This is a genomic window from Streptomyces sp. NPDC039736 (assembly GCF_055596485.1).
This window is the reverse complement of sequence record NZ_JBVIUQ010000003.1, coordinates 112,690-166,473: the sequence shown is the minus strand read 5'-3', so window position 1 is coordinate 166,473 and position 53,784 is coordinate 112,690. Positions and strand designations below refer to the sequence as shown.

General features: G+C 72.4%; 57 protein-coding genes, 2 pseudogenes and 1 riboswitch (2 of these 60 cut by a window edge). Of the genes and pseudogenes, 25 read left to right on the top strand and 34 right to left on the bottom strand.

Translation table 11 applies throughout. The features are described 5' to 3' along the window. The 4 genes from ACZ56L_RS10200 to ACZ56L_RS10185 all read right to left on the bottom strand — a co-directional run. On the bottom strand, positions 1–1,268 hold the 5' portion of the coding sequence (locus ACZ56L_RS10200; RefSeq protein WP_471063045.1) for a cytochrome P450. Its footprint begins 100 nt before the window's first position; only the first 1,268 of its 1,368 coding nucleotides appear in the window; its start codon is at positions 1,266–1,268; its stop codon lies off the left edge, out of view. 84 nt (positions 1,269–1,352) lie between these two features. Then, positions 1,353–2,465: a terpene synthase family protein gene (locus ACZ56L_RS10195; RefSeq protein ID WP_345219298.1), complete on the bottom strand. Its 1,113-nt coding sequence runs from the start codon at positions 2,463–2,465 to the stop codon at positions 1,353–1,355. 197 nt (positions 2,466–2,662) lie between these two features. Beyond that, entirely contained in the window at positions 2,663–2,821 is a 159-nt protein-coding gene (locus ACZ56L_RS10190) for a hypothetical protein (protein WP_345219299.1), read from the bottom strand. Between the two features lie 754 nt (positions 2,822–3,575). Next, positions 3,576–3,974: a winged helix-turn-helix transcriptional regulator gene (locus tag ACZ56L_RS10185; RefSeq protein ID WP_471063043.1), complete on the bottom strand. Its 399-nt coding sequence runs from the start codon at positions 3,972–3,974 to the stop codon at positions 3,576–3,578. A 74-nt stretch (positions 3,975–4,048) separates the two neighbouring features. Between ACZ56L_RS10185 and ACZ56L_RS10180 the strand changes: the two genes are divergently transcribed. Then, the gene (locus tag ACZ56L_RS10180; RefSeq protein ID WP_471063042.1) at positions 4,049–4,741 is read left to right on the top strand and encodes an NADPH-dependent F420 reductase; all 693 of its coding nucleotides are present in this window, start codon (positions 4,049–4,051) and stop codon (positions 4,739–4,741) included. A 94-nt stretch (positions 4,742–4,835) separates the two neighbouring features. Here ACZ56L_RS10180 and ACZ56L_RS10175 read toward each other — a convergent pair whose 3' ends face one another. The 6 genes and pseudogenes from ACZ56L_RS10175 to ACZ56L_RS10150 all read right to left on the bottom strand — a co-directional run. Next, on the bottom strand, positions 4,836–6,458 hold the full coding sequence (locus ACZ56L_RS10175; RefSeq protein WP_471063041.1) for an amidase family protein: 1,623 nt from the start codon (positions 6,456–6,458) through the stop codon (positions 4,836–4,838). A gap of 657 nt (positions 6,459–7,115) precedes the next feature. Further along, positions 7,116–7,934: a hypothetical protein gene (locus ACZ56L_RS10170; protein ID WP_471063040.1), complete on the bottom strand. Its 819-nt coding sequence runs from the start codon at positions 7,932–7,934 to the stop codon at positions 7,116–7,118. Positions 7,935–7,954: 20 nt separating this feature from the next. Then, positions 7,955–8,236, bottom strand: coding sequence for an acyl carrier protein (locus ACZ56L_RS10165; RefSeq protein WP_468685359.1), 282 nt, complete (start codon positions 8,234–8,236; stop codon positions 7,955–7,957). Between the two features lie 33 nt (positions 8,237–8,269). Further along, positions 8,270–9,991 (bottom strand): fatty acyl-AMP ligase, encoded by a 1,722-nt coding sequence (locus tag ACZ56L_RS10160; protein WP_471063037.1) that lies wholly within the window; start codon positions 9,989–9,991, stop codon positions 8,270–8,272. A gap of 114 nt (positions 9,992–10,105) precedes the next feature. Next, positions 10,106–10,900 carry a hypothetical protein gene (locus ACZ56L_RS10155; protein WP_345219305.1) on the bottom strand — a complete coding sequence of 265 codons (795 nt, stop codon included), beginning with the start codon at positions 10,898–10,900 and terminating at the stop codon, positions 10,106–10,108. An 879-nt stretch (positions 10,901–11,779) separates the two neighbouring features. Further along, a pseudogene (locus ACZ56L_RS10150) lies at positions 11,780–12,079 on the bottom strand (ATP-binding protein); the annotation flags it as partial. Positions 12,080–12,467: 388 nt separating this feature from the next. Between ACZ56L_RS10150 and melC1 the strand changes: the two are divergent. After that, positions 12,468–12,884 (top strand): apotyrosinase chaperone MelC1, encoded by a 417-nt coding sequence (melC1, locus tag ACZ56L_RS10145; RefSeq protein ID WP_471063034.1) that lies wholly within the window; start codon positions 12,468–12,470, stop codon positions 12,882–12,884. 15 nt (positions 12,885–12,899) lie between these two features. Beyond that, positions 12,900–13,724 (top strand): tyrosinase family protein, encoded by an 825-nt coding sequence (locus ACZ56L_RS10140; protein WP_345219307.1) that lies wholly within the window; start codon positions 12,900–12,902, stop codon positions 13,722–13,724. Positions 13,725–14,101: 377 nt separating this feature from the next. Here the strand turns inward: ACZ56L_RS10140 and ACZ56L_RS10135 are convergent, their stop codons facing one another. From ACZ56L_RS10135 to ACZ56L_RS10115, 5 genes are all read right to left on the bottom strand, one after another. Next, positions 14,102–14,941: a transposase gene (locus tag ACZ56L_RS10135; RefSeq protein WP_471063032.1), complete on the bottom strand. Its 840-nt coding sequence runs from the start codon at positions 14,939–14,941 to the stop codon at positions 14,102–14,104. Between the two features lie 83 nt (positions 14,942–15,024). Then, on the bottom strand, positions 15,025–15,183 hold the full coding sequence (locus tag ACZ56L_RS10130) for a hypothetical protein (protein WP_345219308.1): 159 nt from the start codon (positions 15,181–15,183) through the stop codon (positions 15,025–15,027). A gap of 41 nt (positions 15,184–15,224) precedes the next feature. Next, positions 15,225–15,428, bottom strand: a complete 204-nt coding sequence (locus tag ACZ56L_RS10125) for a hypothetical protein (RefSeq protein ID WP_471063030.1) — start codon at positions 15,426–15,428, stop codon at positions 15,225–15,227. Positions 15,429–15,442: 14 nt separating this feature from the next. Then, the gene (locus ACZ56L_RS10120; RefSeq protein ID WP_471063028.1) at positions 15,443–15,688 is read right to left on the bottom strand and encodes a hypothetical protein; all 246 of its coding nucleotides are present in this window, start codon (positions 15,686–15,688) and stop codon (positions 15,443–15,445) included. After that, positions 15,685–15,843, bottom strand: coding sequence for a hypothetical protein (locus ACZ56L_RS10115; RefSeq protein ID WP_471063026.1), 159 nt, complete (start codon positions 15,841–15,843; stop codon positions 15,685–15,687). Before ACZ56L_RS10115 ends, ACZ56L_RS10120 begins: the two co-directional genes overlap by 4 nt. A 156-nt stretch (positions 15,844–15,999) precedes the next feature. Here ACZ56L_RS10115 and ACZ56L_RS10110 point away from each other — a divergent pair, with 156 nt between their 5' ends. Together ACZ56L_RS10110 and ACZ56L_RS10105 are read left to right on the top strand one after the other, a co-directional pair. Further along, a complete protein-coding gene (locus ACZ56L_RS10110) occupies positions 16,000–16,533 on the top strand; it encodes a hypothetical protein (RefSeq protein ID WP_471063024.1) in 534 nt (177 codons plus the stop codon). Next, complete coding sequence (locus tag ACZ56L_RS10105; protein WP_471063022.1) at positions 16,530–16,856, top strand: hypothetical protein; 327 nt, start codon at positions 16,530–16,532, stop codon at positions 16,854–16,856. Before ACZ56L_RS10110 ends, ACZ56L_RS10105 begins: the two co-directional genes overlap by 4 nt. 11 nt (positions 16,857–16,867) lie before the next feature. Here ACZ56L_RS10105 and ACZ56L_RS10100 read toward each other — a convergent pair. Next, positions 16,868–17,014, bottom strand: a pseudogene (locus ACZ56L_RS10100) (MmyB family transcriptional regulator); the annotation flags it as partial. Positions 17,015–17,039: 25 nt separating this feature from the next. Next, entirely contained in the window at positions 17,040–18,386 is a 1,347-nt protein-coding gene (locus ACZ56L_RS10095; RefSeq protein WP_471063020.1) for an MFS transporter, read from the bottom strand. 72 nt (positions 18,387–18,458) lie between these two features. Here ACZ56L_RS10095 and ACZ56L_RS10090 point away from each other — a divergent pair, with 72 nt between their 5' ends. Next, positions 18,459–19,445, top strand: coding sequence for a GlxA family transcriptional regulator (locus ACZ56L_RS10090; RefSeq protein WP_471063018.1), 987 nt, complete (start codon positions 18,459–18,461; stop codon positions 19,443–19,445). A gap of 79 nt (positions 19,446–19,524) precedes the next feature. On the opposite strand, the gene ACZ56L_RS10085 is transcribed toward ACZ56L_RS10090, so the two are convergent. After that, positions 19,525–19,983, bottom strand: a complete 459-nt coding sequence (locus ACZ56L_RS10085; protein ID WP_471063016.1) for a hypothetical protein — start codon at positions 19,981–19,983, stop codon at positions 19,525–19,527. Between the two features lie 13 nt (positions 19,984–19,996). Next, a complete protein-coding gene (locus ACZ56L_RS10080; RefSeq protein ID WP_471063014.1) occupies positions 19,997–20,341 on the bottom strand; it encodes a response regulator in 345 nt (114 codons plus the stop codon). A gap of 255 nt (positions 20,342–20,596) precedes the next feature. Here ACZ56L_RS10080 and ACZ56L_RS10075 point away from each other — a divergent pair, with 255 nt between their 5' ends. Next, positions 20,597–21,541: an endo-beta-N-acetylglucosaminidase H gene (locus ACZ56L_RS10075; RefSeq protein WP_401762992.1), complete on the top strand. Its 945-nt coding sequence runs from the start codon at positions 20,597–20,599 to the stop codon at positions 21,539–21,541. 97 nt (positions 21,542–21,638) lie between these two features. Here the strand turns inward: ACZ56L_RS10075 and ACZ56L_RS10070 are convergent, their stop codons facing one another. Continuing rightward, on the bottom strand, positions 21,639–22,094 hold the full coding sequence (locus tag ACZ56L_RS10070) for an ATP-binding protein (protein ID WP_401762713.1): 456 nt from the start codon (positions 22,092–22,094) through the stop codon (positions 21,639–21,641). Positions 22,095–22,357: 263 nt separating this feature from the next. Here ACZ56L_RS10070 and ACZ56L_RS10065 point away from each other — a divergent pair, with 263 nt between their 5' ends. Continuing rightward, positions 22,358–23,380, top strand: coding sequence for an NAD(P)/FAD-dependent oxidoreductase (locus tag ACZ56L_RS10065; protein WP_471063012.1), 1,023 nt, complete (start codon positions 22,358–22,360; stop codon positions 23,378–23,380). A 65-nt stretch (positions 23,381–23,445) separates the two neighbouring features. Here the strand turns inward: ACZ56L_RS10065 and ACZ56L_RS10060 are convergent, their stop codons facing one another. The 3 genes from ACZ56L_RS10060 to ACZ56L_RS10050 all read right to left on the bottom strand — a co-directional run bounded on the left by ACZ56L_RS10060 (position 23,446) and on the right by ACZ56L_RS10050 (position 26,487). After that, positions 23,446–24,444: a helix-turn-helix transcriptional regulator gene (locus ACZ56L_RS10060; protein WP_468685318.1), complete on the bottom strand. Its 999-nt coding sequence runs from the start codon at positions 24,442–24,444 to the stop codon at positions 23,446–23,448. Positions 24,445–24,555: 111 nt separating this feature from the next. Next, positions 24,556–25,764 (bottom strand): HEAT repeat domain-containing protein, encoded by a 1,209-nt coding sequence (locus ACZ56L_RS10055; protein WP_471063010.1) that lies wholly within the window; start codon positions 25,762–25,764, stop codon positions 24,556–24,558. A 9-nt stretch (positions 25,765–25,773) separates the two neighbouring features. Beyond that, the gene (locus tag ACZ56L_RS10050; protein WP_471063008.1) at positions 25,774–26,487 is read right to left on the bottom strand and encodes a HEAT repeat domain-containing protein; all 714 of its coding nucleotides are present in this window, start codon (positions 26,485–26,487) and stop codon (positions 25,774–25,776) included. A gap of 160 nt (positions 26,488–26,647) precedes the next feature. On the opposite strand from ACZ56L_RS10050, the gene ACZ56L_RS10045 reads away from it, so the two are divergent. Then, a complete protein-coding gene (locus ACZ56L_RS10045; protein ID WP_471063006.1) occupies positions 26,648–27,277 on the top strand; it encodes a hypothetical protein in 630 nt (209 codons plus the stop codon). Here ACZ56L_RS10045 and ACZ56L_RS10040 read toward each other — a convergent pair. Next, a complete protein-coding gene (locus tag ACZ56L_RS10040; RefSeq protein WP_471063004.1) occupies positions 27,274–28,194 on the bottom strand; it encodes a LysR family transcriptional regulator in 921 nt (306 codons plus the stop codon). The genes ACZ56L_RS10045 and ACZ56L_RS10040 overlap by 4 nt on opposite strands. A gap of 265 nt (positions 28,195–28,459) precedes the next feature. Between ACZ56L_RS10040 and ACZ56L_RS10035 the strand changes: the two genes are divergently transcribed. Further along, positions 28,460–29,044, top strand: coding sequence for a DUF6817 domain-containing protein (locus tag ACZ56L_RS10035; protein WP_468685779.1), 585 nt, complete (start codon positions 28,460–28,462; stop codon positions 29,042–29,044). A 30-nt stretch (positions 29,045–29,074) separates the two neighbouring features. Here the strand turns inward: ACZ56L_RS10035 and metE are convergent, their stop codons facing one another. Together metE and ACZ56L_RS10025 are read right to left on the bottom strand one after the other, a co-directional pair. Then, positions 29,075–31,387, bottom strand: coding sequence for a 5-methyltetrahydropteroyltriglutamate--homocysteine S-methyltransferase (gene metE / locus ACZ56L_RS10030; protein ID WP_471063002.1), 2,313 nt, complete (start codon positions 31,385–31,387; stop codon positions 29,075–29,077). Between the two features lie 167 nt (positions 31,388–31,554). Further along, positions 31,555–31,776: riboswitch (cobalamin riboswitch) on the bottom strand. Between the two features lie 219 nt (positions 31,777–31,995). Next, on the bottom strand, positions 31,996–33,357 hold the full coding sequence (locus ACZ56L_RS10025; protein WP_471063000.1) for a glycoside hydrolase family 18 protein: 1,362 nt from the start codon (positions 33,355–33,357) through the stop codon (positions 31,996–31,998). A 228-nt stretch (positions 33,358–33,585) separates the two neighbouring features. Between ACZ56L_RS10025 and ACZ56L_RS10020 the strand changes: the two genes are divergently transcribed. The 3 genes from ACZ56L_RS10020 (at position 33,586) to ACZ56L_RS10010 (ending at position 36,810) form a co-directional block, all read left to right on the top strand. Then, positions 33,586–34,239, top strand: a complete 654-nt coding sequence (locus ACZ56L_RS10020) for a GntR family transcriptional regulator (protein ID WP_345219326.1) — start codon at positions 33,586–33,588, stop codon at positions 34,237–34,239. A 284-nt stretch (positions 34,240–34,523) separates the two neighbouring features. Next, positions 34,524–35,993, top strand: a complete 1,470-nt coding sequence (locus ACZ56L_RS10015) for an NCS1 family nucleobase:cation symporter-1 (RefSeq protein ID WP_471063814.1) — start codon at positions 34,524–34,526, stop codon at positions 35,991–35,993. Between the two features lie 73 nt (positions 35,994–36,066). Then, on the top strand, positions 36,067–36,810 hold the full coding sequence (locus ACZ56L_RS10010) for an aspartate/glutamate racemase family protein (RefSeq protein WP_345219327.1): 744 nt from the start codon (positions 36,067–36,069) through the stop codon (positions 36,808–36,810). A 75-nt stretch (positions 36,811–36,885) separates the two neighbouring features. Here ACZ56L_RS10010 and ACZ56L_RS10005 read toward each other — a convergent pair whose 3' ends face one another. Continuing rightward, positions 36,886–38,049 (bottom strand): aminotransferase class V-fold PLP-dependent enzyme, encoded by a 1,164-nt coding sequence (locus tag ACZ56L_RS10005; protein ID WP_471062997.1) that lies wholly within the window; start codon positions 38,047–38,049, stop codon positions 36,886–36,888. Between the two features lie 369 nt (positions 38,050–38,418). Between ACZ56L_RS10005 and ACZ56L_RS10000 the strand changes: the two genes are divergently transcribed. From ACZ56L_RS10000 to menC, 3 genes are all read left to right on the top strand, one after another. Next, positions 38,419–39,525, top strand: a complete 1,107-nt coding sequence (locus ACZ56L_RS10000; RefSeq protein WP_471063812.1) for a M20 family metallopeptidase — start codon at positions 38,419–38,421, stop codon at positions 39,523–39,525. An 86-nt stretch (positions 39,526–39,611) separates the two neighbouring features. Continuing rightward, positions 39,612–40,415: a GNAT family N-acetyltransferase gene (locus tag ACZ56L_RS09995; protein WP_471062995.1), complete on the top strand. Its 804-nt coding sequence runs from the start codon at positions 39,612–39,614 to the stop codon at positions 40,413–40,415. Positions 40,416–40,448: 33 nt separating this feature from the next. After that, complete coding sequence (menC, locus tag ACZ56L_RS09990) at positions 40,449–41,549, top strand: o-succinylbenzoate synthase (RefSeq protein ID WP_471062993.1); 1,101 nt, start codon at positions 40,449–40,451, stop codon at positions 41,547–41,549. A 19-nt stretch (positions 41,550–41,568) separates the two neighbouring features. Here menC and ACZ56L_RS09985 read toward each other — a convergent pair whose 3' ends face one another. Further along, positions 41,569–42,213: a histone deacetylase gene (locus ACZ56L_RS09985; RefSeq protein WP_401762675.1), complete on the bottom strand. Its 645-nt coding sequence runs from the start codon at positions 42,211–42,213 to the stop codon at positions 41,569–41,571. Between the two features lie 156 nt (positions 42,214–42,369). Between ACZ56L_RS09985 and ACZ56L_RS09980 the strand changes: the two genes are divergently transcribed. After that, positions 42,370–43,131, top strand: a complete 762-nt coding sequence (locus ACZ56L_RS09980) for an HAD family hydrolase (RefSeq protein ID WP_471062991.1) — start codon at positions 42,370–42,372, stop codon at positions 43,129–43,131. Here the strand turns inward: ACZ56L_RS09980 and ACZ56L_RS09975 are convergent. Then, positions 43,128–43,625, bottom strand: a complete 498-nt coding sequence (locus tag ACZ56L_RS09975; RefSeq protein WP_471062989.1) for a nuclear transport factor 2 family protein — start codon at positions 43,623–43,625, stop codon at positions 43,128–43,130. The two genes, ACZ56L_RS09980 and ACZ56L_RS09975, sit on opposite strands and share 4 nt — an antisense overlap. 96 nt (positions 43,626–43,721) lie before the next feature. Between ACZ56L_RS09975 and ACZ56L_RS09970 the strand changes: the two genes are divergently transcribed. Then, a complete protein-coding gene (locus ACZ56L_RS09970; protein ID WP_345219334.1) occupies positions 43,722–44,264 on the top strand; it encodes a DapH/DapD/GlmU-related protein in 543 nt (180 codons plus the stop codon). A 256-nt stretch (positions 44,265–44,520) separates the two neighbouring features. Beyond that, complete coding sequence (locus tag ACZ56L_RS09965) at positions 44,521–45,246, top strand: class I SAM-dependent DNA methyltransferase (protein WP_401762984.1); 726 nt, start codon at positions 44,521–44,523, stop codon at positions 45,244–45,246. 175 nt (positions 45,247–45,421) lie between these two features. Here ACZ56L_RS09965 and ACZ56L_RS09960 read toward each other — a convergent pair whose 3' ends face one another. Then, on the bottom strand, positions 45,422–46,054 hold the full coding sequence (locus ACZ56L_RS09960; RefSeq protein WP_471062987.1) for a maleylpyruvate isomerase family mycothiol-dependent enzyme: 633 nt from the start codon (positions 46,052–46,054) through the stop codon (positions 45,422–45,424). A 28-nt stretch (positions 46,055–46,082) separates the two neighbouring features. Then, the gene (locus ACZ56L_RS09955) at positions 46,083–46,853 is read right to left on the bottom strand and encodes a TetR/AcrR family transcriptional regulator (protein WP_471062985.1); all 771 of its coding nucleotides are present in this window, start codon (positions 46,851–46,853) and stop codon (positions 46,083–46,085) included. 191 nt (positions 46,854–47,044) lie between these two features. Between ACZ56L_RS09955 and ACZ56L_RS09950 the strand changes: the two genes are divergently transcribed. Continuing rightward, the gene (locus tag ACZ56L_RS09950) at positions 47,045–48,643 is read left to right on the top strand and encodes a CocE/NonD family hydrolase (RefSeq protein ID WP_471063810.1); all 1,599 of its coding nucleotides are present in this window, start codon (positions 47,045–47,047) and stop codon (positions 48,641–48,643) included. Here the strand turns inward: ACZ56L_RS09950 and ACZ56L_RS09945 are convergent. Further along, the gene (locus ACZ56L_RS09945) at positions 48,588–49,124 is read right to left on the bottom strand and encodes an SRPBCC family protein (RefSeq protein WP_345219337.1); all 537 of its coding nucleotides are present in this window, start codon (positions 49,122–49,124) and stop codon (positions 48,588–48,590) included. The two genes, ACZ56L_RS09950 and ACZ56L_RS09945, sit on opposite strands and share 56 nt — an antisense overlap. Positions 49,125–49,424: 300 nt before the next feature. Here ACZ56L_RS09945 and ACZ56L_RS09940 point away from each other — a divergent pair, with 300 nt between their 5' ends. From ACZ56L_RS09940 to ACZ56L_RS09925, 4 genes are all read left to right on the top strand, one after another. Continuing rightward, a complete protein-coding gene (locus ACZ56L_RS09940; protein ID WP_401762648.1) occupies positions 49,425–50,129 on the top strand; it encodes a response regulator transcription factor in 705 nt (234 codons plus the stop codon). A 160-nt stretch (positions 50,130–50,289) separates the two neighbouring features. Beyond that, positions 50,290–50,865, top strand: coding sequence for a DUF1697 domain-containing protein (locus ACZ56L_RS09935; protein ID WP_471062982.1), 576 nt, complete (start codon positions 50,290–50,292; stop codon positions 50,863–50,865). Between the two features lie 129 nt (positions 50,866–50,994). After that, positions 50,995–51,600, top strand: a complete 606-nt coding sequence (locus ACZ56L_RS09930) for a TetR/AcrR family transcriptional regulator (protein ID WP_471062980.1) — start codon at positions 50,995–50,997, stop codon at positions 51,598–51,600. After that, entirely contained in the window at positions 51,597–52,190 is a 594-nt protein-coding gene (locus ACZ56L_RS09925) for a hypothetical protein (RefSeq protein ID WP_471062978.1), read from the top strand. Before ACZ56L_RS09930 ends, ACZ56L_RS09925 begins: the two co-directional genes overlap by 4 nt. Positions 52,191–52,273: 83 nt before the next feature. Here ACZ56L_RS09925 and ACZ56L_RS09920 read toward each other — a convergent pair whose 3' ends face one another. Then, positions 52,274–52,600, bottom strand: a complete 327-nt coding sequence (locus ACZ56L_RS09920) for a hypothetical protein (protein ID WP_345219340.1) — start codon at positions 52,598–52,600, stop codon at positions 52,274–52,276. 27 nt (positions 52,601–52,627) lie between these two features. Next, positions 52,628–53,203 carry a TetR/AcrR family transcriptional regulator gene (locus ACZ56L_RS09915; RefSeq protein ID WP_471062975.1) on the bottom strand — a complete coding sequence of 192 codons (576 nt, stop codon included), beginning with the start codon at positions 53,201–53,203 and terminating at the stop codon, positions 52,628–52,630. Positions 53,204–53,338: 135 nt separating this feature from the next. Here ACZ56L_RS09915 and ACZ56L_RS09910 point away from each other — a divergent pair, with 135 nt between their 5' ends. Then, positions 53,339–53,784, top strand: the 5' portion of a protein-coding gene (locus ACZ56L_RS09910; protein ID WP_471062973.1) for an SCO6745 family protein. 442 nt of this gene lie beyond the right edge of the window; the window shows 446 of its 888 coding nt (coding positions 1–446); it begins with the start codon at positions 53,339–53,341; the stop codon falls past the right edge of the window.

The following is a 53,784-nucleotide window of genomic DNA, read 5'->3' as shown; positions in this document are numbered from 1 at the left end:
TGACGGCCGGGCAGGTGTTTCAGGCTCCAGCGGGCGGTGATGGTTGCGAGGGCGAGGGTGGCCTCGGTCATGGCGAAGGCGTCGCCGATGCATTTGCGGGCACCGGTGGCGAAGGGGATGAGGGCGTAACGGGGCGGTGGGGGGCGCTCGGGGTCCCAACGGTCGGGGGCAAAGGTTTCCGGGTCGGTGTGGAGATCGGGCCGGCGGTGGATGAGGTAGGGGCTGTAGGCGATGTTGGTGCCAGCGGGTAGTGGGTGTCTGCCCAGGTGAGTGTTTTCGGTGACCGTGCGGGTCACGAACCAGGCCGGGGAGTACAGCCGGAGGGTCTCGGTGATGACGCGCTCGGTCAGTTCGAGGCGGGGTAGATCTGTGTGAGTGGCTGGAGCTCCGTGCAGGACGGTGTCGACCTCGGCATGCAGTCTCTGCTCGATCTCGGGGTGCCGGGCCAGCAGGTCCAGCGCCCAGGCCAGGACACTGGCCGTGGTCTCTGTCCCCGCCACCAAGAAGGCGGCGATCGTGTCGCTGATCTCCGCGTCGCTGAGGCCGCGGTCACCGTCTTCGGGATCGCGGGCCGCCAGCAAGGCCGACAGCAGGTCGCCGTGGTCAGTGTCGTCGGCGCGCCGCTCAGCGATGATCAGTTCACAGGCATGACGCAGGCGAGTGCGCGCGCGCAGGTAGGCGCGGTTGCCGGGAGTGGGGAGCCGGTCCAACGGCGGAAACAAGAACATGCGCTGGAAAACCCCGTGCGTGATGGTCTTGACATCGCTGACGAGTTGGCCGAGCTCGGCTGCGGGGAGTGAGTCGGAGAACAGGGCGGAAGCCGTCACCCGGGAAGTGATCGTCATCATCTCGGTGGGCACGTCCAGAACCTGTCCCGGTGTCCAGGAACTGGTCACCTCCTCTGTGCGGGCAGTCATGGTCCGCGCATAGCCAGGAAGACGGTCGGGATGGAAGGCGGGCTGAGCCAGCCGACGCAGTCGGCGGTGTGCACCGTGTGGACAGCTGGCGAGGCCGTCACCCAGGACTTCCCGGCCGCGGTCCCAGAACGGGCCGCCCTTGTCGAAGACGCGGTCTTCCACCAGGGCCTGACGAGTCAGCCCCGGATCGCAGATCACGACCACCTGCACGGGGCCCATGCGGATGCGGACCAACTCTCCGTGGGCGGGCAGTGACCTCATGAATGCCAAAGGAGCCCGCACCAGCGACCCCAAGTGCCCGATCAGGGGCCACGCGTGGGGAGCGGTGGGGATCGACTGCGGATCTCTCATACCTGACTCTCTGGTGCTTCCCGAATACCGTCCTCAAGACGCCCCTCCGGGTGTCTCGCTCGGTGCCCTCGGACGCCGAGGGGCTCAGCCGGACACGATGGGGGTGGACGCGGCCGGTGGGCGGATCAAACTCGCGTGCTCCGGGAAGCCCCAGCGGGACACGAAGGTCGGATCGTCGCTGGAGTACGCCGCCTCGGGGTTGTACCGGTCCGACACCCGGTGCAGGTAACAGGCCCCGGCAAACAGCGTCTCCACATCTTCCAGGTATCGCATCACACGTCCCTGCGCACGGTCCTCCAGGCCCATCAGTGCCAGCAGCATCGGCACGTCCGCCTTCAACTCGAGATAGCGGTCCAGGAGCCGCCCCGTGCGCCGGTTCAACTCGGCCAACGCCTCCTCCTCGCTCATGCCTTCCCCCTCCAGCAACACCGCCGTGTTGTAGCTCTGGTTCAGCCGCCCCCGGTCCCGGTACCCGGAGTACGCGTCGTTGACCATCGCCATGGCCTCGTGCAGCGCATCGTGCATCTGCCCGAATTCGCGGGTAGCCGAAACCGATTCCGGCAGCTCCCAGCCGTGTTGAAGAGCCAGCAGGTCGTACAGGTGCTGCATGGCTATATCCCGGCGACGGCTGCGCAAGAGCTGCTCGAAGTCCAGTTGCACGCCCCGCGCGTGATCGAGGAACTGCTGATGGAAGCCCGCCAGCATCTCGCGGATCGTCTGGCGCAGGTGCGTCATCCAGGTCGGCGACACCCCGTAGGCCGCCACCCGTTCCATCAGGTCTCCCAGTGCCGCGCAGAAGGGGATGTCCGGGTACGGGTTGCTGCCGGGCTCGGCGCAGGCCACCGCCAGGGCCATGTCCATGATGGCACCGGCAACGTCGGGCCGGGCGCCGTCCGGGTTGTCGAACTGATCATCGAAGACAACCCAGAAGCCGCACCAGTCGGTCAGAAGATCCAGCTCTTTGCGCTCCGCACCGGGGTAGCAGTAGCCCGCCAGTGTGCCCATCCCCCAGCGGTCCAGGCGACTGCGCTCATCGGCGGAGGAGAGCAGGCCCATCTGCGTCATCCACTCCCCATGGTGGCGCGTGGCCTCGTCACGGTAGGGGTTGAGGCGGGCTGTGAAGGGAACTGAGATGATCTCAGGCCGCAAACGCGGGGCGGTGGGCGGCTGGGCTTGCTCCGCAGCGGTGACGTGCATAGACAATTCCCCTTCATGTCCGGGTTGTTGGAAAGTTGCAGTGGTCAAGCGTAGTGGCGGTACCGGTGCCGCCCGGTTCGCTCCAGGTCGCGGCAGAAGCTGCCCGACGTGGCAGCGCATCGCACCTCGTACTGCACCACGTCCATCCGTGGCCTCCCGCTGACTGTCGGCCGCGGTGGCGCACCGATGCCACTGCCCTACTCAGGCGGTGCGTTCGGGTGTTCCGGATTCAGTTCCCGGCAGTCGTGCCCGATGCGCCGGCGGGCCTTCGCCAGGCGGACGAGGTCCTTGGGCGGCAGGTCGGCGGGCAGGTTCGAGATCCAGTACTTCACCGGCTCGCTCTCGCCTCGGGCCACTGGGTGATCAGCCAGACCAACGGAATCGTCCCATCGGGTGAGGGCTTGGGCCGACGCCCGGCGAGCCTTACCCGCAGGAACACGAAGTGCGAACTCATCGCCGTCTTCGAGCCTTTGCGCCGGCTCACGGCCCGGCCGCTGCTGCGGGCCCGCGGTCAGGACGTGCTGAGTCGGCGACAGAGCTCCGGACGAAGTTGGTCGAGTTGACGCGTCGGGGATCGGGTTCCGACGCTCCGGCCGGGCTGATTCAGCACAGCGCTCCGGGGCTGCGCTCGGACTTCCAGCCGAGCGTTCTGGGACTGCTGGAAGACGTCGGATGCAGGTCAGGCTGCAGGCCAGTTCGAGCAAACCCTGGTGGAGCAAACCCTGGTGGAGATCGGCTTTCCTGGACACACGGGCTGATTCATGTCCGAGGCCGATGACTGGGCCTGCGCAGAGGCCATGTCCAGCGAGCAGGAGACCAGCCGGGTCCGGTGCCCCCTCGACCGCGTCACCACCGGCCTCGACCACCCCACCGCCGAGGGCCGGGCCCCGCGGGACCCGTCCGTCGCCCGGCGGAGCGGCCTGTGGTACTGGAACACACGGAACGGACCGGGCACCATGACGCCGCACGGCGCGATCGTCAAGGGGCGCGGCTTCGGCTTCGGCGAGACCATCCGCTCGGTCAACGGCTGCCCTGAGTGCGAAGGACGCGACCCGGCGCAGGTCCAGAGCCGTACCAGCAGCCATCAGAGCTGCATCCAGATCCTGGGCGTCACCCCCCGGGCCCGGCCTGAGTTGGCGGACCGGAAGACTCCGGGCCGTCGGCACACGCTGCGTCCTGAGCCGCGATCACTTCGTCACCGTACTCGAAGGCCCATGCGCCGACGGCGTCGATGGGCCCCAGCAAGGTCCGCCCCAGAGGGGTGAGTTGATACTCGACACGCACCGGCGCGCCCGGGTGTTCCTGCCGGTCGACCAGCCCGTTGAACTGCAGCCGCCGCAACGTCTCGGTGAGGACCTTGGAGCTGATGCCTCCGATCCGCTCCCGGAGTTCGACCGGGCGCTTGGGTCCGTCGCGCAGTGCCCAGAGCACCACGGCGTTCCAGGTGTTGGAGAGCAGGTCGAAGGCGAGGCGGGCGCGGCAGTCGGCGAGGAAGGCATCGGTCGTCACGTACCGAATGGTGCCCGAACCACCTTCTAGCGTCAGTGGGAACGGTCGAAGAAGGCACGGCGAGAGGTTGCGTGATGAGAATCGGTGTACTGGGCACGGGCAACATGGCCGACGCGCTCGCCACCCATTGGGTGCGGGCCGGGCACGAGGTGGTGGTCGCAGGGCGGGACGCGCAGAAGGCAGAGCGGCTCGCGACGCGCATCGGAGGCGGTGCGAAACCCGGGACTCCGCGCGCGGCTGCCGCATACGGACAGGTGGTGCTGGCCGCGCTGCCCTTCGGGGCGGGAGCGGAGGCGGTACGAGGGCTGGGCACGGCCCTGGAGGGCAAGGTGCTGCTCGACTGCTCCAACCCGGTCGGGCCGGGCTTCCGCCTGTTGACGCAAGGAGGCCCCTCGGCCGCGCAGCGACTGGCTGCGGCGGCACCGGGAGCCCATGTGGTCAAGGCGTTCAACCTGTGCCACGAGGACGTGTGGCGCATGCGTCCGCCCGTCTTCGACGGGCGGCCACTGGTCGTCCCGGTCTGCGGAGACGCCGAGTCCGCCCTCGACCGTGTGCATGAGCTGGTACGGGACACGGGCTGCGCCCCCGTGACCGCCGGCGGCCTCGAAGGCGCCGGACTCCTGGAAGCAACCGCCGCGCTCTTCATCGGACTGTGGGTCGGCAAAGGAGCGGACGCCCAGGCCATCGCCCCTCCGCTGGCATACGCGACGGGCCCGGGCCGCCAGGAGGCGGAGGATGGCGCAGGGGCTTCCCGTCAGGGGCTCTGAGCGGCGTCCGGACCGGCTGGTGTTCCGGGGCGTGCCGTCTGCCACGTACCGGCAGCGCCCGGGAACACCAGCCGCGCGCACTCGACCTGTGTGCTCAGCGTCCCGTGCCGCGCAGCTCGTCGGAGGCCGTGGGAGTCGGCAGGGTCGGGAGGTAGCGCGGGGCACGCCACGCCCGCAGATGCTGTTCGACGTGTGCGCCGAGGGACAGCAGCGCCTCGTCCTCGTGCTTCCCGGACATGAGGAGCAGGCCGACGGGCAGTTCGCCCACGGACCCGGCCGGGACCGAGAGGGAGGGGTATCCGGCCACGGCGGCGGGAGTGGAGGAGGGGATCACGTCGTTGTCGCCCCGGGCGCAGTCGGTGGTCCAGGCGGGCGGGTTGGTCGGCGCGGCGATGGCGTCCAAGCGGTGGGCGGCCCTCGTGTCGTCGATCGACCTGCGTGCCAGCCTGGTGAGTTCCGCGCGTGCGGCCCGGTACCGGGGGTCGGTCGTGGGCGGTGCCTTGAGTGCGCTCTCGAACAGCTCCACCCCTGCGAAGCACGTCTGTTCCGCCGGGTCGGCGCGGTGGAACGCGGTGAGCTCGGCGAGGTCCTTCGGGCCGCGCCGGCCGGCGAGGTAGGCGTCGATGTCGCGGTGGAACTCACTGAGCAGCGCGGGGAATTCCAGCTCGGCCAGGCGGTCCTGGTACGGCGGGGTGACCTCGACGACTGTCGCGCCGGCACTCCGCAGCCGCTGCGCCGCCGCCGACATGATCTCGTCCACGTCCTTGCCGAGCGACGGCAGCCGCCACAGGCCGATCCGCCGTCCCCGCATGCCTGTCTGAGTGCTGCCACCGGCGGCCGTGCCGCTCGCCCGCGGGGCGGCGGGGGCCGTGCCCTCGCCTGTGACGTGCCCCTTCCCCCGCAGAGCGGTCAAGGTCAGCGCCACGTCGACGACGTTGCGCGCCATGGGTCCGGCGGTGTCCTGTTCGGCGGAGATCGGTACGACGCCCCGGCCGCTCACTACGCCCAGGGTGGGCTTGAGCCCGACCACTCCGTTCATCCCCGCGGGGCAGACGATGGAGCCGTCCGTCTCGGTGCCGATGGCCACCTGGGCCAGCGATGCCGCCAGCGCGGCCCCGGAGCCTGCCGATGATCCGCAGGGGTTCCGGTCGAGGACGTAGGGGTTGTGGGTCTGCCCGCCGACCGCGGACCAGCCCGACGTGGGCCGTGCGGCACGGAAGTTGGCCCATTCGGACAGGTTCGTCTTGCCGAGGATCACCGCTCCGGCCTCCCGCAGGCGGGTGACCAGGTCGGCGTCCTGGTGCGGGGCGGCCGTGGCGAGAGCGAGGGAACCCGCCGTCGAGAGCAGGCCCTTCGTGTCCACGTTGTCCTTGATCAGTACCGGGATGCCGTCGAGCGGACCGAGGACGGCGCCGCGCCGGTGCCGGGCGTCGCTCCGGGCAGCCTGCTGGAGGGCGGTGCGATCGGTGCGCAGCACGGCGTGGATCTTCGGATCGATCGCCTTGATGCGCTTCAGGTAGGCGCGGGTGAGTCCCGAGGGGGTGAGGGCCCCGCTCGCCATGCGGGCCTGGAGCTGCGGGATCGTCACCGTGTTCAGGTCGATGCCCCGCAGTTCCCCGTCTGCCGCAGAGGCCGGGGAGGCCGCGGGGAGGGCCTCGGAGGCGTGTCCGGGCCCGGCGAGGGATGTCCACCAGGAGGAGACGAGGAGCGCGGACACGACCAGTGTCGCTGCGGTACGTGTGCCGGGCCGAGGCGTGGGGCGTGGGGCGGAGGAGGAGTCCGTGGACTTCCGAACCGTGAGGAGTCTCATGGGCCAAGCCGACTACAGCCGCCCGGTCGCGCACAACAGCCCCGCCGGACACGTGCGTCGGTTCTGCGGGGTACCGCCGTCGAGCGCGTCCCTGCTCGTGGAAGGCGAGGTCGTGCATGTCGGGCAGCGCGCGGACGGCCTCGGTCGTCCGCGCACGCAGCTCGTCCGTGCCCGGCTCGTCGGGGGCCGGTTCCGTGGTCACGTCATTCTTCGTCTGCCGGCGCGGGGAGGGGCGGGTCGGCCTCCGGGAGGGGGCCGGGATGACGGCGGTCGTACGGTACCGAGCTCGACTTCGTCGGCCGCGTACTCCTCCAGGGCGGCGGGGAGTGCGGTGCCGCCGATGCCGAGGGTCCGGCCTCCGCCGTCGTGGGCGACCGGCCCTCGGTGGCCTGGGCGGTCCGCGACGCGGGCCGCCCAGATGTGATCACCGGCGCATTCCGGCCGTCGACGGCGGTGCCGGTCGAGGTCACGAGGCGCGGCGGAGTGGCAACGGTGGCTCCCCGCCCGTGCCCGCATCGGAACACCAGGGTCGGCCACCGTCCCCAGGTCCGGCGCCGGCGCGGCTCAGTTGTCCCACGCGGGACTGGTGTTGGGAGGGTAACGGGAGCTGGAGGCCCCCTCCACCCAGGCGTCCACGTCCTGCCCGTCCCATTCCAGCAGCAGCTCGGCCTGCCGTTTGCACATGCCGTAGTCGAGGCTCCCGAAAAGGCTGCTGACGGTGATCTGCTGGTAGAGGTGCTGGTACCCCTTGCCCGTCTCGTATTCCATCTGCACCGTGGTCCGGAGCAGCCCGAGGCGCAGATCCCCGTCCACCACGGTCAGGACCCCCTGCTGCACGTTGCTGTCCTTCTCCTGCCGCCCCTCGTTCTCGACCGCCAGCTGACCGATCTTCTTGACGGAGTTGATGATGCCGGTGAGCGTGTCCGGCGTCACCAGCCATTCGACCAGGTCTCTCACCACCCAGACGGCTCCCAGCAGGGAGAGGGATGAAATGTACGCGCTGCGGCTGTCGGGGCCCACAACGCGGGTGAGGAACGGCATCTCCTGGAACTGGCACACAAATCGAATCCACGCGACGGGATCGAACACCGTGGACGACGGATCGAAGCCGGCGGACTCCTCGGTCCTGCGCAGGATGGTGGCAGCCACCGACTCCCACGAGCCGAAGTCCGACAGCGGTCCCAGATCGGGCAGCCCGCCGTCGTCCCCGCCGTAGGTGTTGCCCACCCCTGTCTCCTGACCGCCGTAGTCGAACTCGTGGCCGTCGGGACCCAGCAGTTCGAGCTTCGCCAGCACCTCCCGCGAGGGCGCCCGCCCGATCTCCGCCCACCTGGCGATCGTCAACGCTTCCTGCCGCAACTGCCCCTGGTTCGAACCGCTCATGCTCCTCCTCCCTCCAGCGCTCAGGGCCGGTCGGCGTACTGTTCCCGCGACTCGCAGATCAACCGCTCGACGTCTCCCACCGTCCGCGCCCGGGGGACGGCCTCGAAGCCCAGGTTGACCCGGAAGCCCAGCTCGACCGCGCCCAGCAGGCGCAGGAGCTTCATGGAGTCGACCCCGGGCAGCTCCATCACCGCGGTGGTGCTCCGGATCTCCTCGGGACGGTCCGCGCTGCCGAGGTCCAGCTTCTCGCGGATCAGGGCGTACAACTGCTCTCGCTCCAGGGGGGTCAGACGACTGGGCACGGCTGCTCCTCGGGGAAGGTGTGCGGATGGTGTTCAACTCGCGCGGAGCGCCCCGGCGTGGAGAGCTCCGTCGAGGTACTGCTGCCGCGTCCTGCTCCGCTTCACCTTGCCGCTGGAGGTCTTGGGCAGCTCCCCGGGTGCCAGCAGGAGGATCTCCGCCACGGACAGGGACAGCTTCGTCTGGATGCGGACGCGGACCTGCCGGGCCACGGTGGCGGCGTCCCCCTCGCGGAGTTCGGCGACGATCACCACCTCCTCGGTGACCCGGCCCGGCCGGGTGAAGGCCACGACGTTGCCCTTGCGCAGACCGGGCACCTCCGCCGCGGCCCATTCCACCTCCTGGGGGTCGTGGTTGCGCCCGTTGATGATCAGCAGGTCCTTCTTGCGGCTCGTCACGTAGAGGACTCCTTCCGCCAGGTACCCGCAGTCCCCGGTGCGCAGCCCGTGAGCCGTGAAACTCCGCCGGGTCGCCTCCGCGTCACCGTGGTAGCCGGCAGCCACGCTGGGCCCCTGGAAGACCACCTCGCCGACGTGCCGCTCGGGAAGCGGATTCCCCTCTTCGTCCACGACGAGGACGCGGTGGCCCGCGATGGCGCGCCCACAGGGCACGAACGCCGTCTGCGACCGGGGGTCCTCCGCCGCCGAGGACGGCCGCGCGAGGCCGTTCGCGTGGTAGGGCTCCTTCTGGATGACGTCCGGGGCGAAGGGAACTCCGATGTCGCTGAAGGAGATCGCGAGCGTCGCCTCCGCCATGCCGTAACACGGCACCACGGTCCCCGGCCGCAGCCCCGCCGCCGCGAAGTGCGCCGCGAAGGAGCGCAGCGTCTGGGGGTGGTTGGGTTCGGCCCCGCAGCCCACGACCCTCAGGCAGGACAGGTCCAGCCGCTGGAACTCCTCCGCGGAGGTGTGCTTGACGGCCAGCGCCAGGCCGAAGTTGGGTGCGAAGGTCACCGTTGCGCGGTGGCGGCTCACCGTTTCCAGCCACAGCCCCGGGGAGAACGCGAAGCGCAGCGTCGGCAGGAAGGTCACCGGGCAGCGCGCGATGAGCGGCGCCAGCACGCACCCGACCAACCCCATGTCGTGGTGCAGGGGCAACCAGCTCACGCCCCGGTCCCGGCCGCCGTCGAGGCGAAGGGCGCTGATGATGGCCGCGCAGTTGGCGAGCACGTTGGCGTGCGTGACCCGCACCCCCTTGGGGGCCGCGGTGCTCCCCGAGGTGAACTGCAGGAACATCACGTCCTGCGGGTGGATCACCTCGGGCTCGGGCGCACTGCCCGCCAGGGGCCCGGCGAAGAGCTCCTCCGTGACGGTGGCCCGCATGCCCTCGACAGTTCGGAGGAGCGGGGCCGGCAGGCCCGCCAGGCTGCGGGGCACCAGGAGCGTCCGGGCCCCTGCCGCGCGGAGGACGTGGGCGGCGTCCTCGCGGTACGCCTCGAACTCGTTGAAGCCCGTGGGCGGGTACATGGGGACCGGAACGATGCCCACCGAGACCGCGCCCAGGAAGGTGACGACGAACTCCTGCTCGTCGGGGACGATGAGCGCGATGCGTTCTCCCTTGCGCAGTCCGCTGTGGAGCAGCCGGCGTCCCCGGCGCAGAGCCTCCCGCGACAGCTCCGCCCAGCTGACGAAGTGCTCGCCCCCGTGCTGGTGGACGAAGGTGCAGCCACCGTCCGAGTGGCGGAGGTTCTCGGCGATGACCTGGGCGAAGGTCGAGGGCGTCGTTCCCTCGGGGGGCAGCACGTCACTGGCGACCACGGAACCTGCCTGGGGTGAGTGGCTCCGGGGCGCGAACTCCCCCGAGTGGACGGGCCGTCCACCCGAAGGGCTCGCGCCGGGAGGCCGGCGGATCGAAGAAGGGCCCTGACCGTCTCAGTTGTCCCAGGCGGGGCTGTCGTTGGGCTTCTGGGAGGCGCTGGCCGTCTCGTTCGCCCATTCGTCGACGTCCTTGCCGTCCCAAGCGAGCAGCTTGTCGGCGGAGCGCTTGCACTTGTCGAAGTCGAGCACGCCGTAGCCGCGGTAGACCTGGAGGGTCTGGGCCAACTGCTCGTACCCCTTGCCCTTCTTGTGCTCCATCGACACCGTGGTCCGGATGGCTCCGAGGTAGAGCTTGCTGGCGTGGACCGACAGACACCCGATCTGCTGGTTGCTGTTCTTCTGCGTCTGCTTCTGGGTCGACAGCGCCAACTGGCCGACCTTCTTGATGGACTCCACGATGCCCAGGTAGTTCTCGGGCGACATGAAGCTCTTGACCAGGTCGTCCACCGCGTCGATCGCGTTCTTGAGGGAGAGCGAGGAGATGTTCGCCTCGCGGTAGTCGTACGTGTACTGCGTGCACAACGGAATCGTGGCGAACTTCGTGAGGAACGCGTTCCACGCCTTCAGGTCGAAGTTCGTGCCGCCCGGGTCGAACCCGCTGACGCTCTCGGCCTTGTGCACGATCGTGGCGGCGACGGACTCCCACGAGCCGAAGTCCGACAGCGGCCCCAGGTCGGGCAGCCTGCTGCCGTCTCCCACCACGTTGTTGCCCACCCCCTGGTCGTCGCTCCCGGAGTCGAACTGCGAGAGCAGGGACGCGGAAGCGGCGTCCGGCTGGGGGGACGACGTCTCCCACAGCGCGAGCTCCAGGGCCTCTCGGTGCAACCGGGACGTACTGATGTCGGTCATGACTTCTTCTCCCGCCTGAGGGAACGACACATCGGGCGCGGTGGTGAGCCGCGCCGATGAGAGTGGGACGCTCCGGAACAAACGGGAGCCTAACCGCCGTACTCCGGTGCCCCTCCCCTCTCTTCCGGACAAGGGAGCCAGGACGGAAATGGCGCTCTTGTGTCGTTGCGGCGGACACCAACCGGACCTCGGGCCTCCGGCGTGAGCCGGCCCCGGCCCCTTGCCGCGGAGCGCACATGTCACGGGCCTACCCGGCGGGGCGCTCCCCACTGCGGCCCCCGGGCGGGCGAACGCCGGCGTCCGCTGCACGGAATCCGCCAAGAGCGGTCGAGCGGCGACACGAAGGGGCCCTGCACGATGGCCGGAACACGGTGCCGCCTCCGGCGACGGCACGGTTCGTACCGCGTCCGGACCGCCGCCCGCGACGTCCCCCCTTCCTCGACGGGCTCCGCACCGCCTGCCAGAGCCGCATCCAGGAACGGGACGTTGCTCGACGGGCCTGCCGCGCCGGCGGCCAGTGCGACACCCCGGGCCGCCACCGAATCGCCCACCGGCAGCAGGAACGCTTCGGCGGCGAGACCAGCCACGGACCGCACAGCCTTCTCGCCGCACTGCGCACCGGACGTGAGGTCGCTCCGGCCCCATCCCGGCCGGGCCGACTGGCCGACCGGCCGCCGCGGGAACCGCGCTTCTGACGGCTTCGCGCTTGGACGGCCTTGCCGGGGACGGTGCGATGGGTCCCGCGTCGGCCGCAGGCAGGCCCGGTTCCGCGAGAAGCGCAGGCCTTGTCGGCCCGCACACGGCCGGGGTGGACGCGGGGCCGCGGCGGTCCAGTTCCACGGAACCGGGTTCGTCGATGCGGAAGAGGCCGACGCGGCCGTAGCGGGCGATCGTCTTGGAGAGCTGGTTCTCATCGGCGACCTCGACGAGCTCGTTGACCAGCTTCGCGGCCGACACGCACATGACCCGGCAGCCGGCCGTCGCGGCCTCGGTGGCGCCGAGCGTTGTCAGCATGGGGGACTTGCCGGTCCCGCAGTCGCCGACCAGGCAGAGCGGCTGACTCCTCTCGGTCCATTCGCAGCCGACGAGCGTGTGGACCGTGGCCGCGTCGACGGCATCAGACGTGAGGCGGAGGAATGTGCGGGCTGGGGCACGGCCCCGGAAGGCATCCGTGTGCAGGCGGCGGTGGAGCAGCCGGTGACCAGTGGCTCCGCGCCATGACCTGAGCGGACGGCACGGTGGACGACGAGGTGGACAACGAGGTGGACAGCCTCCTGTTTTCGGACAGGTTTCCGCCCCGTGCGCGCAGGGCCGGGAGCGCGGAGCCCCGAAAGATCTTCACGAGAAGGTCACATTCACAAGGGAATCTCCTTTACCGGGCAGTGGGGACGCTTGCCGACAGTGAGATGGGAAGCTCCGGTCGCCGCCCGGCCCGTTGCGAAGTGTCCGCATGACGGCCGATCGGACGGGTGCGCCTACCGCGAATGATCACTCCGCGTGTAGGCATGGCCAAAGTGGTCCGCCGAGTCCAGGGCCACCACAGTCGTATTCCTGGGGGTTATCTGTCATGTCCGGAATTACTCGCCGCCAGGCCGTGAAAGCCGCCGCGGGGGCTGCCACAGGTGTGACGCTCGTCTGCGCGGCCACCAGTTGGGCGGCCGGCGCCGTGACCAAGAACGACGGCGAGGCTGCCGCGCCGAGCGGGAGCGGTGATCCCACCTCGTTCGACGAGGTCTTCCAGGGCCGCCGCATCCAGGGCCAGCCGGTCGGCGGGGCCGGCGCCCACAGCGCCGGTCACGGCAGCCACAGCGCCTACCGGGTCCTCGTCGACGGCCGGGAACTCCACGTGATGCATCACGAGAAGAGCGGCTGGAGCAGCGCGATCAACCACTACGAACGGTTCAGGACCCCGCTCGACGCCGCACGCACCGCGGTCGTCTCCCTCAAGGGCGCCTCCGTCGTCCCCTTCGACCCCACCGTCTGAGCCGGGAGCCCCGTCATGACCGTACGCAAGAACCAGGCCGACCTCACCGCATCCGAGAAGAAGGCGTTCGTCGACGCCGTGCTGGAGGTCAAGCGCCGCGGGGTGTACGACGAGTTCGTCGCCGCTCACCGCCTCCGCTTCGCGCTGGACATGAACACCGGTGTCTACGTGGGCCACTTCGGCCCGTCGTTCCTGCCCTGGCACCGCAAGTTCCTCATCGACTTCGAGAACGAACTCCAGAAGGTCGACCCGTCGGTGGCGATCCCGTACTGGGACTGGACCGCGGACAACACCGTGGCCTCCTCGGTCTGGGCACCGGACCTGCTCGGCGGTACCGGACGCGCCCTGGACGACCAGGTGATGGACGGCCCCTTCGCGTACTCCGCGGGCAAGTGGCCGATCACGATACAGGTCGACAGCCGCCCCTTCCTGGCCCGCAACCTGGGCTACCGCATCCCCACACTCCCGACCCGGGCCGAGGTCGACGCCGCCCTCGCCCTGCCCACCTACGACTCCGCGCCCTGGCGCGACGGCTCCGCGGGCTTCCGCTCCGCGCTCGAAGGCTCGGCGGGATACATGAGCATGCACAACCGGGTGCACACCTGGATCTGGGGCCAGATGGAGTCGAGCGTCTCCCCGAACGACCCGGCGTTCTGGCTGCACCACGCCTTCGTCGACAAACTCTGGGCCGACTGGCAGGCGCTGCATCCGAGCAGTGACAAGTACCTCCCGGCCGGGGGGACGGCGGACGTGATCGACCTGAACGACGCCATGCCGCCCTGGACCGACACGACGCCGCAGAGCATGCTGGACCACACCCCCTACTACACCTACGGCTGAACCCTCCCACCGGCACTCCGGCATCCCTCGTCCGTGGCGTCGCGGGACGGCACCAGGGGCTGATCGGCGGCCGGTCGTACGTCGGGTGCTGCGCCTGCTGCCAGGTCAGGCGCAGCACCCGCCCGTGGTCGTACATCCCCCCGGTCCCGGTGAAGCCATACCGCAGGCGGGCGGCCTCGGTCAGGAGGCGGTAGCCGGCAAGGGATTTCTCTGGAAAGCGACAGCCAGTACAACGACGCCCTGCGCTGGGCGGTGGAGTACGGGCTGGACGGTCCGATGACATCGCCGTGGCCGACCGCCCAACGTCGTCGCCGGAGGTTGGAGACATGAAGTCCGGGACGCGGACCGATACCCGGTACGTGGAACTCGTAACACGCTCATGAGTTGTGCTTCTCGGGACGTCTCCAGCAGATGAGACTGCAGGCGAGGGAGACGAAGGCGTCGTGGAGTTCGGTGCGGCGTTCCCAGCGGACAACGAGGCGTCTGAACTGGGGGAGCAGGGCGAAGGTCTGCTCCCCACATGGCGGAGCTTGCCCGGGCCCTCGATGTTCGGGGCGCCCCTGCGGGAGACCACCGGCAGGATCCGGTGCTTGCGCAGTGCACGGCGGTTGGGGCCGGAGCGGTTGGGGTCGGAGTCGTAGCCCTTGTCGCCGAGCAGCGCTTCGGGACGCCTGCGGGGCCGGCCGGGGCGTCCGGCGACGGGCCGGTGTCGGCTCCCCCTTTTTCGCGCGGACGTGAGAGCCGTCCACGCATGCCCTCGACCAGACCAGCCCGCCGGCCGCGTTCGGCCCGACGAGCAGGATCCGATGCAGCTGGTCGAAGACCCCGGCCTTCTGCCAACGGTCCAGCCGCCGCCAGCACGTCTGCCCCGAGCCGGACCCGAGTTCCAGAGGCGGCAGTTGCCGGGCGATGTCGTGGTGCCGCACGTACAGGATGCCCTGCGGGCACAGCCGGTCCGGTACCGGCGTGGCCCCGGCGACCGCTCGGGCCAGGGCGGCAGAAGCGGCTCGATCACTGGTCACGGCCGGAGTGGAGCTGTGGAACTCCTGCCCAGTGATCGTAAAACCCTGCCGGGGAACTGGGCATGGTCGGACACCCTGGCTCGTCGATCGTGCACCAGCTCGCGTACTTCCGTGACCTTGCGGAAAGCGATGCGAGGAACAGACGAGCCTCTTACCGCACGGCGTCGGCCGTCTCTTCCCGTGGGACCTGCTCATGTGCGCCCCTGCACATGTCGGCCGCTGCGGGCCGGATGCGTGTCGGGCCCCGTGACGCGGGTCTTCGAGGCCGGAACCGTTCCTCAGATGTGGTCGGCGAGGACGAGGAAGGCGTCGGTCTCCAGGTCCATGACCACGGTGGTCTCGATGCCCTCGTGCTGGCGCGCGTTGGCGTAGTCGTCCGCGCGGCGGGCCGCCTGAGGTGAGCCGGCGGGGAAGGACTGAAGGATTTCCTCGTGCATGACACCCTCCTCGGGAGTGGGGCACCGCGGTCTCTGAACTGTCAGATGCCCGCACCTGAACCGAACATGAGCGGGAAAGCGCGAATCCGCCGGACCGAACTCCCGCTGTGCGTCCAGTGGCTGGCGTCGGCCCGCAGGGCGATCAGGGCGAGAAGGGCCCACATGAGGTCGGCCAGGTGGCCCAGCAGGAAGCGGGTGGCCGGACGGCGTCCGCTGCCGGTGCCGATGTGCAGCACGGTGAGCACACCGGCCCCGGGGGTTACCAGGTGCCCAGGGCGCTCACTCCCAGGACATCCGGTTCGACGTCCTGGACCAACTCCTCGATTTCCGGCACGGAGGCGGTCTGGCCGTCGAGGGAGATCACCTCCGGATACGGGTGGTCGCGCAGCAGGACCGTGGCGAGCGGGACCACGCCCAGGGCCGGGAACGTGCCGTCGTTGGCAATCGAGGACATACCGCCGTCGGTGCCGGCGCTGACGGGGAGAATCTTCTGTACGGGTTTCACGGCGGCTTCTTCTCCTTGACGAAGCGCAGCTCGCCCTCACCGGAGTGCCGGTAAGTGTGCGTACGGTCAGGGGCAAAGACCGCCAGGTCTCTCTCGCGCATCGTCCAGCCCCACATCTCCAGGGCCGACGGCGGCTCGGACCCCGTCAGCAGCACACCCCGCCCGGACCTGTGCTCACTGCGTCACAGGCACGCGCCGTCCCCGTCCCGCACCCCACGGGCCAGTGGCAGCTCGGAGGTCTCGGCCGGCGGGGTCGTCCCCAGGGCCCGTGGGCGCCCGCGGAGCCGGCGAATGCGGAGGCCGGGCAGGAGGTGCGGCGCACCGGCCGCGGGTACTCGGCGATCCAGGCGACCCGGCCGCAGACGCTCGGCTACGGCCTGACCGACTCCCCGGCGGGGCAGGCCGCCTGGATCGCCGAGAAGTTCCGGGCCTGGACGGCCAAGGACGATCACCCCGAGGACGCGCCGTCCCGGCAGGCGATCCCCGACGGGATCTCCGTCCACTGGTTGACCGCGTCGGTCACGTCGTCGGCACGCCTGTACTGGGAGAGCCTCGCCCACTTCCGGGACAGGGTGACGGCGCCCTCCGGGCTGTCGGTCTACCCGCGCGACATCAGCCGCCCGTCGCGGCGGGAGGCCGGACTGCGCTTCACCGACCTGCGCTTCACCGACCCGCGCTGGTTCGAGGAGCTTCCGCACGGCGGCCACTTTGCCGCGCTGGAGCAACCGGAATCGCTGGTCGAGCAGGTACGGGGATTCTTCCGCCTGTTCCGCCGACGGCCCGTGCCGCCCTCCCGGGAAACCCCGCGCCCGGGGTCACGGGGCTGCGCCATACTCCCCGGATGACCGCACCGACAGGCCCGACAGGCCCCCTGATCCTCTTCGACGACGACTCCTACATGTACGTCCTCCGGGACCAGGCGTTCGCCGAGGCGTGGTGGGAGATGCCCGACGAGTACACCTGCGGGTTCGACGCGCTCGCCCGACCGCTGCGCATGACGGGGGAGCCGCACCGGGTCACCCTCGCGCTCCGCGGTGACGAACCGGCCGAGGCGGAGCTGCGTCGTCTCGTCGCCGGCCACTACGAGCGGTTCCTGCCCGGGCGGACGCCACCCCGGGCAGCCGGTCTTGCGGACTTCATCGCGGAACTGCCGGTCGAGGGCGCGTGAAGCACCTGGTTGCCGGCCGGGCCGAGGAAGGTCATGCGGGCCAGGTTGTCCGCCCGTACGAAGGGTGAGTGCAGGGCATCGGCCAGGGCGTTGGCCGCGAGAACGTCCAGGGCGCGGTTGATGACGAACGCCGGAGAGCCCGGGCAGCCGTCCAGGTGCGGGGTGACGCGACCACCGGGACGGTCATGTCGTACGGGTCGGGGACGCGGGGGACTTGCCGCGGGTGGTGGGGGTCGGGCGGATGAGGAGGGAGACCAGCGCGGCGCCCGCGCAGGTGGTGCCGAGGGCCGGCCAGACCGGGTCGTAGCTGCCGAACGCATCGCGTGCGACGCCGCTGAGGAGCGCGGCCAGGGCGGCGCCGAGCTGATGGGCCGCGTTGACCCAGCCGAAGACGACGGCGCTGTCGTCGCCGTAGAAGTGTCGGCACAGGGCGATGACGGGTGGCACCGTGGCCAGGTCGAGGAGGCCGAAGGCGACGACGAAGACCGTCATGGCCGGGGTGACGGTGGCGGCCATCATCAGGGGGAGCAGCACGAGAAGCAGGCCGCGCAGCGTGAAGCAGACGGCGAGCAGGCGGCGGGCGTCCATGCGGTCGGTGAGCCAGCCGGAGACGACCGTGCCCACCACGTTGAAGATGCCGATGAGAGCGAGCAGGGTCGACGCGGTGGTGACGGCCATGCCGTGGTCGTGGGCCGCCGGGGTGAAGTGGGTCCACAGCACCCCGTTGGTGGTCGCTCCGCAGATCGCGAACGTGCCGGCGAGCAGCCAGAAAGGCGTGGTGCGGGCGGAGTCGCGGAGCACGGTGAGCGTGCGACGGGCAGCACCCGTGACAGGTGGCGGCTTGGGGACGAACGTCGTGCTCCCGTACGGGCTTTGGCCTACGTCGGCGGGGTGGTCGCGCAGGATCAGCCACACGAGCGGGACCACGGCCAGCGCCGCGAGCGCGAGAGTGACCAGGGCGGGGCGCCAGTCGTAGTGGTCGATGGTCCAGGAGAGGGCAGGCAGGAACACCATCTGCCCGAAGACGCCGCCCGCCGAGAGGACGCCGGTGACCAGGCCCCGCCGGGTGGCGAACCAGCGGTTGGTGACCGTGGCGCCGAATGCCATGGCCATGGAGCCGGTGCCGAGTCCGACGAGGAGCCCCCAGCACAGGGTGAAGTGCCAGGAGGCGTTCATCACCGTGGTGAGAAGAGAGCCGGCCGCGACGGTGGTCAGGGCCGCGACCACCACGCGGCGGACACCGAATCGGTCCATGAGGGCGGCGGCGAACGGGGCGGTGAGTCCGTACAGGACCATGTTCACCGACGAAGCAACGCCGATGGTGCCGCGCGACCAGTGGAACTCCTGCCGCAGGGGGTTCTGGAGGAGGCCGGGCAGCGTGGAGAAGGCTCCGGCGACCACGATGGCGAGGGCTGCCACAGCGGCCACCCACCAGGCCCGGCGTCCCGTAGTGCCGGGCCCTGGGCCCGTCGATGGACGGAGGGCGGAGTCTTGAAGCTGTCGGGGGTGTCGGGTGATCGCTTCTTCCATGTGTCCCACCCTCCGCGGGCGGCGCAGTCCCCGGCCACTGGCCAGATGGTCGTGAAGTGAAAGAATCCGGCCATGACGGAGACACGTGAGAGGGCACCCCATCGGGTGGTCACCTTGGTTCGTCCGGGGCTGCTGCCGATGGAACTGGGCATCGTCCACCGGCTGTTCGGAACGGCCGTCGGAGCCGACGGCCGTCCGCTGTATTCGGTGGTGACCTGTGCGCCGGAGCCCGGTGAGCTGACCACCGACGCGGACTTCACCGTGAACGTCACGCACGGGCCGGGGGCGCTGGAGGACGCCGACACGGTGCTCGTGCCCGCGGCCGCCGAGGACTACGAGCCGCAGGAACGGGGGCGGTTGGCGCCCCCCGTACGTCAGGCACTGGCCCGCGTTCCGGCCGGGGCCCGGGTGGCTTCGATCTGCACCGGGTCGTTCGTGCTGGCGGCCGCCGGGATGCTGGCGGGGCGGCGGGCGACCACCCACTGGAAGTCGTGCGACGAGCTGCGGACCCTGTACCCGGAGGTGGACGTCGATCCGGATGTGCTGTACACGGATGATCGGGGTGTGCTCACGTCTGCGGGGGTCGCCGCCGGTATCGACCTGTGTCTGCACATGATCCGGCAGGACCACGGGGCCGAGGTCGCCAACGTCGTCGCTCGGCGCACCGTCGTGCCGCCGCACCGGGAGGGCGGGCAGGCGCAGTACATCGAGCAGCCAGTACCCGAACCCGGCACCAGTTCGACGGCCGCGGCCCGCGCCTACGCTCTCGGTCACCTGGGTGAGCCGCTGACGTTGGAGGACCTGGCCCGGGAGGCGGCGATGAGCGTGCGGACATTGAGCCGGCGCTTCCTGCTGGAGACGGGGGTGACGCCGATGCGCTGGATCACCGAGCAGCGGTTGCAGCACGCGCGACGACTTCTGGAACGGACCGACGAGCCGGTGGACCACATCGCGTCGGAAGCCGGCTTCGGTACGGGGACGGCGATGCGTCAGCGCTTCCGGGAGGAGCTCGGGGTGTCGCCGCGCGCGTACCGCAATACGTTCCGAGGGGCGACCTGAGCGGAATCACCGCAGAACGCCTTGCATTCCGAGTCCCCGTCCCGGGAGCGGGTGCCGTGAGATCGGCACCGACAGGATCTCAGTCCTTGCGCATTCCGCGACTGGCGAGCGTGGTGCCGAGGACGGTGACGGCAAAGATCACCGCGCCCTTGTACGAGAACGTATTCGTGATGATTCCGGCCTTCAGGAGCGCGAAAAGCAGGAGGATCCCTGCGCCGCACGACAGAAGGGCCAAGAGGGAGAGCCTCACGTAGTAATTGCTCACATCGGGCCTTGTCGTCATATGTCGGGTCGGAGTGCGGGACCGCCCTCCCCGCTTGTCTTCATCCAGCGTCCACTGCGGCGTGTCACCGCAGGTCATCGACGCCCCCCGCCGCACGCCCGGCCGCCCCCGGGGCCCGCTCCGCCGGTCGGGTCCCGCGGGTTCGCCGGCTGCTCGGGTCCAGCCGTTGCGCTCGGCGATGCGTACGGCGTCCAGCAGGGTCCGCGCCCGGAGCTTCGCTTTCACGGGCGACAGCGGATTGCGTACGGTGTCCATCCCCAGAAACGGCTCAGCCGCGATCTCCGCCGTGCTCGCCCCGGTCCTGGCGCAGCGCGGTGCTTCCGGCTCCCGTTTGGCCAGCGGACAGACGAGTGACTCCTGAGCCGCCTCCCACGGGACCGGATCGACGACCCGGCCCCCCGGAGGCGACGGTGCGGACGGCGTCGAGGAACTGTTCGGCGGTGGGCGACTTGAGCAGGGAACCCGCGACACCGGCATCCAGCGCCCTGCGTACCAGGCCCGGTTGGCCCAGGAGCGTCAGCAACAGGATTCTGCGCGAGGGCAGTTGGCCGTGCAGTCGCGTGGCAGCGGTCACGCCGTCGAGCCCCGGCGTGTTGACGTCCAGCGCCGTCACGCTCCACGGCGTGGGTGCCCGTGGTGCCGCCGGGACAACAGCCCCCGCGCCGGGAAACCGTGGCGGCTGCGGGGTGGCGAGCCCTCCTCGGAGAGGAATCCGGGCGGCCTCCTTGCCGCCCCGGCCTGGGGCTCCTCGATGTGTGACGACTGATGTGCTGCAACACCCGTGCGCAATGGGCCAGTTGTGCTGGAGGATTCATTCGGTGCTTGGACTGGCCGGGCGCCGAAACAAGCGACAGGAGACCGTTCGATGATGTTCAGTCTGGTACGGAGCAGGGCGCGCGCCACCGCGTTCGCACTCGCGGCGGTGTCGGTCCTCGCCCTCGGTTCCACCGCCGCGACCGGGGCGACCGCGGCGGCAGCGCCCGCCGCGCCCGGCCCCGGTCCCGCCCTCAAGAAGCAGGGGCCGACCTCGGTGGCGTACGTCGAGGTGAACAGCAACAGCATGCTCAACGTCGGCAAGTACACGCTCGCCAACGGCGGCGGCAACGCCTTCGACGTCGCCGTCATCTTCGCGGCGAACATCAACTACGACACGAGCAAGAAGTCGGCGTACCTGTACTTCAACGAGAACGTGCAGCGAGTTCTTGACAACGCTGTCACCCAGATACGGCCCTTGCAGCAGAAGGGCATCAAGGTCGTGCTGTCCGTACTCGGCAACCACCAGGGCGCCGGGTTCGCCAACTTCCCCTCCCGGTCGTCGGCTTCGGCCTTCGCCAAGCAGTTGTCGGACGCGGTGACCAAGTACGGGCTGGACGGCATCGACTTCGACGACGAGTACGCCGAGTACGGCAAGAACGGCACCGGCCAGCCCAATGCGAGCTCGTTCGTGCACCTGGTGACGGCGCTGCGCGGCGCCCTGCCGGGCAAGATCATCAGTCTCTACAACATCGGTCCGGCCGCATCCCGCCTCTCCTACGGCGGCGTCGACGTGACGTCCAAGTTCGACTACGCCTGGAATCCGTACTACGGCACCTGGCAGGTCCCCGCCATCGCCCTGCCCAAGTCGAAACTGTCGCCCGCGGCCGTCGAGATCGGCGGGACCCCGCAGAGCACTGTCGCGTCCCTCGCCCGCCGCACCGTCAGCCAGGGGTACGGCGTCTACCTGACGTACAACCTGGACGGTTCCGACCGCAGTGCGGATGTCTCCGCGTTCACCAAGGAGCTGTACGGCAGCGCCGCCGTCTACAAGCCGTAGGCGCGGCGAAGCCGCAGGTGCGGCGCAGGGCGCGCAGGAGCGTCTGACCGGTGTCGTGCCGGTCGGGCGCTCCTGCGACCTTTCGCGGCGTGCGGCGTCACGTCGCCAGGTCGCGGGCGGAGGCGGGGGCGTCGGCGAGGGGGAGGTGGACGCGGGTGCGTTTGCCGAGGGGCTGCTGGTGGACCTCGTACCCCTGGCAGAGGGCCATGACGATTTCCAGGCCGTGCTGGCCTATCCGGTCGGCGTCGGCGGCCCGGGGGACCGGGAGGGCGGGGCTGCTGTCCCAGAGGGACACCTGGACGCCCGCTCCGTCGGTGGACAGTTCGAGGAGCTGGGGCCCGGGGGCGTACTTGCAGGCGTTGGTGATCAGTTCGCTCACCACCAGCGGGACCACTTCCAGCGTCCGCGCGGAGACCGGGAGCCCGTAGTCGGCCTGGACCTTGTGGAGGAAGGCGCGGGCGAAGGCGCGGGCGTCCCCGATGTCCGCCGGGGCACCCTCGTACGCCGCGCTGACGGTGAGGGGGAGGGATGCGACATCCGGATCATCCGGCATCCGGACACCCCTCTCGGCAAGCTCGTTCCGGCCCGCGTTCACCTGTCCCACAAGCCGTCCTCAGAATCGGTTCTTATGCCACCTGCGCGCAAGTACCCCCTGGTGCGGCCATCATGCGTGCGGGATGCGGGCGAACTTTGCGGGCAGGTGCCCGCCCCCGCGCAGTTTGCCGAAATGGCAAGGATCTTTGCCTCTGGCGCAGTACGGGTGCATGTTCGGGGACCAGAGCACGGAGCCGGACGAACGGAAATGAGGTGGTCGTCATGACCAGGAGCCGTGAGCGGCGGACGGACGGCGTGGCCGACGCCTACGACGTGGTGGTGGTCGGGGGCGGCGCCGGAGGCCTGGCGGCCGCGCTGGTGCTCGGCCGCGTCCGGCGCTCGGTCCTCGTCGTCGACGCGGGCGAGCCCCGCAACGCGCCCGCCGCGCACATGCAGGGCTACCCCTCGCGCGACGGCATGCCGCCCGGCGAGTTCCTGGCCGTGGTGCGGGCCGAGGTCGCCGGATACGGGGGAGAGGTGCTGCGCGACACGGTGACGGAGGTCGTGCCGGACGGGAGGGGAGAGTTCGACGTGGTGCTCGCGGGCGGCGGGCGGGTGCACGCGCGCCGGGTCGTCGTCGCCACCGGGCTGGTGGACGAGCTGCCGGAACTGCCCGGGGTGGCCGAGCGCTGGGGCAGGGAGGTGCTGCACTGCCCGTACTGCCACGGCTGGGAGGTGCGGGACGGGCGGATCGGCGTGCTGTACCGCGCGGAGGCGGGCGTACACCAGGCCCTGTTGTTCAGCCAGTTGTCGAGTGAGGTGACGCTGTTCCTGGACGGGGCGGAACTTCCTGGCGAGGAGCGGGAGCTGCTCGCCGCCGCCGGTGTCCGCGCGGTGGCCGGGAAGCTGGCGGGGCTGGTGGTGGAGGACGACCGCCTCACCGGGGTGCGCCTTGCGGACGGGGAGGTCCACGAGGCGTCGGCGTTCGTGGTGGCGCCCCGGATGGTGCCCCGCGACGGCGTGCTGACCGCTTTGGGCGTCCGTACGCAGGAGACGCCGGCCGGGACCTTCCCCCAGGTCGACCCGACCGGCCTGACCAGCTTTCCCGGCGTGTGGGCGGTCGGCAACGCCACCGGGGCCGCGGAGCAGGTGGTCAACGCGGCCGGCGCCGGGTACCGGGCCGGGACAGCCGTCAACATGTCGCTGCTGGAGGCCGACTTGGCGGTTTCCCGGCAGCGTGCGGAGTTCGCTTCGGCCGGGGCCGGCTCGGGTTACGGGTCCGGGTCCGGGTCCGGCGGGGCGTAGGCAGGGCAGACGCCCGTATGCAGACGCCCGTACGCAGGCAGCCGTTCGCAGCCGTCCGTACGGGGTCAGGAGCGCGCCCGGTAGTGCGCGCCGACCGCGGTGGCGCGGTCGTGCAGGGTCGTGCGCAGCCACTGCGGGGCCAGGGCCTCGGCGTGCGGGGCGAGTTGCCACAGGGCCCATTCGGCGTGCCGGGCGTCCTGGAAGGCCACCTCCAGGCGCAGCCACCCGTGCGTGCCCGGCTCGCCCGGCTCCGCTGCGTCCGGTTCCTCGGTGAGTACGGCGAGGGCCGTGGCCACCAGCGGCTCCCGGTGCTCCGGGGCCACGCGCACCAGCGCGGTGACCTGGTCGCCGCCGGTGCGGAACCGCCTGCTGCGCTCCTGCCAGGCCCGCTCCAGGTCCACCCGTTCCGGGCGTGCGGCGGGCTCGGCCAGTTCCTCGGCGGCGCGGACGCGGGAGAGCCGGTAGGTGCGGTCGGCCCCGGCGCGGGTGGCGAGGAGGTAGGTCTGTTCGCGTACGGTGACCAGCCCGAGCGGGTCCACGGTGCGCCACTCCGGGGGCCGGTCCACGGCCTCGTACCGGATGCGCAGCCGGTGGCCGGAGAGGACCGCGCGGCGGACCTCCGCCGCGATGGGGCCGGGTATGTCGTCGGCGTCCTGCCGTCGCGCGAGGAGGTCGGTCCCGGGGTCGACGAGCAGCCGCTCGGCCACCCCGGCGGCCGCGTCCCGCTGGCTCTCGGGCAGCGCGTCGACCACCTTGAGCATGGCCGAGGCCAGCGCGGAGCCGAGGCCGAACGCCTGCGGGCCGCGCCGCGATCCGGCGACCAGCAGGGCGAGGGCCTCGTCGTGGGTGAGCCCGGTCAGTTCGGTGCGGAAACCGGGCAGCAGCGCGAAACCGCCGTGCCGTCCGCGTTCGGAGTGCACCGGGACGCCCGCGGCGGACAGTGCCTCGATGTCGCGCAGCACGGTCCGGGTGGACACCTCCAGCTCCCGGGCCAGCGCGGTCGCCGACAGCCTGCCGCGCTGGCGCAGCAGCAGGACCAGGGAGACGAGACGGTCGGCACGCATGCACGAACCTTAAAGGGGGAGCCCCCGGCCTTCCCGGGAGGCATCGAAGCCGAGGTGGGCGCCGGGTCCGCGGTCCGTGCGCGTTCGGGCGGGGCTCGTACCGGCGGCCTCTCAGCCCCTGGTGTGTCTGCCGAGCAGGTACGCCGCGGTGAGGGCCACCCCGGGGTCCTCGTCCCGGGCCAGGTCCGTGAGCGCCTGGGCGGCTACGGGGCCCGGGATGTCCGCGAGCGCCTGGGTGAGGCGTCGCCGCGCGAGCGGGTCCTTGGCGCTGCGCGCGATGCGCTCGACCAGGCCGGTGGCGATGCGGTCCGCCAGGGGGGAAACGGCCTCGGACCGGCTCGCGGACCCGGGGCTGCCGCCGTCCGGAGCGCCCCGGACGGTCCCGGCGCGGCCCGGCACGGCCCGTCCGGGTGTCGGCGCGGGCGGGCGGGCGGGCCGGGCCGCCCGGGCGGGGGCGTCCGGCGCGGCAGGGGCGTAATGGGAGGAAGGCGGGCCGTCCGCGGGTTCGGGGCCGGCACCGCTCGCGGGACGGTTCGCCAGGGCGCTCAAGGCGTCCGCCGCGTCCACGTCGTTGCGGCCCTGGACGACCATGTCCAGCAGGACCGGGATCGCCTCCGGTGCGCCGCGCGCCCCGAGGGCCAGCGCCGCGACCCGGCGGACGACCTGGTCGCGATGGGCCAGCGCGTCCCGCAGCAGCCCCGTCGCCTCCTCGTCCGGAATCGCGGCGAGGGTGCGCGCGGCACGCCTGCGGACCTCGGCCGCCGACGAACCGAGCCCCTGCGCGAGCAGGGCCGACGGGCTCTCGTCCGCACGCGCCAGCGCCCACCGCAGCGCCCCGGCGACGTTCGGCTCCCTCTCGTTCAGCGCGGCCTCCACCAGCGCCCCCACCGGGGTCTCCTCGGCGGCGGAGGACAGGACCGCGCTCTGCCGTCGGCCCGCACTCTTGGAACCCAGCGCCTGGAGGAGCGCGGTGGTCCGCAGGACGTCCTCCCAGCCCGCGGGCCCCGCCGCGTCGATCCGGCTCAGCCGGTCCAGCAGTTCGGTCTCGGCGGCGATGCGTTCCCGGGTCTGCCGGATGAGGTCGGCGACGAGCTCGGACGGGGTGAATCCCGGGTCGTCGAGCGCGCGCCCGACGTCGCGCAGCGACAGCCCGAGCGACCGCAGGCTCTCGATGTGGAACACCCGCCGGATGTCCTCCGGGGCGTACTCGCGGTAGCCGGAGCCGTTGCGGTCCGACGGCCGCACCAGCCCCAGCGACTCGTAGTGCCGGAGCATGCGCGCGCTCACCCCGGACCGCCGCGCCACCTCACCGATCAGCACCCCGGCACCTCACCCCTCGTGTCCGTCCGGGCCCAGGGCCACGACGCGCTTCGCCTCCTCGATCGCGTACTCGAACCCGGCGTCCGGGTCGTGCAGCAACCGCTCGGTGGCGAGCGCGTGCGCCCGCACAGCGGGGTCGGCGTGCGTACCCGCCGCCGCCAGCTCCGGGACGATCACCTCACCGAGCGCGATCATCGCCCGGCTGAGGCTCAACTGCGTCGCCCGCGGACCGCGCCCGAGCTGGGTCGACAATACTGCGGCCAGTTCCTGCCTCTCGTCCTGCCGTACGGGCCCTGCGGGTGGTCCGGGGTCTACGAGGACGACCGCCGCCCGCCAGGCACTGCGGGCGACCTCGTCGTCGGGGTCGGTCAGCAGGGCGCGGGTGATCGCGGGCCGGGCCCGCCGGTCCCCGATCTTGGACAGGGTGTGCAGCGCCTGGCTGCGTGCCTGCGCGGTCTCCGAACGCAGCTCTGCGACGAGCGCCGGGACCGTCAGGTCGGGCGCGTGCCGGGTCAGCGCCCAGGTCAGCATCTCCCGCACCTGGAAGTCGGGCTCGACCGCGCACCGTACGACGAGCGGGCCGACGTAGGCGGGATCGGGGCGGGACCCGACCGCCATCGTCGCCCGCAACCGCACCGGGACACGCGCGTCCTCCAACGCCCGCAGCGCCCGTACGGTGTCTCGTTCTTGTTCTTTTTCTTGTTCCTGCTCCGCCATGGTCATGGGGGCCACCTCCTGCGCCACAGTGAAGACCTTGCCACCGTGTCAAGGTCAAGCGGCGGCCCCGCCCTCGCACGGCCGACCGGACGGTCCCACCTGACCCCTGCGACAGAATTGACAGAAATAATTGTCGGAAAGGGGCTTCGACAGGTAAGCTTGTCGCATGAATGACACGGTGAGCATTCCCACCCCCGACAAGGCCGACCCCGGCTTCTGGGCTGCCGTGACCGCCCAGGTCGTGCCCGCCTGGGATGAGCCCACACTCGACGACTCGCTGGCCATGGACGACAGGGTGCTCGACGCCGTCCGCGCGCTCGCGCAGAGCATCTCGACGCGCGCTGCCGCCTACCGGGCCGCGGGCAAGGACTTCGACCCGGTGCTCATGGCCGCGCCCGATGTGCAGCTCGCGGTGCTGCGGTCGCTGTACGAGGCCAAGCGGTCCGTCGACCGGCTGGCGGAGAGCGCGGCCACCGCCGCCGGGCGGAGCGGTGCGACGTACGTCCAACTCGGTGCCGCCTGGGGCGGGCTGAAGCGGCAGTCGGCGCGGCTGAAGTGGCCCCACGCGGTGGTGAAGCGCGCCGCGGGCGAGTCGGTCCCGCTCGCCTACGCGGGCGGCAGCGCCGTCATCCACCACGACCCGGACGCCGACGCCTGGTGGTACACCGCCACCGGCGCGGACCGCACCGAGGAGGAGTCCGAGGCCGTGCACGTCACCTCGGCGGAGGCCATCGCGCGGGCGACCGAGTTCCTGCTGGGGCACGCGGGGCAGGCGGGTCCCGAGGCGGCCGGTTAGGAGCGGGCCGGGCCGCCCCCGGCCGGGAACGTCCGCCCGCAGCTCTCCTCGACCGTGGCCGCGAAGGACCGGGCCGTCGGTGGCAGCGTCGCCCAGCGGCGCACCGCCCAGCCGGTCCACAGCGGAGGCAGCTCCGGCAGCGGGATCAGGCGCAGCCCGGGGTGTGCGGGACCGTGCCACGCCGGCAGGTCGGGGACCACGGCGTGGCCCAGGCCCAGTTCGGCGAGCAGGATCGCCGTGTCCCAGTCGGCGACACTGGTGTCCGAGGTCGGCTCGATGCCGGACGCCGCGAACCAGGAGTCCAGCCGGGAGCGCGAGGTCGCGTTCTCGGGGAGCGCGATCAGTCGTACGTCCGCCCATTCCGCCGGCCCGATGCGGGACGTGGCGGCCAGGGGGTCGTCGGCGGCGACGGCCAGTACCCAGGGGAGTTCGACGACCGGGCGCTGCTCGATGCCCCGGACGGGGTCGCCCAGGGTGATCCAGGCCAGGTCCAGGCCACCCGCCAGGAGCGCGTCGAAGCAGGCGCGGCTGGACGTCGCCGTCCTGAACTCCAGCCTCACCTGCGGGAATTGACGGCGGAAGCCGACCACCGCCTCCGACATGAAGTGCCGGACCGTCGTCGCGCCCGTGGTGATCCGTATCGAACCGCCCTCGCCCTGGGCCAGCTCGCGCAGTCGGCGGAGGGCGAGGTCGATGTCGCCCAGCCCCCCTGCCGCCGCCCCGCTGAGGAGCTGCCCGGCGGGGGTGGGCACCACGCCGCGCGGCAGACGTTCGAGGAGGGCGAGGCCCGTCTCCCGTTCCAGGCGCTTGACGTGCTGGCTCACCGCGGACTGCGTGCAGGACAGTTCGCGGGCGACGGCGCTGAGGCTGCCGCTGCGGCACACGGCGACGAAGACGCGGAGGTCGTCGAGGGTCATGGGAACCCAAGCTAGCGCTTGGGAACGGGCAAGAAAACCCTAGGATTGACTGGGCGTTGGGGGCGCGGGACGATCCTTCTCAGGGCCCGAGGCGGCAACCCGGCCAGGCTCCGCGCGCTGTTCCAGACGGTGGGCGGGGCCAGCCGGGTGCCGACCGCCCGCCGCGCCCGCGGACGTGCGCCGTTGTACGGAGAGGGGCTTGCCCGTGGAACCGACGACCCCCGTGGAGCCCGTCGCCCCGGTGCACCCCGGCACCCGCGTGGACCTGGCCACCCGCCTCCTCCGCGACCTCGGCGCCGACGCCCTCGCGCACCCCGGCGGCACCCTCCTCGCCCACCTCGACCGGGTGCGCCGGCGACTCGCCGACTGGGGTGCCCGGCCCGCTCTCCAGCTCGCCGGCCTCTGTCACGCCTCCTACGGCACCGACGGCTTCGCCCCGGCCCTTCTCCCGCTCGGCGAACGCGACCGCCTGCGGGCCGCGATCGGCCCCGAGGCCGAAGCCCTCGTCCACTTCTACGCGAGCTGCGACCGCCGGGCCGTGTACCCCGTGCTGGCCCTCCCCGACTCGCCCTTCACGGACCGCTTCACCGGCCTCTCCCGGCTCCCCGCGCTCCAGGAGAAGCGGGACTTTGCCGAGCTCACCGCCGCCAACGAACTCGACATCATCTGCGTCGACGCCGCCTTCCGTGCCCGTCACGGGGCCCAACTCCGCTCTCTATTCACCCGGTTCGCGCCTCTGCTGAGTCCCGCCGCCCGGGCGGACTGCGCGACCCTGCCGGCCGCGGACGTGCGCCCGCACCCGCCGGGCGGCGCCACCGGCCTCCCGGCCCACGGGGGAGAGGCGGAGTGACCCCGCCCCTCCCCCCAACTGCATGAACTGCTAACGCAGTTCGTCGCGCACGGTCCTGGCCGCCGCCACCAGGTTCTCCAGGGAAGCGCGCGTCTCCGGCCAGCCGCGGGTCTTCAGGCCGCAGTCCGGGTTGACCCACAGCCGCTGCGGCGGGATCGCCTCAAGTCCCTTGCGCAGCAGGGCCGCCGCCTCCTCGGCGGAGGGAATGCGCGGGGAGTGGATGTCGTAGACGCCGGGACCGGCCTCGCGCGGATAGCCGTGCGCGGCCAGCTCGCGCGCCACCTGCATGTGCGAGCGGGCCGCCTCCAGGCTGATGACGTCCGCGTCCAGGTCGTCGATGGCCTGCACGATGTCACCGAACTCGGCGTAGCACATGTGCGTGTGGATCTGGGTCTCCGGGCGCACCCCGCCGGTGGTGAGCCGGAAGGACTCCGTCGCCCAGGCCAGGTACCCGGCGCGGTCGGCGGCGCGCAGCGGCAGCGTCTCGCGCAGGGCGGGCTCGTCGACCTGGATGACCGAAGTGCCGGCCGCCTCCAGGTCGTCGACCTCGTCGCGCAGGGCGAGAGCGACCTGCCGGGCCGTGTCGCCGAGCGGCTGGTCGTCCCGTACGAACGACCAGGCGAGCATCGTCACCGGGCCGGTCAGCATGCCCTTCACCGGGCGGTCGGTGAGGGAGTTCGCGTACGAGGTCCAGCGCACCGTCATCGGCTCGGGGCGCGAGATGTCACCGGCCAGGACCGGCGGGCGGACGTAGCGGGTGCCGTAGGACTGGACCCAGCCGTGCTGGGTGGCCAGGTACCCCGTCAGCCGTTCGGCGAAGTACTGGACCATGTCGTTGCGTTCGGGCTCGCCGTGCACCAGGACGTCGAGGCCCGCCTTCTCCTGGAAGGCCAGGACGTCGCGGATCTCGGCCTTGATCCGCTCCTCGTAGGCCGCCGCGTCGATGCGGCCGGCCCGCAGGTCGGCCCGTGCGGTGCGCAGTTCGGCGGTCTGCGGGAAGGAGCCGATCGTGGTGGTGGGGAGGAGGGGGAGGCCGAGTGCGGCGCGCTGGGCGGAGGACCGCTGCTCGTACGGTGCCGAGCGGCGGCCGTCCGCGTCCGTCACGGCGGCGACCCGGGCCCGTACGGCCGGGTCGCGGGTGATGGGGGAGTTGGCCCGGGAGGCCAAGTCGGCCCGGTTGCGGGCGAGTTCGGCGGTGATGCTGCCGGTGCCCCGGGCGAGGCCCTTCGCCAGGGTGACGACCTCCGCCGTCTTCTGCCGTGCGAAGGCGAGCCAGCGCAGCACCTGCGGGTCGACGTCCCGCTCGGCCGCCGCGTCGACGGGGACGTGCAGCAGCGAGCAGGAGGCGGCCACGTCGACGCACTCGGCCAGGCCGAGGAGCGTGCCGAGGGTGGCGAGGGACTTCTCGTAGTCGTTGATCCAGATGTTGCGGCCGTCGACGACGCCCGCGACCAGCCGCTTGCCCGGCAGCCCGCCCACGGCGGCGAGCGCCTCCAGGTTGGCGGCGGCGGGACCGGTGAAGTCCAGCGCCAGGCCCTCGACCGGGGCCTTGGCGAGCACCGGCAGGGCGTCGCCGAGCCGGTCGAAGTAGGAGGCGACGAGGAGTTGCGGGCGGTCGGTGAGCGTGCCCAGGTCGCGGTAGGCGCGGGCGGCGGCGTTCAGTTCGGCCGGGGTGCGGTCCTGGACGAGGGCGGGTTCGTCGAGCTGCACCCAGGTGGCCCCGGCGGCCCGCAGGTCGGCCAGCACCTCGGCGTACACGGGCAGCAGCCGGTCCAGCAGGGTCAGCGGCTCGAAGCCGGCGGCGACGCCCGGGGCGGGCTTCGCCAGGAGGAGGTACGTCACCGGGCCGACCAGCACGGGCCGGGCGGTGTGGCCGAGCGCGAGGGCCTCCGTCAGCGCGCCGACCTGCTGGGACGAGTCGGCGGTGAAGACCGTGTCCGGGCCCAGCTCGGGCACCAGGTAGTGGTAGTTGGTGTCGAACCACTTGGTCATTTCCAGGGGGGCCACGTCCTGGTTCCCGCGCGCCATCGCGAAGTACCCGTCGAGGGGGTCGGCGTCGACGGCCGCGCGGTGGCGTGCCGGGACGGCGCCGACCATGACGCTGGTGTCCAGGACGTGGTCGTAGTACGAGAAGTCGCCGGTCGGCACCTCGTGGAGGCCGGCCCCGGCCAACTGCTCCCATGTCGTACGGCGCAGGTCGGCCGCGGTCGCCCGGAGGGCGTCGGCGGTGACCCGGCCCTTCCAGTACCCCTCGACGGCCCTCTTGAGCTCACGGTTCCCGCCCTGGCGGGGGTAGCCGTACACGGTGGCGCGTGCTGCCGCGGCTGCGGACTTCGGTGTCACGGAAATCTCCTTCGCGAGATGACTCCTGAGCACCCCGGCGACGGGACGCGGACGCGAAGGGACGACGAACCGGGCGGGCCGCCGACTCCCTTGCGGGGAGCGGCCGTTCCGCCTGATCTGTACGCCGACCCGCCCACGAGGTCACCGGGATGTCCGCACGCGAGCGGGTCGCGTGCGGGCAACGGGCAGGTCTTCGGACTCGCGGGCACACCCACCGGAACTCCGGCGGATTCCTACTGGCCGTCGCTTCCCAGGTCCGTGCGGACCCAGTGCGTATGACGGCGTTCGTTCCCACTCACCGCTGCGGGGCAGTCCCGGATTCCCACCGGGTTCCCTCTTGCGACGCCGCTGCCTGGCGGGCAGGGCGAACCAGTTGCACGGGCCACGATAGGGGGCGGGAGGGGTGCGCCGGGACCCGGAGTCCGCCTTCCGGACCGTGACGTGGGACACGGGGGCACGCCCCCTCGGTCAGGAGACCTCCCGGGCCGGGGGTGCGCTCGGGCCGGGGAGCACACCGCCGGGGCCGGGGCGTGTCCCCGGTCGGGAGCACACCGCCGGGGCCGGGAGCGCGTCCCCGGTCGGGAGCGCACCCCCGGCCCCGCGTACGGTCAGCGCCGGCCGAGGCCCCGGTCCAGCGCCCGGTAGAGCTCGCCGTCCGCGGTGTCCGCGTCCAGCGACCAGGCCATCACGCCGCCCAGGCCCCGGGCCCGTACGTACGCGCCCTTGGCGGCGAGGACCAGCGGGTCGTCGTACGTCCACAGGGTGGTGCCGTCGAAGAGCCAGGCGTGACCGCCGAGCAGATCGCGGTGGACCTTGAACTTCCCGGCCTGCACGAGGGGCTTCAGCTCCTTGTAGTCCGCGTAGCCCGCTGCCCACGTGGCGGGGGCGGGGCCGGCGGCGGGCTGGCCGAGGCCGTCGCCGCCGCCGGTGACGCCGGTCCAGCCCTGCCCGTAGAACGGCATGCCGACGACCAGCTTGCGGGCCGGTGCGCCGCGCTTCAGCCAGGACTGGACCGTGCCGTGCACGCTGAAGTCGTTCCGGGCGAAGAGGGCCGACTGCTGGGCGGTCTTCTTCTCGCCGCTGACGTGGAAGTCGTAACCCTGGAGGTTGACGAAGTCGAAGTCCTTCATGATCTTGCGGACCTCGAAACCGGCGTCGATCTTGGCGTCGGCGGTCGGCACGAAGGCGGAGAGTTCGTAGTGCGTGCGCCTCTGCTTGCCGAGCGCGTCGAGCTGGCTGCGGAACTCCCGTACCAGCGCGGTGAAGTTCTGCTTGTCCTCGGGGCGGTAGACCGTGTCGGCGTCGCCCTCGGAGCCCGGCCACTCCCAGTCGAGGTCGATGCCGTCGAAGACGCCCTCGGCCGCGCCGTCGCCGCCGCGCGCCCCGTCCTTGGGCAGGTTGCCCTTGATGTACAGGTCGATGCAGGAGGTGACGAGGGCCTTGCGGGAGGCGGGGGTGAGGGCGGCATCGGAGAAGTGGGTCGACCAGCTCCAACCACCCAGCGAGATCATCGCCTTCAGGCCCCGGTGCTTGGCCTTCAGCTCCTTGATCTGGTTGAAGTTCCCGGCGAGTGCCTGGGTGTCGGTGTCGGCTGTTCCGTCGACGGAGTTCGCGGCGTCCAGCGGGCGCTGGTAGTCGGCCCACGGATCGCTCTCACCGGGGACCGGCGTGAGGAAGCACTTGCCGCTCTTGTCGACGTTGCCGAAGGCGTAGTTGAGGTGGGTGAGGCGGGCGGCGGTGCCGCTGGTGTCCAGGTCCTGGACCTGGTAGTCGCGGCCGTAGACACCCCACTGGGTGAAGTAGCCGACCCGGCGGAGGGCGGGCCGGTCGCCGTGCCCGGCCTGCTGGGCGGCCGGTGGAGCGTCGGGAGCCGCTGGGGCGGCGGAGGCGGAGGGGGCCAGGGTGGCGAGGAGCGAAGTGACGCAGGCGGCGGCCACGAGGGCCGACCCTTTCAGGAGTCTTCGTCGCATGAGCGGACGCTATTGGTCTGGACCATGCAGGGTCAAGGGGTGGTCGGGAAGAGGTGGGGCCGTCCTGGTCCGGCACCGTGAACACGGAGGCCGGCCGTCGGCCTCCGTCGTGCTCGCGGTGGTCGTCGTGCGCCGCCGGGACGTGTGAGCGCGCTCGCGGAGGAGTGCGGGCGGGCCGGGGCGAGCGTTCGTACGAAGCGACAACCGCCTGATGAGAAGATGTGCCGCATGGCAGGTTCTGAAGGCTTCGAGCCCGAGTCGGATCGGGTCACCCGGCAACTGCGCGACGACATCCTCGACGGGGTGCGGCCGCCCGGCAGCAAGCTCGTCGAGCGTGAGCTCGCCGCCGAGCTCGGGGTGAGCCGGCTGCCGATCCGGGACGCGCTCAAGGCCCTGGTGAACGAGGGGCTCGTGACGCCCCGGCCGCGTACGTGGGCGGTGGTGCGGGAGTTCACCCCGACCGACATCGCCGACATCGACGAAGTGCGGTCCGCACTGGACACGTTGACCTTCCGGCTGGCCGCGCAGCGGCGCACCCGCGAGGGGCTGGCGAAGCTGCGGGCCGATCTGGACGCGGAGTTCGAGGCCGCGCGGCGCGGGGACGCGGTGACGGCCCGGCGGGCGGCCGCCGACTTCCACCAGACGGCCACCTCGCTGGCCGCGAACGACCTGCTCAGCGAGTTGGAGGCGACGCTGCGCAGCCGGTTGCGGTGGTTGCAGGTGCGGCACGACGACCTGCTCGACGTGGCGCGCGAGCACGAGGGGCTGTACGACGCGATCGCGGCCCGTGACGTACCCCGCGTCGAGGAACTCGTCGCCAAGCACCTGGAGTCGGGGCGGAACTCGGCGGCGGCGCACCTGAGCGGGGCGAAGGAGGAGTAGGGGGGGCGGGGGAGTTCCGGAGGGGGGCGGAGAGGGCAGTTCGGGGCGGGTCGCGCAGTGGCGGCTCGCCCCTTTTGTGTGCCCGGGCGGGCGACGGATTCTGTATTTGGTATCCCATTTTCTCGGGCAGATCTCTTGACTGTCCCAGGAAGGCGGCCGTAGCGTCCCCGTCACTTGCTTCGGTAGCACGGTTTCGTATACCGAAATCGCTGAGAAGGGTGGCTGGTGTGACCACAGCTCAGGACGCAGTGCGCGCAGACGGGGCACAGTCCGCCGTCGGCCCGGTGGCCGGTGACGGGCCCCCGGGCACCAGCCCCCGCCTCTACAGTCCCGACCTCGCCCCGACGAAGAGGGCCGGCCGCAGTTGGGGCGGCTACAACGTCTTCACGCTCTGGGCCAACGACGTGCACAGCCTCGGCAATTACGCCTTCGCGATCGGCCTGTTCGCCCTCGGGATGAGCGTGTGGGACATCCTGGTCGCGTTCGTCCTGGCCTCCGCCCTCCTCTTCGTCCTGCTCAGCCTGTCCGGCGCCATGGGCTCGAAGACGGGCGTGCCGTTCCCGGTGATGAGCCGCATCTCCTTCGGCATCAGGGGTGCGCAGCTTCCGGCCGTCATCCGGGGCGGAGTGGCCGTCGCCTGGTTCGGCATCCAGACGTATCTCGCCTCCTCGGTGCTCTCGGCGCTGCTCATGACGCTGATACCGGGGCTCGGGGGCTGGGAGGGCAGCTCCTTCCTCGGGCTTTCGGCGCTGGGCTGGCTGTCCTTCCTGATCCTGTGGGCCGTGCAGGTCCTGATCGTCAGTTACGGGATGGACGTCATCCGGAAGTACATCGCGGTGGCCGCGCCCGCCGTGCTGATCACGATGCTGGCGCTCGCGGTGTGGATGTTCGCCAAGGCGGACTGGACGATCGCGGTGGACGCCGGGAACCCGTACACCGGCGGCGAGCGCTTCGTGCACATCCTGGAGGCGGCCGCCCTCTGGGTCGTCATCTACGGCACCTTCGTCCTCAACTTCTGCGACTTCACGCGCTCCGCCCGGAGCAACCGCTCGGTGCTGGCCGGAAACCTGATCGGCATCCCGGTCAACATGCTCTTCTTCGCGGGCATCGTGGTGGTGCTGAGCGGCGCGCAGTTCGAGCTGAACGGCACGGTGATCGCGAGCCCCGCTGACATCGTCCAGGCCATCCCCAGCACCTTCCTGCTGGTCCTGGCCTCGCTGGCGCTGATCCTGCTGACCGTCGCCGTCAACCTCATGGCGAACTTCGTCGCCCCCGTCTACACCCTGGTCAACCTCTTCCCGCAGAGGCTGGACTTCCGGCGGGCGGGCATCGTCAGCGCGGTGCTCGGCCTGGTCATCCTGCCCTGGAACCTCTACAACAGCCCCGTCGTGGTCGAGTACTTCCTCGGCGGGCTCGGGGCGCTGCTCGGCCCGGTGTTCGGCATCGTGATGGCGGACTACTGGCTGGTGCGCCGGACCCGGATCAACGTCCCCGACCTCTACACGGAGGACCCGGCGGGCGCCTACGCCTACCGGAGCGGCGTCAACCCGCGCGCGGTGACCGCCCTCGTCCCGACCGCCGCGATCGCCGTCGTCGTCGCCTTCGTGCCGTACTTCTCGGGGATCTCGGGCTTCTCCTGGTTCATCGGGACGGTGCTGGCGGGGCTGTTGTACGTCGTCCTGCCCGGCCGGGGCGCGCGTCCCCCGGAGTACGCCGACGCCGACGGCGAGGCCATCGCGGTGCCGAGCGCGTGAACCTCCCGTGAGCCTCCGAAGAATCCCCCCGAACGAGCCTCCCGAAGAACCTCCCGAAGAAGCGGAATCATTCATGCGGTTGCTGGTCGTCAACGTCAACACCACCGAGTCCATGACGCGGAGCATCGGCGCGCAGGCCGTGGCCGCGGCCGCGCCGGGCACCGAGATCGTGCCGCTCACGCCCGCCTTCGGGGCGGAGTCGGTGGAGGGCAACTACGAGAGCCACTTGGCGGCGATCGCCGTGATGGAGGCGGTACGTTCCCACCCCGGCCCCTTCGACGCGGTGATTCAGGCGGGGTACGGGGAGCACGGGCGCGAGGGCCTCCAGGAGCTCCTGGACGTTCCGGTGGTGGACATCACCGAGGCGGCGGCCTCGACGGCCCAGTTCCTCGGGCGGAGTTACTCGGTGGTGACGACCCTGGACCGCGCGGTTCCGCTGATCGAGGACCGGCTCGCGCTGGCCGGGCTCTCGGCGCGGTGCGCGTCGGTGCGGGCGAGCGGGCTGGCGGTGCTGGACCTGGAACGCGACCCCTCGGCGGCGGTCGAGGCCATTGTCGCGGAGGCCGTCGCTGCGGTGGAGGTGGACCGCGCGGAGGTCATCTGCCTGGGCTGCGGCGGGATGGCGGGACTCACCGAGCGGGTGGTGGCGCGGACCGGGGTGCCGGTGGTGGACGGGGTCGCGGCGGCGGTCACGATCGCGGAGTCGCTGGTGCGGCTGGGGCTGCGGACCTCGAAGGTCCGCACGTTCGCGCCGCCCCGCCCCAAGAGGTTCACGGCGTGGCCGCCGGGGGCTGCGGCGGTCGTGGGGGCGGGGTAGTCACTCCTGCGGGTCTCCCCCCGACTCCCCGGGCCCTCCGGCATCCCGGCTCCTGGGCGCGCGCCGGGCCCCCGCTCAGCGGCCGTCCAGCAGCCTTCCCAGCGCCGTCGCCAACCGCTCGTACTCCTGCGGCGTGTTGTAGATCTGGCCGCTGATCCGGATGCCGCCCCCGCCCGGCCAGGGCCAGACCAGGACCCGGAAGCCCAGGCGTCCCGCGATCTCCTCGCGCAGCGCGACCGACTCCGCCGGCGTCCTCGCGAAGCCCGGCGGCAGGCGCAGGGCGCGCATCGGGAGGCGTTCGTCGTACGGCAAGGGGGTCAGCCCCGGGACGCGGGCCAGCAGTCGCGCCCCGTACGCGGCCAGCGCGCTGTTGTGCCGGCGCACCCGGGGCGCGTCCAGCCGGGCGAGCAGGTCGAGGCCCTCGGGTGCGGCCAGCCACCCCGTGTAGTCCACCGTCGCCCGGTACTCCACCGAGCGCGGGAACCCCCGCTCGTCCTCCCAGGAGGGGACCGGCGCGGGCACCCGGTCCCGGAAGCGCGGCGCGACCGTCAGCAGGGCGCTGCCCGGCGGCGCGTACCCCCACTTGTGCAGGTTCCCGAACCAGAAGTCCGGGTTCCCGGCGAGCGGATCTGCCAGGGTCCCCGGCGCGTGCGCCCCGTCGACGACCGTGACGATCCCGCGTTCCCTCAGGTCGGAGAGGAGCGCGGGGGCGGCGATGAAACGGGCCGTGGGCGAGCTGATGTGGTCGAGCAGGACGAGGCGGGTGCGCGGAGTGATCCCGGCCAGGACGGCCTTGCGCACCGCCTCCTCGTCCGGAAGCAGCGGGTCCAGGGCGACCGTCACCACGCGGGCCCGGCGCGCTGCCGCCGCCACGACGGTCCCGTACCCGTGGTCGGTGACGAGGACCTCGTCGTCGGCCGAGAGCCCGGCCGCGTCCAGCGCGAGGTTCGCCGCCTCGGTGGCGTTGGCGACGAGCGCCGAACCTTCCGGATCCGTGCCCAGGTGCTGTGCGATACGGGTCCTGGCCTGCGCTGTTCGGTCCGGTGCAGCCAGGAAGAAGGCGTCCGGATCGGCGTCGGCCTCGTCCCGCAGACGCTGCTGGGCCGCCATCACGGGAAGGGGCACCGCCCCGAAGGACCCGTGGTTGAGGTGCGCCACGGCGGGGCCGAGCCGGAACAGCTCGGCGCCGCCGGGGAACACGGACGGGGAGGTCTCTTCGGTACGGGCGGGCTCGGCCATGCCGTCGACCCTAGGCGTGCGGCGCCCGCCGCGGAAGCGGGCCTCCCGGACGTACGCGTGGTCCCCGGGGGGCGGGGGTTTCCGGGGAGGGTGTTGTGCAGGTGGACCAACGGGGGCCCCGCCCTTGGTCCGTCCGCACAAACCGCAGATCGGCGTGCTCGCCTAGCGTGGTCCTCAGAAGGAATGCCCGCTGCGGAATGCGCTGTCGCCACTGAGGAGCCGAAGGTGAACGCCGACCCGACGAACGAACCGTCCCCGGCCCCGTCCGCGCCCGTGTCCACGGCTGCCACCCCCGCCCCGCCCCCCACTCCGTCCCCCACCCCGCCTCCCGCCCCGTCCGCGACCCCGGACGGCGGACAACTGGCCCGGATGCTGGCCGACCTGGAGGAGCTCGTCGTCTGCGAGTCCTTCTCGGCCGACCTCGCGGCCGTCGCCCGCAGCGCGGACGTCGTCGCCGCGCAGGGGGCCCGGCACCTCGGCGCCGAGCCCGAGCGGATCGTCGTGGCCGGGGTGACCCATCTGAAGTGGACGTTCGGCACGCCGCGCGTGCTGCTGCTCGGCCACCACGACACGGTGTGGCCGATGGGCTCGCTGACGACCCACCCCTGGTCCGTCACCGACGGCATCGTGCGCGGCCCCGGCGTCTTCGACATGAAGGCGGGCCTGGTCATGGTCTTCCACGCGCTGGCCTCACTGCCCTCGCTCGACGGGATCTGCGTGCTGGTCACCGGGGACGAGGAGGTCGGCTCGGACGCCTCGCGGGCGCTGATCGAGGAGGTCGCGCGCGAGTGCGCGGCCACCTTCGTGCTGGAGGCGTCGGCGGACGGCGGTGCGCTCAAGACCGGCCGCAAGGGCACCTCCCAGTACGAACTGGTGGCGCACGGAAAGGCCGCCCACTCCGGCCTCGAACCCGAGAAGGGCGTCAACGCGGCCATCGAGGCCGCCCATCTGACCCTCGCGCTGGACGCCGTCACCGCCGGGATCAACGCCGGGGAGTCCGAGGGCTGGCGCACCACGGTGACGCCCACGGTCGTCACCGCCGGTTCGACGTCCAACACCGTTCCGGCGACGGCGACCGTCACGGTCGACGTACGGGTCCCGACCCTGGCCGCGCAGGAGAAGGCGGACACGGCCCTGCGCGCCCTGAAGGCGACGCTGCCGGGGGCCCGGGTGGAGGTACGGGGCGGCCCCAACCGGCCCCCGCTGGAGGAGACCGCTTCCGCCGGACTCTTCGCCACCGCGCGGGAGTTGGCCCGTACGCTCGGCATCGGGGAGCTGGCGTCGACCGCCGTCGGCGGCGCTTCGGACGGCAACTTCACCGCCGGGGTCGGCTGCCCGACCCTGGACGGGCTCGGCGCGGTCGGCGGCGGCGCGCACGCCGACCACGAGCACGTGATCGCCGCTGAACTCGTGCCCCGCACCCGCCTGTTGGCGGCTCTCGTGCGGCACGTCGTGGACGCGGAGGCGGCCCGATGAGCGGTCATGGCGGTGGAGGCGACGCGATGAGCCACTGTGGCGGCGGCAGCGGCCCGATGAGCCGTTCTGGCGGTCGGGGCGATCCGATGAGTCCCGCCCCCGAAGGTACGGTCGGCCCCGCCTCCCCCCTCGCCGTCCGCGAACTGCACGAGCTGGACGATCTCGAAGCCGTGGCCGCGCTCTTCGAGCGGATCTGGGGCTCGCCCCCGGGCGGCTCCCCGGTCAGCCCCGAGGTGATGCGCGCCTTCTCCCACTCCGGTAACTACGTCGCGGGCGCCTACGAGGACGACCGCCTGGTCGGCGCGGCCGTCGGCTTCTTCGCCGCCCCCGCCGGCGAAGCCCTCCACTCGCACGTCACCGGCGCCCTGCCCGGCCGTGCGGCGGGCCTCGCCCTCAAGCTCCACCAGCGGGACTGGGCCCTGGCCCGCGGGCTGAGCCGCATCACCTGGACCTACGACCCCCTCGTCCGCCGCAACGCCCACTTCAACCTCACCAAGCTGGGCGCGCGCCCCGTCGAGTACCTGCCCCGCTTCTACGGGGACATGGCCGACGCCATCAACGACGGCGACGAATCGGACCGTGCCCTGATCTCCTGGGACCTGACCGCCGGCCCCGCCCCGGCGACGGCCGCCCCCGCCGAAGCGGCGACCGCACTCGCGGTCCGCGAGGGCCGTCCCGCCGTCGCCCGGGACCTCGACGCGCGCACCCTCCTCGTGGAGGTCCCCGCCGACATCGAGGGCCTGCGCCGCACCGATCCGGGGGCCGCCAAGGAATGGCGGCTGGCCCTGCGCGAGGTCCTCGGCGGCCTGCTGGCCGACGGCGCCCGCGTCACGGGCTTCCACGACCGCGCGGCCTACGTCGTCGAACGAACCTCATCAGCAGCCCAGTAGCCCAGTAGCCCAGTAGTCCAGGAGCCAACTCCCTTGAACATCACCGGAATCGAACTCCGCCGCATCGCCATGCCGTTGCGCGCCCCCTTCCGCACCTCCTTCGGCGTCGAGACCGCCCGCGACGTCCTGCTGGTGCGCGTGGTCACTCCCGAGGGCGAGGGCTGGGGCGAGTGCGTCGCGATGTCGGAGCCCCGTTACAGCTCCGAGTACGTCGACGGGGCGCAGGACGTGCTGCGCCGCTTCCTGATCCCGGCGCTGCCGGAGGCCGCCGACGCGTACGGCGTCAAGCGCGCGCTGAAGCCCTTCAAGGGCCACCGGATGGCCAAGGCGGCACTGGAGACGGCCGTGCTCGACGCCCAGCTCCGCGCGACGGGTCAGTCGTTCGGCGGGTACCTGGGAGCCGATCGCACCCGCGTCCCCTGCGGTGTCTCCGTCGGCATCATGGAATCGGTCCCCGAACTCCTGGACGCCGTCGAAGGGTTCGTCGCCGAGGGCTACGTCCGCATCAAGCTGAAGATCGAGCCCGGCTGGGACGTGGCCCCCGTGCGCGCCGTCCGCGAGCGTTTCGGCGACGACCTGCTGCTCCAGGTCGACGCCAACGCCGCCTACACCCTCGCCGACGCCCGCCACCTCGCCACACTCGACGCCTTCGACCTCCTCCTGATCGAGCAGCCGCTGGCCGACGACGACCTCGTCCAGCACGCGGCCCTCGCCCGCCAACTCGCCACCCCCGTCTGCCTCGACGAGTCCATCGAGTCCGCCGAGGACGCGGCGGCGGCGATCACCCTGGGCGCCGCCTCCATCATCAACATCAAGCCCGGCCGGGTCGGCGGCTACCTGGAGGCCAAGGCCATCCACGACCTGTGCGTCGCGCACGGCGTCCCCGTCTGGTGCGGCGGCATGCTCGAAACCGGACTCGGCCGCGCCGCCAACGTCGCCCTCGCCGCGCTCCCCGGCTTCACCCTCCCCGGCGACACCTCCGGCTCCCGCCGGTACTTCGCCACCGACATCACCGCCCCCTTCGAACTGGCCGACGGCCACCTCGCCGTCCCCACGGGCCCGGGGCTGGGCGTCGAACCGGTCGCCGACATCCTGGACGAGGTCACCGCCTCCAGCGAGTGGATCAAGCTGTAGTCCCGGGCTGCCACGACGATCAGGGCCGGGGCGGGGGAGGAGCCGACCGTGCCGCCCGCCCCGCAGGACCGGGAGGCCCCGGGCGGAGCGCCGCGACCTCCTCCGCGCTCCAGTGCCCGGCGGCGCCCGGGGCCGCAGCGAGGTACGCGGCGACATCCTCCGGCGGCCAGGCGCCGGTCTCGGTGAGGCCCGCGTACAGGTGTGCCAGATAGGCCGGCGCGGGCCGGTTCCACGGCACGTCGTGCACGCCCCAGGGCGCGGTGAAGGTGAGCATCGGCACCCCCGCCCGCCTCCCGGCGCACACCAGGGTCTCGTACCGCCCGGGGCCCACCTCCACCCTCCCCTCCCGCACCGCCCGACCCAGGTCGAGGTCCGTGCCGGGGCCGGGCCGCCGGTACATCTCCTGCGCGGCGACGTCGCAGAACTGCTGGGCGCTCACCAGGTACGCCCGCGCCAGCACCCGCCCCGGCGCGCCCGGATCGTAGAAGGCCCGCCCACCGGTCCAGAGGAGGGACTCGGTGGCGAAGTACAGCACCCCGCCGAGCTCGACGGCTTCGGTGGCGAGGGGCGGCCGACTGTCCCGGCACCCATCGAGGTACCGGCCGAGCCGGGCCGCATGGGTGTTGGATCCGTAGGAGACGTACCAGATGTGACGATGCGTCACCTCACCGTACGCCCCCGGGTCGCCCGGCAACCGCTCTCACCCCCGCCTCCCGCATGCCCACAGCCTACGACCGCCGCCCGCTCGACGCCCCCGGACCCGCGGGGGGCGGTGCGACCCCTTGCGGGGTCCGCCGGGTCCCGGCCTACCCTTCGCCCCATGACCGCACGCACGTACGACGCGAGCCCGCCGAGCCGTCAGGACCCCGTGGACCTCGTCATCTTCGACTGCGACGGCGTCCTGGTCGACAATGAGCGCCTCTGCGTCCAGGTCGACGCCCGCATCACCGCCGAACTCGGCTGCCCCTTCACCGAGGCCGAGATCGTCGAGACCTTCGTCGGCTGCTCCTACGAGGTCTACACCGCCGCCGTCGAGCAGCGTCTCGGCCGCCGCCTCGCCCCGGACTGGCTCGACGCGTACGAGCACCTCTACCTGGAGGCCTTCGAGGCCGGGCTCACCGCCGTCGACGGCATCGCCGACGTCCTCGTCCGCCTCGGCCCGACGCCCTTCTGCGTCGCCTCCAACGGCCGCCACCAGGACATCCGCCGCAGCCTGAGCCTCACCTCCCTCGACCCGCACTTCGACGACTCCCGCATCTTCAGCGCCTCCGACGTGGCCCTCGGCAAACCCGCCCCCGACCTCTTCCTCCACGCGGCCCGCTCCCTGGGCGTCCCGCCGGAGCGCTGTGCGGTGGTCGAGGACAGTCCGTACGGCGTCCGGGCCGCCCGCGCGGCCGGAATGCGGTCCTTCGGCTACCACGGAGGGCTGACGAAGCCGGAACGCCTCGCGGGTCCGGGCACCGTCCTCTTCGACGACATGCGCGTCCTGCCGGCCCTCCTCGGCCTCCGCCGGGCCCCGGCGGACGTTCCTCGGCCCGGCCGGCTCACCCTGGCCGAAAGCGCCTTCGAGCCCCGTCGCTAGGACTGGGGGAGCACGGACGCCAGGGCCGGCCGGGTGCCCTGCGTCCACGCGATGTGCAGGTCGGCGCGGTGCAGCCGCCACCCGGCAGGGGTGCGGACGAGTTCGTTGTCCGTACGGCCGCCGGAGACGAACAGCTCGCCGCCATCGGCCAGTACGTGGGTGCTGAGCTGGTTGCCGCGCAGGGCGGCCCGGTCGCCGTCGACCTCGATGACGTAGTTCGAGCCGAAGTGCACGGTACGGGCGAACAGGCGCATGGCGGCGGACACGTTCGCCAGGACGGCGGACCGGCCCGCGACCTGTCCGGCGGGGGTGGCGGTGGTGGCCTCCTCGGTGAAGAAGGCGGCTGCCCACGCCGCGTCGAGGGCCCGGCCGCCGTCGGCGTGGACGTCGTCGAGGGAGCGCAGGTAGCGGTCGAAGAGGTCGGTGATCTCGGCGCGGTCGGTGAGGGCGCGGATCTCGGTGTGCGGGGTCCGGGTGCCCGTGGTCTCGGTCATGAGCCCGATCATTTTGCCTCAACCGTGCTTGAGGTCAAGGGAGTGGCAAGGGTGCTGCCGTTTGCACGGCGCGTGCCCGCACGGAAGGATCGCGGCATGCCCAGCGAACGCCTCATGCGCATCCACAGCGACGAGTTCCGTGCCATGGCCGAGAGGGTGCTCCGGGTCACCGAGCTGACCTCCCGCCTGAACGTCCTGCCCTTCGAGGACGAGGCGGGAAAGGCCGAGCTCTTCGAACAGATCCTCGGCAGGCCGCTGCCGTCGGGGGTCACCGTTTATCCGCCCTTCTACACGGACCACGGCCTCCGTCTCGACCTCGCCGAGCGCGTGTTCATCAACCAGAACTGCACGTTCCTGGACTACGCCGGCATCCGCATCGCCGAGCGCGTGATGATCGGCCCGAAGGTCACCTTCATCACCGGCGGGCACCCGGTCGACCCCGAGGAGCGGCGGCTGTACCTCACCGGCGCGCCCATCGACGTGGCCGAGAACGTGTGGATCGGCGCCGGGGCCACCATCCTGCCCGGCGTCAGCATCGGCCGGGACGCGGTGATCGCGGCGGGCGCGGTCGTCGCCGACGACGTTCCGGCGGCGAGTCTGGTGACCGGCGGCAAGGCCACCGTGCGTCGGCGGTGGTGACGGCCGCCGCCTCGGTTCCGGGTCCGCCCCCCGCTCCGGCCCGGGCCCGGAAATGGGCGTGCGTCGTGCGTCCGCCCCGCAGTACGGTTCCGCGGTGGACGACATCGCAGACGCACACGACGTGACGCAGGCCCCCGGCTCCGCTGCTCCCGATTCCACCGCCCCCGGCTCCACCGCCCCCGACGACTCCGCCGGCTCCGACACGGTCCCCGGCACCCTCCCCGACGCACCCGAGGACGGCTACTTCGGCGCCTCCGTGGCAGCGACCTACGACGACCCCGAGACGGGCGGCATGTTCAGCCCCTCCGCGGTCGACCCCGCCGTCGACCTGCTGGCCGAACTCGCGGCGGGAGGCCCGGCGTTGGAGTTCGCCGTCGGCACCGGCCGGATCGCTCTCCCGCTGGCCCGCCGGGGAGTGCCGGTGCACGGCATCGACCTGTCCCGCGCGATGGTCGAACGCATGCGGGCGAAGGAGGGGGGAGCGGAACTCCCGGTCACCATCGGGGACTTCGCGACCGCCCGCGCCGACGGACCGTACGAGCCGGGCGGCTTCACCCTGGTCTACCTGGTCTTCAACACCATCATGAACCTCACCACCCAGGAGGCCCAGGTCGCGTGCTTCCGCAACGCGGCGGCCCACCTCGCCCCGGGCGGCGCCTTCGTCGTCGAGGTCGGGGTGCCCGAACTGCGGCTGCTGCCTCCGGGCCAGGAGGCGGTCCCGATGCGGGCGACCCCCACCCGCTGGGCGTTCGACCGCTACGAGGTGGCCACCCAGTCGATGAGCTCGAACTACATCGAGGTCGAAGGGGGACGCGGCTCGTACCGTTCCATCCCCTTCCGCTATGTGTGGCCCGCCGAACTCGACCTGATGGCCCAACTGGCGGGCATGCGGCTGCGGGCCCGCTGGGAGGGGTGGCGGGGCGAGCCGTTCACCAACGAGAGCGAGAAGCACGTATCGGTGTGGGAGAAGCCCGGGGACTGACGGGCCCGAGAAGGCGCGTGCGCCGGTCCGGCAGGCCGAAATCCCGGGACCGGCCCGGGAGTTGGCGCGCTTCGGTCCCTCGTTCGGCCCCTCGGGCATCGTCGCAGGTCAGCCCGTTGGCGCGGGACGGAAAGGGACTGAGAGGGACTGGCTCCGGGAATGGGGCCCGGCAGGCTCACGGCTCGTTCGTCAGTACGGCCACCCCCGGCCCCTCCAGTTCGTCCAGGGCCGATTTCCGGCCCGACACCGCGAGGAGGAGCGCGAGCGCCGTTCCGCTCACCTCGGGGCCGTCGCCGATGGTCACGGCGGCGGAGTCCGTCGCCGTGAGGCGGACCCCCGCCACCCGTTCCCTCGCCCCGCCCAGGGACGCGGACGTACGGGTCTGGAGGCGCAGCGCGCGGACCACGGCCTCCGGTGCGTAGGTGTGCATGAGCCCCAGCGGGCGGCGGATGTCCTCGCCGTGGACGACCTCCTCGACCAGCCGCGTGTCGAGCGGCGCCGGGGGCGTCGAGCGGCGTCCGGCCGCCTGCCGCAGCTCCTCCAGGGTCTCCTGCGGGGTGGCCCTCCGCTCGCGGGCGACGCCCGCCGCGTTCTGCCGGTCGAAGTCGAAGCGTGCGCGGACCATGGCGGCCACGAAGCCGAGCCGGGTCGTCTTCCAGGTGTCCGCCAGATGGGCGGCCACGTCGTGCACGGTCCAGCCCGCGCAGAGGGACTGCTTCTCCCACTGCGCGTCGTCGAGCCGGTCGAGGTCGATGAGGAGCGCCGCACGCTCGGCGTGCACCAGGGGCCATACGTGGCTGTCGCTCATGGTTCCTCCACGGGGCGGGAAGCTGCGATCACTGTCTTCGGGAGACAGGACCCGCCGCGTCCCCGGAACTCATCGGTCGACCCGCGTCGAGTCCGTCCACCAGCCGGTCCAGGAACCGGGCGAACAGCGCGTCCGGCGACAGCGACCGCGCGGGGGCGGCCAGGGCCGCCGCCAGTTCCGGGTGCGCCCCGTCGGACGCCACCGCCGTCAGGTAGCGGATCTCGGCCGCCGCGCGTGCCGGGTCGTCGGCGGCCCGGGCGCGGGTGAGCTCGTTGGCCGCGTACGCCGAGACGAAACCCGTGAGCTGGCTGAAGACCTCCAGCCTGGCCCCGCCGTCCAGGCCCGTCGGGCGCAGGGCCGCCAGGACGCCCTCCAGGAAGGCGAGCGCGTTCGGGCCGAGCGAACGGCGGGTGGTGAGGGCCGCCGGCAGCCAGCGGTGGCGGAGCATGTGGGCGCGCTGAAGGCGGGCCACGGCCTTGAGGTCCGCGCGCCATTCGCCGGTGGGCGCGGGCGGCGGGAGCAGTTCGGCGGTGACGTGGTCCACCATCAGCTCGATCAGGGTCTCCTTGTCCGGCGCGTAGCTGTAGAGCGACATCGCGCCCGCGCCGACCTCCGCCGCCACCCGGCGGATCGTGACCGCCTCCAGGCCCTCCGCGTCCGCGAGCGCCACCGCCGCCGCGGTGATCGCCTCCCTGGTGAAAGCGGGTCTGCGGCCCCGCCCGGAGCGGTTCGCGCCGGTGCCCAGCCAGAGCTGTTCCGGGTCGACCGGGGGCGGGGTCGGCTTGTCGGCGCGGGGCATGGGTCCTCGGCTCCTGGAGTGCATGGGGCGGGCGTGCGCGGGGCGGGTTCCGCCCATGGGGTCCATCCAAGCATCAGCTATTCTCGTACAACGTACGAAATTAAGTGGGAGGGGATGGACCGATGCGTTCGACACAGCAGGAGACCGGGAGCACCCGAGGGGTGAAGAGGCCGCCGCTCGCCTCGCGGCTGATGCGCGCCACCTGGCGCGGACTGCCCGCCGCCCGGTACGGGGTCGGGTTCGAACCCGGCATCGCGGTCCCGGCCGCCGACGGGACGCCGCTCGTGACCGACCACTACTTCCCCCGGGGCGGGGGCGACTTCCCGACCCTGCTCGTGCGGTCGCCCTACGGGCGCGCCCTGCCCTGGTCGCCGATGTACGGCATCCTCTTCGCCGAGCAGGGCTTCCACGTGGTCGTCCAGAGCTGCCGGGGCACGGGCGGCTCCGGCGGCGACTTCCACTACTGGCGCAACGAACCGTCCGACGGGCAGGCGGCCGTCGCCTGGCTCCGCCGGCAGCCCTGGTTCAACGGGGTGCTGGGCACCGTCGGCCCCAGTTACCTCGGTTACACCCAGTGGGCCCTCGCCCTCGACCCGCCGCCGGAGCTGAAGGCGATGGCCGTCCAGATCGGCCTGCACGACCCCCACGCCCTCTTCCACACCGACGGCGCACTCCACCTGGAGATCTCCCTGGCGGCCGGTACGGGTGTGGAGTACCAGCAACGGGGGACCGTGCCCTTCCTGCGGTCCACCCTCCGTCTGAAGCGCCACCTGCGCCGCATCGTCGCCGCCCGCCCGCTCCGTGGCGCGTACGAACCCGCCCTCGGCCGACTCCCCTGGCTGGACGGGGCGATGGCCCACCCCGACCCCGCCGACCCGTACTGGGACGGGGCCTGCCTCGCCGGGGCCGCCGAGCGGGCGACCGTGCCCGTCAGCCTGGTCACCGGCTGGTACGACGCGCTGTGCGGCCAGACCTTCGCGCAGTACGCCCGGCTGCGGAACGCGGGCTGCGAGGCGGCCCTGCTGGTCGGCCCGTGGACCCACAACTCCACGCTCCAGCAGGGCTGGCCCGACGTCTTCGCCGAGACGCTGGCCTGGCTGCGCGCGCACCTCTGTGGCGATCCGTCAGCTCTGCGGCCCACAGCGGTGCGTGTGCACCGGGGAGGCGACGGGAAGTGGGAGGACCTGGCGGACTGGGCGGAGGAGCGGGCCGCCCCCTGGTACCTCGCTGCGCGGGGCCGGCTCCTGGCGGAAGCCCCCACGGACGAGGCGCCCCTCGCTTCCTTCCGCTACGACCCCGACGACCCCACCCCCTCCGTCGGCGGCCCCGGGCTCGGCCCCGACGCCGGACCCCGCGACCAGACCGCCCTCGAAGCGCGCGACGACGTCCTCACCTTCGACGGGCCCGTGCTCACCGCACCCCTCGACGTGCGCGGAGCCGCCCGGGGCCGCATCCGGGTCTCCACCGACACCGGGTTCGCCGATCTCTTCGTGCGGCTGTGCGACGTGGCCGGGGACGGCCGCGCGGTGAACGTGTGCGACGGGCTCGCGGCGGTGCGCACGTCAGGGTCCGGCCCGGCCGCCGTGGACGTGGCGCTGAGTCCGACGTCGTACCGCTTCGGCATCGGGCACCGCGTCCGGCTCCAGGTCAGCGGGGGCGCCCACCCGCGCTACGCCCGGTCGTCCGGGACGGGCACGCTGCCGCTCGACGCCGTCGACTTCCGTCCCGTACGTCTCACGTTGCACGCGGGTTCGGTGCTGGAGCTGCCCCGGACTCCAGCTCCCGCTTGAGGTTCTTCAGCGTCCGGTCGATGTTGCGGACCTGGAAGGCGGCGAAGGTGTGGCCGCCGGTGGCCACCAGGTCGAAGGCGTTCGCGACGAGGGCCGGCCAGGACCGGCGGTCGTCCGTCCAGGTCTCGGTCACCTTCGTCCCGCCCGCCCGGTCCTCCTCGAACCGGTACCGCCAGGTCGCGATGGGGGCCTTCAGCCGGGGGTTCTTCAGGCCGATCGCGTGCACGCGGAAGGCGAAGCCGCGGCCCGGCTCGGCCTCGACGACCGTGCACCGGGTGGTCCAGCGGAACGCGCCGCGCTTGTTGTGCCCGTCGAAGACCTGGCCCACGCGGGCGGGCCCGTCCTCCCCGCCGGGCACGGTCGCCCCCAGGTTCTCGGGACTCCACCGGCCCATCAGCGCGGGCCGGCTGACCTGGTCGTACACGGACTGCGGCGGTGCCTCGACGCGGATGCTGCGGGACACGGTGAAGGTGCGGGCCATGGGAACTCCGTTCGTCGACCCGCGCGACCTTACTCGCGAGTAGCCGGTCTGTCAGCAGCCCGCGCCCACCTCTTCGCCGGGTCCGCGCCCCATCCGGTCGTGCCCGCTGCCGAAGTCACGGTCGCCTCGTCGTGTGGGGGAGCGCTCCTCCACGGGCCTCGTCCGGGGGCGGGGTGGGCCCGAGTGACCCAGGCCGATCCGGGCCCCGCCTCTGTCTGTGCGAGTCGGAAGACGGGGGCCCGGCCGGCGTTCCCGAGGCGCTCGCCGTGGCCCGCGGCCGTCCCGTCTACGCTGGCGTCCGTGAGCCGCCGACCGCACCCCACTCCAGCAACTCCGCCGCGTTCCCTGCGAGTTCTGCTCGCCGACGACCAGGACATGGTGCGCCGCGGCATGCGGCGCGTACTGGAGGCGCAGGAGGACATCGAGGTCGTCGGGGAGGCCGCCGACGGAGCGGCGGCGCTGGAGGGGATGCGGCTGCTGCGCCCCGACGTCGCACTCGTCGACGTACGCATGCCGCGCCTGGACGGACTCCAACTGACGCGCACCGTGCAGGAGTTGGGGGACCGGCTGCCCGTGAAGATCGTCATCGTGACGACCTTCGACCTGGACGAGTACGTGTATCCGGCGCTGCGGCACGGCGCCTCCGGCTTCCTGCTGAAGCGCTCGGGGCCTGCCCTGCTGGTGGAGGCGGTACGGGCGGCCGTCGCGGGGGACAGCCTGATCAGCCCCTCGGTCACGGTCCGCCTGCTCAAGCACGTCACCGCCCCCGGGCCCGGCCGCATGCCGGGGGCCGCGACCACCCCCGAACCGCTCACCCCGCGCGAGCGGGAGATCGCGGGGAAGGTCGCGGAGGGGCTGACCAACGCCGACATCGCCGCCGGGATGTTCATCTCGGCGGGCACGGTCAAGACCCACGTCGCGAGCATCCAGCGCAAGCTGGGCGTCCACAACCGCGTCGGGATCGCGGTGCGGGCCTGGGAGATGGGGTACGGGGCCGGAAGCTGAGCCCTCGAAACTCCGGGGTTCTGGTGCCGGGGCGACGGAGGGAGGGCGGAGCTGTCGACTGCCGTACAAGTCGTACGTTACGTATGGGGCATGCGGGACGTACGGAATCAGGGCCGGGAATCAGGGCCGGCCGCCCCGCCCCATGCCCTACTGTCCCGGCATGACACCTGCCCCCGCATCACCCGCCCCGCCCTCCTCGGTGGTCTTCTACCGCAACCTGAACCTCGGCCACCGCAACAGCCCCGACCGCGCCACCCTGGAGGGCGCGCTGACCGAGGCCGGAGCCCGCCAGGTCCGCTCCTTCCAGACGAACGGCACGGTCCTGTTCACCGCCGAGGACCCCACCGGCGTCGTCGCCAAGGCCGCGGCCCGGCTCCGTACCGCCGCCGGATTCACCGAACCCGGCATGGTGCGCGACCTCGCCGAACTGGCCGCGATCATGGGCGAGTCGCCCTTCTCCGCGTACGACACGAGCGACCCCGCCCGCCGCCCGGCGCTCACCTTCTTCGACGGCGGAACCCCGCTCGGCGTGACCCTGCCCTGGGCGAACCCGAAGGACGACGTCGAGTTCGTCGGCCTGTACGAGGGGCTGGTCCTGAGCCTCGTCCGCCAGACCCGGGACGGAGCGGCCGGCGGCAGCCCGACCACCGAGGTGGAACGCCTCACCGGCGTCCCGGCCACCACCCGCGTCCTGGGCACCGTCGAGCGGCTCCTGAAGGCCGCGGGCCTGGGCTGATCCCCGGGACGGACCGGCGGGGGAGCAACCGTGCGCCGCTGTCGAGAAGTTCTGCCTCTGCTGGGCAGTACGCTACGGAGAACTTCTCCGCTTGGCCGTCCCCGGGCACGACCGAAGGGCAGAACCCCGATGACGACCGCACCCGGCGACGCCGCGCCGCCGCCGCGCCGTACGGACACGCGCCTGAAGCGGGACCGGCCGGTGGCCGCCGCCCCTCAGGTGTTCGCGGCACCGGGCCCCGGGGCCCCGCTCCACGGGATCGCCCGCCGGGCGGATGTCGGACCCGGGACCCTCCACCGCCGCTTTCCGCACCGGCAGGTGCCGTTGGCGGCGGTGCTCGCGGACCGGGTCGGGTCGCTCCACGCGCGGGCGGGCGAGCCGCCGGCGGTCGAAGACCTCGCCGCCGACGAGGCGTCGGCCCGGTGGGCGTCCGCTCTGCTCGCCCACGCCCGGGACCAACACGGCATCAGCGACGCCCTGTTGCCGGAGCGCCCGTGCGCCCTGGGTGCCGACCGCCGCCGCCTCGTCCCGGACGCGGCGGCGGGCGTCCTCTCCCACGCCCGGCGCGACGGAACCGCCCGGCCGGACCTCACGGCCGCCGGCCCGGTCCGACTCGTCACCGGGATCGCCCCGTCCACCGTGCGCGGGACCGGCCCCCAGCAGGCGGACCGCCCCCTCTCCCCGGTCCTCGACGCGGTCCGCGCGACCCCGGGCGGAAGCGGTCCTCCGAGGTGATCCGGAACTCCCCTTTCCTTGCGACCGGCGCGGTCTGCGGGGTCCTCGCCGCCGTGGCGGGCTGGAGCGGCCCGCTGGCGCTCGTCGGCGGGTACGCCGTGCCCGGCTGGCAGTCGGGCGCGGTGCTGCTCGCCGTGTCGCTGATCCTCCTGGGCGTCCACTACGTCCGGGGCGTGCGCCGGTACGCGGCGTCCGGCGCGGAGTCCATGCCCTCCCGGAGGACCCTGCGCCTGCTCCTCGCTCTCGCCCTGCTGACGGCCGCGGCCGCGCTGGGCTGCGGGCAGGGCGCCCTGAGTGACATGGTCAACGGCGCGGAGTACCGGGTTCTCGCGCCCACGGGGCCGGGGGGCTGCACGGCCGTCGTGCGGGAGGAGTCGTTCCTGGAGAGCGGACGCGGAGAGGTGTACGCGGTCGGGGACCCGGGGCTGGCCCGGACGCCCTCGGGGACCTGGGAGGTGGACGCCGGACACCGGCCGGTCGCGGCCGGTTCGTACGAGCTGACCTGGGGCGACGGCGGCTCCCTCACGGTCCGCGACAGCGGAACGGGCCCCGCTCCTGCCCTGGACGTCGAGTTCCTCGCCTGCCCCTGAGGCCGCCGGGGGTCACGCCCGGGTGGGCGTCCGGGGGAGTTCGCCGCCCCGCGTGGGGCCGGCGGCGAACCCGAGGGCCGTGCTCACCCCCCTTGCCGCTCGCCCCCGGTGGCGAAGTGCCGGTCCAGGTAGGCGTCCGGGGCGAGTTCGCTGTCCCGCATCAGGGAGTACACCTCGCTGCCGTGGCCCGGACGGGCCGCGTCGACGAGCGCGTAGACCTGTACGAGCCCGAGGTACTCCGTGCCGGACAGGGCCGCGCAGTACTCCTCGGCCTCCTGCTCGGCGGCGGCCGTCGCCGCGTCGAAGTCGGCGACGTGCCAGAGCGTGACACGTTCCTCGTAGGTGTGCAGGTCGTGGTGCCTGTAGATCGTGCGCGCGGAGAACCATGGCGTCGCCGGCTGCTCGGGCATCGGGATTCTCCGGGGGAGTGGAAGGGGCTACGGAACTCGCGGGGCGACCAGGCTGCGGAAGGTGGCCGCCGGGTCGGCGTCCAGCTCCGGTGCGCTGCCGCTCAGTCGCAGCGTGGCGAAACCGTGCGCGAGCGACCAGGCGGACAGCGCCGCCCGCCGGGCGTCCGGGGTATGCCGGGCGTCGGGGGAGTTCTCGACGTCCGTGCGCAGGACGGCGTACGCGCGCTCCTTGGCGGCAATGAGTTCCGGGGCGCCGGCGTGCAGCAGCCGGGGCTGGAACATCACCTCGAAGTGCGCCGGGTGGGCGAGCGCGAACTCCACGTACGCCGCGCCCAGTTCGCGCAGCCGGTGCGGGGCGTCCGCCGGTACCGCGCCGACGGCGGCGGCCAGCAGGCCGAAGCCCTCGACGGCGATCGCGGTCAGCAGTCCGGCCTTGTCCTTGAAGTGGTGGGCGGGCGCGGCGTGCGAGACCCGGGCGCGGCGTGCGAGGTCGCGGAGGCTGACCGCGGCGACGCCCTCGCTCGCGATGACCTCCAGCGCGGCGCTCAGGACCGCCCGGCGGAGGTCTCCGTGGTGGTACGCGGTGTGGTGCGGTGCGGCCATGGGCGGATCCTACTCCGCGGATCTTGGCGATGGAAAGTAGGCATTGACAAGATGGGGTCGGGGGCGGTGGGATGCCATCCAGGCAGCGACAAGATGTCGGCGCCCGCGCCGCACGCGAGCCCCGGAGGACCCGAGATGACCCACCGTCCGAGCACCGCCCGGCAGTTGTGGAAGCTGCTGGAGCCCGTGCACGCCACCGTCTACTACGCGGCGGAGGCCTTCGAGGCCGCCGAGCGCCTCGGCCACGCCGTCGACGAGCGGTGGCCCTCCTACTTCGCCTACCGCGCCGCGCCCCTCGGCCCGGTCGGTCCGCACCTGGTCACCGCGCTCTTCTACAGCTTCAGCCCGCGCATGGTGGAGAGATACGTCACCCCGGCCCGGCGGACCGCCACCCCCGAGCGGGTGCTGGCCGCCCGGGGCGAAGCCGTCGACCGTGCCCTGCGCAGGCTGCTCGGCGACCGGATCGACTCCCCGGAGCTGCGGGAAGCGGCGGACCTGGTGCGCCGTGCCGCCCGGGCGGCGGACACCGCCGGACGCCCCCTGGCCGCCGCCAACGCCGCACTGCCCTGGCCGGACGCCCC

What these genes read in the sequence shown, in the direction of transcription:
- ACZ56L_RS10135 (WP_471063032.1), bottom strand. Translation starts at nt 14,941, where the DNA reads ATGAGCAGGTCCCACGGGAAGAGACGGCCGACGCCGTGCGGTAAGAGG.
- ACZ56L_RS10170 (WP_471063040.1), bottom strand. Translation starts at nt 7,934, where the DNA reads ATGAGCGGTTCGAACCAGGGGCAGTTGCGGCAGGAAGCGTTGACGATC.
- ACZ56L_RS10070 (WP_401762713.1), bottom strand. Translation starts at nt 22,094, where the DNA reads ATGCCGGATGATCCGGATGTCGCATCCCTCCCCCTCACCGTCAGCGCG.
- ACZ56L_RS09980 (WP_471062991.1), top strand. Translation starts at nt 42,370, where the DNA reads ATGACCGCACGCACGTACGACGCGAGCCCGCCGAGCCGTCAGGACCCC.
- ACZ56L_RS10020 (WP_345219326.1), top strand. Translation starts at nt 33,586, where the DNA reads ATGGCAGGTTCTGAAGGCTTCGAGCCCGAGTCGGATCGGGTCACCCGG.
- ACZ56L_RS10000 (WP_471063812.1), top strand. Translation starts at nt 38,419, where the DNA reads ATGCTGGCCGACCTGGAGGAGCTCGTCGTCTGCGAGTCCTTCTCGGCC.
- ACZ56L_RS09915 (WP_471062975.1), bottom strand. Translation starts at nt 53,203, where the DNA reads ATGGCCGCACCGCACCACACCGCGTACCACCACGGAGACCTCCGCCGG.
- ACZ56L_RS09975 (WP_471062989.1), bottom strand. Translation starts at nt 43,625, where the DNA reads ATGACCGAGACCACGGGCACCCGGACCCCGCACACCGAGATCCGCGCC.
- ACZ56L_RS10045 (WP_471063006.1), top strand. Translation starts at nt 26,648, where the DNA reads ATGAATGACACGGTGAGCATTCCCACCCCCGACAAGGCCGACCCCGGC.
- melC1 (WP_471063034.1), top strand. Translation starts at nt 12,468, where the DNA reads ATGTCCGGAATTACTCGCCGCCAGGCCGTGAAAGCCGCCGCGGGGGCT.
- ACZ56L_RS10105 (WP_471063022.1), top strand. Translation starts at nt 16,530, where the DNA reads ATGACCGCACCGACAGGCCCGACAGGCCCCCTGATCCTCTTCGACGAC.
- ACZ56L_RS10010 (WP_345219327.1), top strand. Translation starts at nt 36,067, where the DNA reads ATGCGGTTGCTGGTCGTCAACGTCAACACCACCGAGTCCATGACGCGG.
- ACZ56L_RS10065 (WP_471063012.1), top strand. Translation starts at nt 22,358, where the DNA reads ATGACCAGGAGCCGTGAGCGGCGGACGGACGGCGTGGCCGACGCCTAC.
- ACZ56L_RS10140 (WP_345219307.1), top strand. Translation starts at nt 12,900, where the DNA reads ATGACCGTACGCAAGAACCAGGCCGACCTCACCGCATCCGAGAAGAAG.
- ACZ56L_RS10155 (WP_345219305.1), bottom strand. Translation starts at nt 10,900, where the DNA reads ATGACCGACATCAGTACGTCCCGGTTGCACCGAGAGGCCCTGGAGCTC.
- ACZ56L_RS10040 (WP_471063004.1), bottom strand. Translation starts at nt 28,194, where the DNA reads ATGACCCTCGACGACCTCCGCGTCTTCGTCGCCGTGTGCCGCAGCGGC.
- ACZ56L_RS09950 (WP_471063810.1), top strand. Translation starts at nt 47,045, where the DNA reads ATGCGCGCCACCTGGCGCGGACTGCCCGCCGCCCGGTACGGGGTCGGG.
- ACZ56L_RS09935 (WP_471062982.1), top strand. Translation starts at nt 50,290, where the DNA reads ATGACACCTGCCCCCGCATCACCCGCCCCGCCCTCCTCGGTGGTCTTC.
- ACZ56L_RS10060 (WP_468685318.1), bottom strand. Translation starts at nt 24,444, where the DNA reads ATGCGTGCCGACCGTCTCGTCTCCCTGGTCCTGCTGCTGCGCCAGCGC.
- ACZ56L_RS09995 (WP_471062995.1), top strand. Translation starts at nt 39,612, where the DNA reads ATGAGTCCCGCCCCCGAAGGTACGGTCGGCCCCGCCTCCCCCCTCGCC.
- ACZ56L_RS09930 (WP_471062980.1), top strand. Translation starts at nt 50,995, where the DNA reads ATGACGACCGCACCCGGCGACGCCGCGCCGCCGCCGCGCCGTACGGAC.
- ACZ56L_RS09920 (WP_345219340.1), bottom strand. Translation starts at nt 52,600, where the DNA reads ATGCCCGAGCAGCCGGCGACGCCATGGTTCTCCGCGCGCACGATCTAC.
- ACZ56L_RS09970 (WP_345219334.1), top strand. Translation starts at nt 43,722, where the DNA reads ATGCCCAGCGAACGCCTCATGCGCATCCACAGCGACGAGTTCCGTGCC.
- ACZ56L_RS10050 (WP_471063008.1), bottom strand. Translation starts at nt 26,487, where the DNA reads ATGACCATGGCGGAGCAGGAACAAGAAAAAGAACAAGAACGAGACACC.
- ACZ56L_RS09960 (WP_471062987.1), bottom strand. Translation starts at nt 46,054, where the DNA reads ATGAGCGACAGCCACGTATGGCCCCTGGTGCACGCCGAGCGTGCGGCG.
- ACZ56L_RS10180 (WP_471063042.1), top strand. Translation starts at nt 4,049, where the DNA reads ATGAGAATCGGTGTACTGGGCACGGGCAACATGGCCGACGCGCTCGCC.
- ACZ56L_RS10195 (WP_345219298.1), bottom strand. Translation starts at nt 2,465, where the DNA reads ATGCACGTCACCGCTGCGGAGCAAGCCCAGCCGCCCACCGCCCCGCGT.
- ACZ56L_RS09945 (WP_345219337.1), bottom strand. Translation starts at nt 49,124, where the DNA reads ATGGCCCGCACCTTCACCGTGTCCCGCAGCATCCGCGTCGAGGCACCG.
- ACZ56L_RS10025 (WP_471063000.1), bottom strand. Translation starts at nt 33,357, where the DNA reads ATGCGACGAAGACTCCTGAAAGGGTCGGCCCTCGTGGCCGCCGCCTGC.
- ACZ56L_RS10085 (WP_471063016.1), bottom strand. Translation starts at nt 19,983, where the DNA reads ATGGACACCGTACGCAATCCGCTGTCGCCCGTGAAAGCGAAGCTCCGG.
- ACZ56L_RS10005 (WP_471062997.1), bottom strand. Translation starts at nt 38,049, where the DNA reads ATGGCCGAGCCCGCCCGTACCGAAGAGACCTCCCCGTCCGTGTTCCCC.
- ACZ56L_RS10090 (WP_471063018.1), top strand. Translation starts at nt 18,459, where the DNA reads ATGACGGAGACACGTGAGAGGGCACCCCATCGGGTGGTCACCTTGGTT.
- ACZ56L_RS10130 (WP_345219308.1), bottom strand. Translation starts at nt 15,183, where the DNA reads ATGCACGAGGAAATCCTTCAGTCCTTCCCCGCCGGCTCACCTCAGGCG.
- ACZ56L_RS09955 (WP_471062985.1), bottom strand. Translation starts at nt 46,853, where the DNA reads ATGCCCCGCGCCGACAAGCCGACCCCGCCCCCGGTCGACCCGGAACAG.
- ACZ56L_RS10075 (WP_401762992.1), top strand. Translation starts at nt 20,597, where the DNA reads ATGTTCAGTCTGGTACGGAGCAGGGCGCGCGCCACCGCGTTCGCACTC.
- ACZ56L_RS10095 (WP_471063020.1), bottom strand. Translation starts at nt 18,386, where the DNA reads ATGGAAGAAGCGATCACCCGACACCCCCGACAGCTTCAAGACTCCGCC.